This window comes from Streptomyces curacoi (genome assembly GCF_001513975.1).
Lineage (GTDB): Bacteria > Actinomycetota > Actinomycetes > Streptomycetales > Streptomycetaceae > Streptomyces > Streptomyces curacoi.
In genome coordinates this window covers 518,129-573,827 of record NZ_KQ947988.1, presented here as the reverse complement: position 1 = coordinate 573,827, position 55,699 = coordinate 518,129, and the positions used below count along the sequence as shown (strand labels likewise).

Here is a 55,699-nt window from a genome sequence, read left to right as displayed (position 1 = left end):
CATCATCGGCAAGGTGTCGTTCGACGACAGCAAGCTGGTGGAGAACTACGGCGCTGCGCTGGAGGAGATCCTCCGTCTGAAGCCGTCCGCCGCCAAGGGTCGCTACATCAAGAAGGCCGCCATCACCACCACGATGGGCCCCGGCATTCCGGTCGACCCGAACCGCACCCGCAACCTCCTCGTCGAGGAGGACCCGGCCGCGGTCTGAGCCACCGGCTCACCAGGCTCGAAGACGGGCCCCACACCCCTCACCGGGTGCGGGGCCCGTTCCCGTTGTTCGTCCCGTTTGTCAGTGCCCTGGGTTAACGTGCATTCACGGAATTCACACCGGGGGGACGAATGACGAGCACGAGGGCGCGCCGGTCGGCGTTCTGGATCGCGCTGCTGACCGCGCTGACGGCCCTGGCCGCCTGCACCCCTGCCGACCGCACCACCGAGGGCGACCGCACCAGGCCCGCCCCGGCCGTGACGGCGGCCCTGCGCACCGTCGAGCGCTCCACCGACCGGGCCGAGTCCGCCCGAGTCAGCTCCACGACCGCCATGGGCTCGACGCTGTCCATGAAGGCCGACGGCACCCTGGCCTGGCGCGACGGCCTCACGGCCAGGCTGACGATCACCTACACCGGCGGCACGACGGCCGAGACGATGCGCCGGCTGGGCACCACGTCGATGGAGGCCCGCTATCTCCCCGACGCCTACTACGCCCGCATGGGCGACGCGTTCGCAAAGAAGACCGACGGCAAGCACTGGCTCAAGTACGCCTACGACGACCTGAAGCAGCTCGCCGGCAGCACCGGAGCGGATCTCGCGAACCAGATGCGCGGCACCGCACCGCACGCGTCGGTGAAGCTGCTGCTGTCCTCCACGGATGTACGGAAGGTCGGCGAGGAGTCGGTGAAAGGCGAGCGCACCACCCACTACTCCGGCACGGTGCGCCGGGAGGGTGCCGGCCCCCAGACCGTCGACATATGGGTCGACGACCGGAACCTGCTGGCCAAGAAGGTCGAGAAGGGCCAGACGGCCACAGGACAGCTGACCCAGACCGCGTACTACAGCGACTACGGCGTGAAGAGCGCGGTCGAGAAGCCACCGGCGAGCGACACCGCGGACTTCAAGGACCTGCTGAAGGGCTCCGAGCGCCCCTGAGGGGCCCGGAAACCGGACCCTCGTTGAGGCCTCCCTGGGTTACGCTCCCGACCTTGCTGTGCGCCGACCACGCACCAGCCATGTGTTCCTTGGGGGGAATCGATGAGGCTTTCCGTACGTGCGGCCGTGCCTGCCGCCGCGCTCCTTCTCGCGGGCTGCGGGGCAGGAGGCGGTGCGGAGCAGTCCGCGGACCCGCCGGCCGCCGAGGCCGTCGCGCGGGCCGCGCAGAAGAGCGCGGAGGTCACGTCCCTGCGCTACCGGGTGACCGGCCGGATGCCGGAGCGCGGGCGGATCGCCGACGAGGCGTCCGTCCGGACCGAGCCGACGGCGGCCCGTCTCAAGACGGTCAACCTGAGCGGTGAGCACCGGGGCGAGACCGAGCTGCGCCTGGTCGGCGGGGTCCTCTACGGAAGCGTGACCGACGACATGATCGAGGAGCTCGGCGGCAGGCACTGGATCAGCTACGGCCCGGCCGCCGAGTTCACCACGCACGGCGGCCTGCGCATGGACGTCGGCGGTCTGCGCGACCAGGTCAGCCGGAACCCGGCTCGGGAAGCCGCCTTCCTGGCCTCCGCCGAGGACGTGCGGCAAACGGGTGCCGAGAAGGTCGACGGCACCGACACGACGCACTACGCCGGTACGGCCACGGTCGACGAGCTGCGGGCCTCCCTGAAGGAGGCCGGGGACAAGGCGACCCGGGCAGGACGCGACAGCAGCCTCGACCAGTACGAGAAGCTGGGCGTGGACGAGCTCACCCTGGACGTGTGGGTCGACCGCGACGACCGCGTCAAGCGGCTCCGCACCCAGGGCTTCGGCCGCCATGGCGAGCTCGACCTCACCTTCACCTTCCTCGGCTACGGCGAGCCGGTGACCGTCCGGGCCCCGCGCGCCGGGGACACCGCGGACCTGCGGAAGCCGCTGAAGAAGAACAAGAGCTGAGGCCCGTACGGGTCGATTTGCTTGACGGCGATTGCGTCCCGTACTCTCCTACAGAAGCCAAAGACCGCTGGTCGTTGCCGTGCGCTCGCAAGAGGGTGCGGTGGCCGAAGGATCCGCTGAACTGCGGACGACCCGCGCAGGTGACAGTGGAAGAGCTCCCGGAGCATGTGCGTCCCCGCGCGTGCGACCGGTCGAGTCCGCCCCGTGCGCCTGCGCCGGGGCGTTTCGTTTTCCCCAGTCCTCCTTCGGGTCCGCGCGGTCAGAATCACCCGGAAGGAGGCCGAGGCTCTATGGCGAGGCCCGACAAGGCTGCCGCAGTGGCCGAGTTGACGGAGCAGTTCCGCAACTCCAACGCTGCCGTGCTGACCGAGTACCGCGGTCTCACCGTGGCGCAGCTCAAGACGCTGCGTCGTTCGCTCGGTGAGAACGCCCAGTACGCCGTGGTGAAGAACACGCTGACCAAGATTGCGGCCAACGAGGCCGGGATCACGACGCTGGACGACCTCTTCAACGGTCCGACGGCTGTCGCCTTCGTCACCGGTGACCCGGTGGAGTCGGCGAAGGGTCTCCGTGACTTCGCCAAGGACAACCCGAATCTCGTCATCAAGGGCGGTGTCCTTGAGGGCAAGGCCCTCTCCGCCGACGAGATCAAGAAGCTTGCGGACCTCGAGTCCCGCGAGGTTCTGCTCAGCAAGCTGGCCGGTGCCTTCAAGGCGAAGCAGTCCCAGGCTGCCTCCGTCTTCCAGGCGCTGCCGTCGAAGCTCGTCCGCACCGTGGACGCGCTCCGTGCCAAGCAGGCCGAGCAGGGCGGTGCCGAGTAATTCGGCTCGCACACTGGCCCCCGCAGCCTGACCGCGGAGGCCACAGCGGGCCGACGTACGCCCGCCACACCCAGTACATCCGGCACCTGCCGATTTAGTGGAAGGACCGCCATCATGGCGAAGCTCAGCCAGGAAGACCTGCTCGCGCAGTTCGAGGAGATGACCCTCATCGAGCTCTCCGAGTTCGTGAAGGCCTTCGAGGAGAAGTTCGACGTCACCGCCGCCGCTGCCGCGCCGGTCGTCGTCGCCGGTGGTGCCGCTGGTGGCGCCGCCGCCGAGGCCGCCGAGGAGAAGGACGAGTTCGACGTCATCCTCGCCGGTGCCGGCGACAAGAAGATCCAGGTCATCAAGGTCGTGCGTGAGCTGACCTCCCTGGGCCTGAAGGAGGCCAAGGACCTGGTCGACGGTGCGCCGAAGCCGGTTCTGGAGAAGGTCAACAAGGAGGCCGCGGACAAGGCCAAGGAGGCCCTCGAGGGCGCCGGCGCGTCCGTCGAGGTCAAGTAAGACCTTTTGGTCGAGTACGACCTTCGCGCTTGCTGAAAGCAGCCTCGTAGGGCTGTAACGCAGTCGCACCGAAGAGCGATCATCCATTCGGGTGGTCGCTCTTCGGCGTTCCTGGGGGCGCGGCCACGGTTGCCTTGCGCCCGGTTCGGTGGGGGGTATGGTGATCTTCGTCGTGTCCCTGGGCGGCCCCGGGTCGGGCCGGGGGGCCTTGACGAACCGCACGCAGCGCGCAATTCTCAGGACGCGTCGTCACAAGGATCCGAATCCGAGGCATGGATCGGCGACGAAGAGGGCAGTATCAACGTGCATTGAGGGCAAGCATGCCGAGGGCGTTGAGAACAACGAGGGTCGCGAAAAACCCGCACTGGACATCAGTGTGCCAAGTGGCTACACTGACCCTTTGCGCTGCCTGTTAGCTGTCCCCTGCCCGTCACCAGGGGCATGCCCTCGCTTGAGCACCGATGACCGGACCGCCCTGAGCTGGCCATTCTTTGGTCGGACAAGGAAACACCTGTCTCTGTGCCCCGGTGAGGGGCCGGTACGCGCGTAGTGAGTCCGAGCCCTCGGAAGGACCCCCTCTTGGCCGCCTCGCGCACTGCCTCGACCGCGAATACGAACAACGGCGCCAGCACCGCCCCGCTGCGCATCTCCTTTGCAAAGATCAAGGAGCCCCTCGAGGTTCCGAACCTTCTTGCGCTGCAAACCGAGAGCTTCGACTGGCTGCTCGGCAACGACGCGTGGAAGGCTCGTGTCGAGGCGGCTCTGGAGTCCGGTCAGGACGTCCCCACCAAGTCCGGCCTCGAGGAGATCTTCGAGGAGATCTCCCCGATCGAGGACTTCTCCGGGTCGATGTCGCTGACGTTCCGCGACCACCGCTTCGAGCCGCCGAAGAACAGCATCGACGAGTGCAAGGAGCGCGACTTCACGTACGCGGCTCCGCTCTTCGTCACGGCCGAGTTCACGAACAACGAGACCGGCGAGATCAAGTCCCAGACGGTCTTCATGGGCGACTTCCCGCTCATGACGAACAAGGGCACCTTCGTCATCAACGGCACCGAGCGTGTCGTGGTGTCGCAGCTGGTCCGTTCGCCGGGTGTCTACTTCGACTCCACCATCGACAAGACGTCCGACAAGGACATCTTCTCGGCCAAGATCATCCCGTCCCGGGGTGCCTGGCTGGAGATGGAGATCGACAAGCGCGACATGGTCGGTGTCCGCATCGACCGCAAGCGCAAGCAGTCCGTGACCGTTCTGCTCAAGGCGCTCGGCTGGACGACCGAGCAGATCCTTGAGGAGTTCGGCGAGTACGAGTCGATGCGCGCCACCCTGGAGAAGGACCACACCCAGGGCCAGGACGACGCGCTGCTCGACATCTACCGCAAGCTGCGTCCGGGCGAGCCCCCCACGCGTGAGGCCGCGCAGACGCTCCTTGAGAACCTTTACTTCAACCCGAAGCGCTACGACCTCGCCAAGGTCGGCCGCTACAAGGTCAACAAGAAGCTGGGTGCGGACGCTCCGCTCGACGCGGGCATCCTGACCGTCGAGGACATCATCTCGACGATCAAGTACCTGGTGAAGCTGCACGCGGGCGAGACCGAGACGGTCGGCGACAGCGGTCAGTCGATCGTCGTCGAGACCGACGACATCGACCACTTCGGCAACCGTCGTCTGCGCAGCGTCGGCGAGCTCATCCAGAACCAGGTCCGTACGGGTCTGGCGCGTATGGAGCGTGTCGTCCGTGAGCGGATGACGACCCAGGACGTCGAGGCGATCACGCCGCAGACCCTGATCAACATCCGGCCGGTCGTCGCCTCCATCAAGGAGTTCTTCGGCACCAGCCAGCTGTCGCAGTTCATGGACCAGAACAACCCGCTGTCGGGTCTCACCCACAAGCGCCGTCTGTCGGCTCTTGGCCCGGGTGGTCTCTCCCGTGAGCGGGCCGGCTTCGAGGTCCGTGACGTGCACCCGTCCCACTACGGCCGTATGTGCCCCATTGAGACGCCCGAAGGCCCGAACATCGGTCTGATCGGTTCGCTCGCCTCGTACGGCCGGGTCAACGCGTTCGGTTTCGTCGAGACGCCGTACCGCAAGGTCATCGACGGCCAGGTCACCGACGAGGTGGACTACCTGACCGCCGACGAAGAGGACCGCTTCGTCATCGCGCAGGCCAACGCCACGCTCAACGACGACCTGCGCTTCGCCGAGGCCCGTGTGCTCGTCCGCCGCCGTGGCGGCGAGGTCGACTACGTCGGCCCCGAGGACGTGGACTACATGGACGTCTCGCCGCGCCAGATGGTGTCGGTCGCGACCGCCATGATCCCGTTCCTTGAGCACGACGACGCCAACCGTGCCCTCATGGGCGCGAACATGATGCGCCAGGCCGTTCCGCTCATCAAGGCGGAAGCCCCGCTCGTCGGCACCGGCATGGAGTACCGCTCCGCCGTCGATGCCGGCGACGTCGTCAAGGCCGAGAAGGCCGGTGTGGTCCAGGAGGTCTCCGCGGACTACATCACCACCGCCAACGACGACGGCACGTACATCACGTACCGCCTGGCCAAGTTCGCCCGCTCCAACCAGGGCACCTCGGTCAACCAGAAGGTCATCGTCCAGGAGGGCGACCGGATCGTCGAGGGCCAGGTCCTCGCCGACGGTCCGGCCACCCAGAACGGCGAGATGGCGCTGGGCAAGAACCTGCTCGTGGCGTTCATGCCGTGGGAGGGTCACAACTACGAGGACGCGATCATCCTGTCGCAGCGCCTCGTGCAGGACGACGTCCTCTCCTCGATCCACATCGAGGAGCACGAGGTCGACGCCCGTGACACCAAGCTCGGCCCCGAGGAGATCACCCGGGACATCCCGAACGTCTCCGAGGAGGTCCTCGCCGACCTCGACGAGCGCGGCATCATCCGCATCGGTGCCGAGGTCATCGCCGGCGACATCCTCGTCGGCAAGGTGACCCCGAAGGGTGAGACCGAGCTGACGCCGGAGGAGCGCCTGCTGCGCGCGATCTTCGGTGAGAAGGCCCGTGAGGTCCGTGACACCTCGCTGAAGGTGCCGCACGGCGAGACCGGCAAGGTCATCGGCGTGCGCGTCTTCGACCGCGAGGAGGGCGACGAGCTTCCCCCCGGTGTGAACCAGCTTGTGCGCGTGTACGTGGCGCAGAAGCGCAAGATCACCGACGGTGACAAGCTCGCCGGCCGGCACGGCAACAAGGGTGTCATCTCCAAGATCCTGCCGATCGAGGACATGCCGTTCCTGGAGGACGGCACCCCGGTCGACATCATCCTCAACCCGCTGGGTGTGCCGTCCCGAATGAACCCGGGACAGGTCCTGGAGATCCACCTCGGCTGGCTCGCCAGCCAGGGCTGGGACGTCTCCGGCCTGGCTGGCGAGTGGGCCCAGCGCCTCCAGGCGATCGGCGCCGACCGGGTCGAGCCCCGTACCAACGTGGCCACCCCGGTCTTCGACGGCGCCCGCGAGGACGAGCTCGCCGGTCTGCTGGAGCACACCATTCCGAACCGCGACGGTGACCGCATGGTCCTCCCGTCCGGCAAGGCGCGGCTGTTCGACGGCCGTTCGGGTGAGCCGTTCCCGGACCCGATCTCGGTCGGCTACATGTACATCCTGAAGCTGCACCACCTGGTCGACGACAAGCTGCACGCCCGCTCGACCGGCCCGTACAGCATGATCACCCAGCAGCCGCTGGGTGGTAAGGCCCAGTTCGGTGGCCAGCGGTTCGGTGAGATGGAGGTGTGGGCCCTTGAGGCCTACGGCGCCGCGTACGCCCTCCAGGAGCTGCTGACCATCAAGTCCGACGACGTCACCGGCCGCGTGAAGGTCTACGAGGCCATCGTCAAGGGCGAGAACATCCCCGAGCCCGGCATCCCCGAGTCCTTCAAGGTGCTCATCAAGGAGATGCAGTCGCTCTGCCTGAACGTGGAGGTGCTGTCCAGCGACGGTATGTCCATCGAGATGCGTGACACCGACGAGGACGTCTTCCGCGCTGCGGAGGAGCTCGGCATCGACCTGTCCCGGCGCGAGCCGAGCAGCGTCGAAGAGGTCTGACGGGAGTCCGGCGGGGCCCTCACCCACAGGGCCCCGCCGACCCCCAGGCCCCCGTTTCAGACCACAGACTCACGACCCTGAGAGGGATTGACGCATAGTGCTCGACGTCAACTTCTTCGACGAGCTCCGGATCGGCCTGGCCACCGCTGACGACATCCGTCAGTGGAGCCACGGCGAGGTCAAGAAGCCCGAGACCATCAACTACCGCACCCTCAAGCCCGAGAAGGACGGACTCTTCTGCGAGAAGATCTTCGGTCCGACCCGGGACTGGGAGTGCTACTGCGGCAAGTACAAGCGCGTCCGCTTCAAGGGCATCATCTGCGAGCGCTGTGGCGTCGAGGTCACGCGCGCCAAGGTGCGCCGTGAGCGGATGGGCCACATCGAGCTCGCCGCGCCCGTCACGCACATCTGGTACTTCAAGGGTGTCCCCTCGCGCCTCGGCTACCTGCTGGACCTGGCGCCGAAGGACCTCGAGAAGGTCATCTACTTCGCGGCGTACATGATCACGTACGTCGACGAGGAGCGCCGTACCCGCGACCTGCCCTCCCTGGAGGCGCACGTCTCCGTCGAGCGGCAGCAGATCGAGAACCGCCGGGACGCCGACCTGGAGGCCCGCGCCAAGAAGCTCGAGGCGGATCTCGCCGAGCTGGAGGCCGAGGGTGCCAAGGCCGACGTGCGCCGCAAGGTGCGCGAGGGTGCCGAGCGTGAGATGAAGCAGCTGCGTGACCGTGCGCAGCGCGAGATCGACCGTCTCGACGAGGTGTGGACCCGGTTCAAGAACCTCAAGGTCCAGGACCTTGAGGGCGACGAGCTCCTCTACCGCGAGCTGCGTGACCGCTTCGGCACGTACTTCGACGGTTCGATGGGTGCCGCGGCGCTGCAGAAGCGCCTGGAGTCCTTCGACCTCGACGAGGAGGCCGAGCGTCTCCGCGAGATCATCCGTACCGGCAAGGGCCAGAAGAAGACCCGTGCGCTCAAGCGCCTGAAGGTCGTCTCCGCGTTCCTGCAGACCAGCAACAGCCCCAAGGGCATGGTGCTCGACTGCGTGCCGGTCATCCCGCCGGACCTTCGCCCGATGGTGCAGCTGGACGGTGGCCGCTTCGCGACCTCCGACCTGAACGACCTGTACCGCCGTGTGATCAACCGGAACAACCGTCTGAAGAGGCTCCTCGACCTCGGCGCGCCCGAGATCATCGTCAACAACGAGAAGCGCATGCTTCAGGAGGCTGTTGACGCCCTCTTCGACAACGGCCGTCGTGGCCGTCCGGTGACCGGTCCCGGTAACCGCCCGCTGAAGTCCCTCAGCGACATGCTGAAGGGTAAGCAGGGCCGCTTCCGTCAGAACCTGCTCGGTAAGCGTGTGGACTACTCCGCGCGTTCCGTGATCGTCGTCGGTCCGCAGCTGAAGCTGCACCAGTGCGGTCTGCCGAAGGCGATGGCGCTGGAGCTCTTCAAGCCGTTCGTGATGAAGCGCCTGGTCGACCTGAACCACGCGCAGAACATCAAGAGCGCCAAGCGCATGGTGGAGCGCGGCCGCACGGTCGTGTACGACGTCCTCGAAGAGGTCATCGCCGAGCACCCGGTTCTGCTGAACCGTGCTCCCACCCTGCACCGCCTCGGCATCCAGGCCTTCGAGCCGCAGCTGGTCGAGGGCAAGGCCATCCAGATCCACCCGCTCGTCTGCACCGCGTTCAACGCGGACTTCGACGGTGACCAGATGGCCGTGCACCTGCCGCTGTCCGCGGAGGCGCAGGCCGAGGCCCGCATCCTGATGCTGTCCTCGAACAACATCCTCAAGCCCGCCGACGGCCGTCCGGTGACGATGCCGACCCAGGACATGGTCCTCGGTCTGTTCTTCCTCACCACCGACGGCGAGATGCGGGACGTCAAGGGTGAGGACCGCTCCTTCTCGTCCGTGGCCGAGGCGATCATGGCCTTCGACGCCGGTGAGCTCTCGCTCCAGTCGAAGATCGACATCCGCTTCCCGGTCGGCACCATCCCGCCGCGCGGCTGGACCCCGCCGGCGCAGGAGGAGGGCGAGCCGGAGTGGCAGCAGGGTGACAGCTTCCGTCTGAAGACGACCCTTGGTCGGGCTCTCTTCAACGAGCTGCTGCCCGAGGACTACCCGTTCGTCGACTACGAGGTCGGCAAGAAGCAGCTCTCCGAGATCGTCAACGACCTCGCCGAGCGCTACCCGAAGGTCATCGTGGCGGCGACGCTCGACAACCTGAAGGCGGCCGGCTTCTACTGGGCCACCCGTTCCGGCGTCACCGTCGCCATCTCCGACGTCGTCGTGCCTGAGGCGAAGAAGGAGATCGTCCGCGGTTACGAGGCGCAGGACGAGAAGGTCCAGAAGCAGTACGAGCGCGGTCTGATCACCAAGGACGAGCGCACGCAGGAGCTCATCGCGATCTGGACCAAGGCGACCAACGAGGTCGCCGAGGCGATGAACGACAACTTCCCGAAGACCAACCCGATCTTCATGATGGTGAACTCGGGTGCACGAGGCAACATGATGCAGATGCGTCAGATCGCCGGTATGCGTGGTCTGGTGTCGAACGCGAAGAACGAGACGATCCCGCGTCCGATCAAGGCGTCCTTCCGTGAGGGCCTGTCCGTGCTGGAGTACTTCATCTCCACGCACGGTGCTCGTAAGGGTCTGGCGGACACGGCTCTGCGTACCGCCGACTCGGGTTACCTCACCCGTCGTCTGGTCGACGTCTCCCAGGACGTCATCATCCGCGAGGAGGACTGCGGCACCGACCGCGGCCTCAAGCTGGCGATCGCCGAGCGCGGCGCCGACGGCGTGCTGCGCAAGACGGAGAACGTCGAGACGTCCGTGTACGCGCGCTGCCTCGCCGAGGACATCGTGGTCGACGGCAAGGTGCTGGCCCCGGCCGGTACCGACCTGGGCGACGTCCTCATCGAGGAGCTCGTCTCGCAGGGTGTCGAGACGGTCAAGACCCGCTCGGTCCTGACCTGTGAGTCCGCCGTCGGCACCTGCGCCATGTGCTACGGCCGCTCGCTGGCCACCGGCAAGCTGGTCGACATCGGTGAGGCGGTCGGCATCATCGCCGCCCAGTCCATCGGTGAGCCCGGTACCCAGCTGACGATGCGTACCTTCCACACCGGTGGTGTGGCCGGTGACGACATCACCCAGGGTCTGCCGCGTGTCGTCGAGCTCTTCGAGGCCCGTACCCCGAAGGGTGTGGCCCCGATCTCCGAGGCGAGCGGTCGCGTTCGCATCGAGGAGACGGAGAAGACCAAGAAGATCGTCATCACGCCGGACGACGGCAGCGACGAGACGGCCTACCCGATCTCGAAGCGCGCCCGTCTCCTGGTCAGCGAGGGCGAGCACGTCGAGGTGGGCCAGAAGCTCACCGTGGGTGCCACCAACCCGCACGACGTGCTGCGCATCCTGGGCCAGCGTGCCGTCCAGGTCCACCTGGTCGGCGAGGTCCAGAAGGTGTACAACTCGCAGGGTGTGTCGATCCACGACAAGCACATCGAGATCATCATCCGGCAGATGCTCCGCCGCGTGACGATCATCGAGTCCGGCGACGCCGAGCTGCTGCCCGGCGAGCTGGTCGAGCGCTCCCGCTTCGAGCAGGAGAACCGCCGTGTGGTCCAGGAGGGCGGTCACCCGGCCTCCGGTCGTCCGCAGCTCATGGGTATCACCAAGGCCTCGCTGGCGACCGAGTCCTGGCTGTCGGCGGCGTCCTTCCAGGAGACGACCAGGGTTCTCACGGACGCGGCGATCAACGCCAAGTCCGACTCCCTGATCGGCCTCAAGGAGAACGTCATCATCGGTAAGCTCATCCCGGCCGGTACGGGTCTGTCCCGCTACCGCAACATCCGGGTCGAGCCGACCGAGGAGGCCAAGGCCGCGATGTACTCGGCCGTCGGCTACGACGACATCGACTACTCGCCGTTCGGCACGGGCTCCGGCCAGGCCGTTCCGCTGGAGGACTACGACTACGGGCCGTACAACCAGTAGTCGGGAGAACTCCCGAGCGAGCAGCTTGAGTTGAGGGGCGGTCACCTTTCGGGGTGGCCGCCCTTCGGCGTTCCTGGCGTCGTGTGCGCGGCGCTGGTCAAGCCCCGCGTCGCGCAGTTTCCACTCCCCGGTCGTGTCGATCCGCAGGATGCAGCGGCCCGGAACCGGAATGATCAGCCGTGCGCCGCCGTGGCCCGTGGCGGGCAGGCCGGAAAGGGGAGAGCTGCTGTGCGGTGAAGACCGTCGCGCCCTGATGGGACGCAGCGCGAGGCGCCCGGGCCCGGATGCGGTGACCTCCACGAGCAGCTGCAGGCGGCTGCCGCCTCCCGAGCCATGTGCACGGAGAAGCGCTGCCCCACGTCGGTCTCCAAGACCATCACCGGGGGCACGCCCAGAGCGACCTGGGCACGGCCAGCGGCTGGGGCGGCAGTCGACGGGCTGAGCGCCGGCAGCGCTAGCACTGTCGGCGCCTGGTGGGGAGCGGCCCGCTCGCCTCCTCGTGGGTGTCGAGCGCCGTGCGGTACCGGGAACGCAATGCTGTCGCCGATCGGGAGCATGCCGATGACGACCATCAGAAACAGGAACGTCAGGATGCCGCTGGCCCAGCCGTGCAGGGGGACCTTCGGCCAGCGGCGGGCGTGGTCGCGTCCGAGGCGGACAACTGCGCCTTTGTCGTGTGCCTGGTCAATGGTCCCTCTTTCGGTCGCGCTGCCAGACCGCTCAGCCGTGGAGCGCCCGGTGGACGCGGAGCAGGGCCCTCGTGCCCACAGCGAGCAGCGCGGGAAAGTCACTGGTAGGGACGCGCGGGGCCAGGACGAGGACGTTCAGGGCGATCGCGTAGTCGTCGAGGATGTGGTGCGGGAAGGTGGCGTCGTCGGCGCGCGGGCTGTATGCGGTGAGGCAGTCGGAGGGCGCGGGACGGCGGTCCGGGCAGACAGGTGCCGAGCTCGGCTGTTTTGCGTGGCCGAAACTTGCCGGATTACGGGAAGAAGCCCCGGGGCGGCGTGTGATCTCCGTTCCGCCCCGGAGCTTTGGCGGGTCAGCGCCCGCTGGCGAGGTGAGCCTGCAGATGGTGCAGCCGGGTGTGTACATCCGGGTGCGAGTCGAGCAGTCTCGCGATCATCCCCTCCTTCTCGAACCGGACGCCCATGGCCGCGGCGTTGGCCCGTTCGGTCTCGTCCCTGTCCTGCTCCTCGCGCAGTACGGCCATCAGTTGTTCGGCGAAGCCGAGGCCCGCCGCCTGTTCATCGGCCCGGAGTTCCGAGCGCCGGGAGAGGGCGGCTGCCAGGTACGGAGTCGCGAAAGGAAGGAAAATCAGACCGTACGTGGCCGTTGCCAGCGCGATCACCGCGGCGCCCAGCAGGCCGATCAGCAGGGCCGTTGCGCCCACGGAGAGGCGGTCGACGTGCGTGGCGAGCCGGAGCAGCAGACGCCATGCGATCCGTCCCGGCAGTGCGTACCAGTAGACCAGGAGAGAGGACCACGCGTGCCCCCGCGTGTGATGGCCCAGTTCGTGGGCGAGTACGCCGGCGAGTTGGGCAGGTGGCAGTGTCCGCAGGGAGTGACTGGTCACGCCGACGATGTGACCGGCCGCTGCCATGGCGTTGATGCTGTGGCTGTCCTCGACCCACAGCTGGTATGCCCCTGCGTCCACTCCCGCTCGGGCGGTCACCTCGCGCCATACTGAGCGGAGCTTGTGCGCTTCCTCTGGGCTGGGGTGGCGCAGACCGAACAGCCACCGGGCCATCAGACGTTCGCAGGGGTGGTGGAAGAGCACGATCCCACTGAGCAGCCAGCCGGCCAGCGGGAGGAACCAGGGCGGGCCGCCCAGCGCATCGACGCCATACGACATCACGAAGACGACAGCCAGGCTGGCGAGCAGATGGGGAAGATGGAGCGCCAGGCTGCCGAGGGCGGTGGCGTCCATGCCGCGCTGGCGAGCGGTGATGTGGACTCGGCCGCGATGGCGAGGCAGGCCGTCCTGGTGGGGATGTGAATCGGGGGAGTCGGGGGCCCCGCCCGGCCATCGGGGCGGGCCGGGCGCGGAGGCCTCCGCCTTCTCGGGTTGTTGCGGTTTCTGCGGTTCCTTGGGCTCGTACGGCATGGGCATGGTGAGTCCGTTTCGGATGTGAGCGGACGTGGACTGAGGGCGGTTCAGGCGGCCAGCAGTGATCCGGAGAGCAGAACCGACGCACAGCCGAAGGCGAGCAGCCCGGTCCGGATCCAGAAGTGCTTGCGGGCGGCGATGCGGCTGGTCTCGGCCAGGGCGAGGAACAGGCCTGGGGCAGGGTCGCGCCCGGTCTCCGCGAGGGCAGCGGTGAGACGGCCCGCTCTCGCGGCGCTGTGTATCTCGGCGAAGTAGGTGACGGGCTGGCCGGGAGCCCAGTCGCTTCCGCGATAGCGGGGCATCACCGCCAGCAGGAGGGCGAGAAGAGCGACGACCAGCGCGATCACCCCGACCCACCACAGCACGGCGGCCGGCGGGGGGAGCGCGCCGGGGTTCCAGCCGTGGCCGGTCAGCAGCGTGCCGAGTCCGCTCGCCGTGATGCCGAGCACGCCTGTCAGGACCGTGGCCTTGGCGTCGGCACGAGCGATCTCTCCGCGCAGGTCAGCCAGGAGCTGAGTGCCCGCCCGTAACCGCGGGTCCTCCGTCGCCGTCGTCGACGGGGTCATGTGTCGGACTCCGGGCGGTCCTTGAGCAGCGTTGTCGCGGAGGGGGCAGGTGCCGAGGGTTCCTCGGCCGCCGACTGAGGTGCCAGTTCCGGGTACGGCGGTGCTGATGGGTCGTCGGACGGTGCCGTGGCCCGCAGGATGGCCGTCATGCGCTCGGCTATGAGTTGGTGCGGTTCATCGAGTTGGTAGTCCTCCAGGCGCTTGTTCTCCAAGGCCTGGTCGATCAGATGCAGCTGGGTCTGCACCAGCTCCGCCTGGTCCTTTCGGAGGTGCTCCAGGACGAGCTGCGTGTCGTCGGGGCGCGTCGCCAGGTGCAGGGCGAGTGCGGCGATGCCGCCCCTGGCCAGGTGGTGCTCGTAGAAAGCGATCTTCTCGGCCTTCCGCTCAGCCTCGTACTTCTCGCGTAGCCGGGAGGCCCTGTGTTCGGGCTGTGCTGCCTCCGCTTCGTGGCGTGCGGTCCGCAATCGGGCCTGGTGGGACCGTTCGACGGCGTCGCGCCGCAGACGTATGGAGCAGGTGATCCGTAGGCCCTCCTCCTCGCCGATGGGCTGGACGTCGCGCACTGCTTGCTGCACGGCCTGCTCGGCCCTGGCGCTCGCCTCGATGGGGTGGCCTCGGCTGGCGGTCCGCATGTGCGGCAGAAGCTCGCGGGTGATGAACCCGGGTACGTCACGTTCCTGGCTCTTGACGAATGCGGCTGGATCCACGACGCGCCACGTGATGTCGGCCGTGACCTCGAACTCGAAGCTGTCGACCCGGCTGGGCAGGGGCACGCGGCACTGGAAGGAGTGCGGGTCGGTGTTCACCTCGTACAGAGCGACGTACCGTCGTACGGTCGCGGGCCGGGCGGGTGGTAGGAACGTCTCGTACTTCCCCCTCCGCGTGACGAAGACCAGGGCATGGTCGACGCGCCCGAAGAAGCGCCGGCTGCCGAGGCGGAAGCGGGGCAGTTGCCAGACGGTGCGGACGGGGTCCGGATCCAATTCGGTGTGAGTCGACGGATGTTGGCGCTGTTGCTGGAGCCAGTCGAGTTGCTCGGGCCCTTCGGCCGTCTCCGACTGCGTGCTGCGGGTCCGCTGTTCGTGCTGTGCGGGTTGTTCCATGGTCGGTCTCCTGGATCTCGTTCGGTGTTCTCTGGACAGGTCAGGAGATCCGCGTCAGCAGCCTCTCGGCCGCGGGTGAGGGCTCGCGGTCGGAGTGGCGGACTGTGCGCAGCAGGTGGCTGACGCGGCGATGGTTGGGGGGCGCGGCGACGAGGGCGGGCAGCAGGGAGGCGAGGGCCGACTCCGACGCGGGGTCGTGGTCGGCCTTGAGCACCCATCCGCGCAGGATGCGCAGGGCCCAGGCGGTGCGCCCCCGATCGGACAGCGCCTCCTGCCAGAACGAGGTCAGGTACCGGGCTGTCTCGGTGTCGTCGTTCGCCAGAGCCTGTGCGTACCAGTCGAGGACGAGCGGGCGGTCGTTGTCGTCCTCGTGCTGTTCGCAGGCCTGGAGGAAGGCGAACAGCGCGTGTGCGCGGACCGCGCGGTCGTGGAGGCGCTCGGCCAGAGCCGTTAGCACGGGTTCGCGTACAGCCAGGAGCAGGAGCTGGAGGGCCTCGGCGAACTGCAATGCCTCTTCCTCCAAGTCCTCCGCGTCCTCGTCGTCACGGTCCACGTCGTCGCGGTGTCGCTGGTGGCGCTGGTGTATGGCGTCGAGGAGGGCGGCCAGGGCCGCCTCGTGGTGCACCGGGCCCAGGAGACCGAACGCGCGGATGGCCGTCCAGCGACGGCTGTCGTGCTCGTCGGTGCACCAGTGGTGCAGGATCTGGAGGATGGTCGGCACCGACAGCAGCTGGGCCATGGTGAGGGCGTTGGCGGCAGTCAGCCAGGAGTTGGGGTTGCGGGCTTCTGCCCAGGGCTCGATGAAGTGGGCCATGGCGGACGGCAGGTCGGCATGGGCCAGCCGGGCTGCTGCCGAGGCCGCGCGGGTCCGCACCAGGGGGCGGCGGTCCTCGGCGAGCCGGTGAATCCACTCGACGAGGGCGGGACGGGCGGACGGATGGAGGTTCCAGACCTCCTCCAGCAGGATCCGGGCGGTGCGCTCCTCCCGGAAGGCGGCGACGTACTGCCCTTCGAGAGGCCCCCACTCGGTGACCTGCGTGTCGATGTAGCCGGCGGCGCGGGCCAGCCGAAGCCGCTCCTCGCGGGAGCTGCCGAAGACGGGGATACGTGGCAACACGGCCGGGTCCTCGATCTTCTGCAGGCGTGCGAAGAGGCTGTCGCTGAGCTCAGCGGTCACCGCGTACGGGGCCTTGTCGAAGACAGCGAGCGAGATGAGGAACGCCTTGTCCCTCAGCTCGGGCTTTTCCCCCGTGAGCCAGCGGGTGACCTGGGCCGCAACGGCTGTTTCGCCGTAGGCGGCGAGCCGCTCCTCGTCGATCTCACCGCGGTGCAGTGCGACGAGCCGTTGCGCGAACCGTTCGATCTCCCTCGGCCGGTGTTGCTGGGTGAGGAAGTCCTTCACCGGCGTCAGCCCGCACAGCTTGGTCCAAGCGGCCTCCCCGGTGGCCTGGGTGACATGGGAGCGCAGGATGTCCTCGGCCGAGGGAGCCTCCCACCGTACGGACGGAATGTCACCCAGCGCCGCCGACGGCTCGACCGTGATCACCAGTCGGGCCCCTGTGCGTTCCAACTGTTCGCGCAGGGCCAGCAGATGGGGTTCCTGAAGTGGGCGATTCCGGCTGATCGCCAGGTCACACAGGAGGTATCCGTCCGGACTGTCCAACTGATCGGGCAACGCCGACACCGAGGTATGGGGGTCGAGGGAGCGCATTCGATCGACGCCCAGCCGGTGCAGCAGCATCAGCGCGGCGGAACGGCGGCCCGTCTCATGCCCGCCGGACAGGAAGACGAGTCGGTCGGTGCGCAGTCGGGTGAGCGCGTCCTGGAAACTGGGGCCGTCCTGGAAGACGGCCGCCAGCATGTCGACGTCCGTCTTCGGTATCGGCCCGGACAGGGAGCGGGGAGCGTCGGCTCGACCGCCGAAGTGGTAGATCGTGTCGCCGTAGTGGTGGCCACCTGTCTGGCCGAACTGGTCACGGTTGATCAGGGTGGAGACGAAGTCAGGGGCGTGTGCGATCAGGGCCCGGCGGGCGGCCCAGGCTTCCTGCCGGCGCTGCTCCGGGGAGTCAGCCGCCGTGTCCTGTTTCTGCTCGCCGTCCTGTGCGTTCTCGTCGGCTGTTGTCGTTCCGGTGGCCGCCTCTTCCTGGCTCATCGGCGCTCGCCCCGTTCGGAAGCGCCGAAGTCGAACCTCTGGTCGCCGTGGTGCGTGCCCCCGGTGTTGCCGTACAGGTTGCCGCCGACGCGGGTCTCGTTGTGCGGGGCTGCCGTGGGTGAGTCCCAGGCCGCCTGGGCGTCGGAGGAAGGCGCGGAAGACTCTGCGGTGGACGGCTCCCCATGCAGCCAGGCCACCGTGGGCCCCTCCTTCGTCTCCACGGTGATCCGGTGGAAGTCGCCTGGCCGCACGCCCAGCGGGCCATGGCGCACCACCCCGTCGTAGATGCCGTTGGACACGCACAAGACGCTGTCGCCGTCCCGCTGCTTGAGGGCGTCGCGCAGGGGATCGGAGTTCAGGAGGCGAACGGCATGGTTGAGGTCGGAGCCGACCCAGCCGTCGAGCTCGTCGATGGCCACGTAGCCGGAGGACAGCACGATGCGCAGGCGCATCTGGGCGCTCTTCGCGAGCAGGCGGTTCTTGTTGTGGAGGAGGGCCGGGGTCTCGGTCAGGAGGGTCTTCACCAGTGCCGGCACGGGAACCTGGGTGTCGATGAGCTCCATGACGGAGTCACCGCGATCCGCGCGCAGCCGGGCCGTGTCGTCGACGGCGGCGGCCAGCAGCGTGGCGTCGACGACGTCGTACAGGATCCGCCGCAGGTACGCCTGTTCCACGTCATCGCGTGAGCCGTACTGCTCGATGTCGAAAAGGAGGATGCTCCGGTACACAGGGTCGGTCATGGGCTGCCTCTCGCGAGTCGGTCCGTTTGCCCAGCACGATGGCGGGCCTGGGCCGAGCGTCCGAGGACCGATGACACGGATGAACTGTGACCGTGTGCACAGAACGGAGACCGCTCTGTGTGCTCAGGCAGAGCTCTCCCCGATGATGCGGCGCAGCACATCGGGTCGGAGGACGACGATGCGTCGGCGCCTGGTCGCGACGACCTGACGTGCGCGCAGCTCCTTGAGAAGCCGGGCCACCGCCTCCCGGGAGGAGCCGACCGAGCCGGCGAACTCCTGCTGGCTGAGCCCGATGGTGAGCTCGATGCCTTCGTCGGTCCTGTTGCCGTGCGTGCGGACGAGTTCGAGCAGCAGGACGGCCAGCCGCTCGCGCACGGTGAGGGCGGCCCACTCCAGTCGGCGACGGTCCGTGGATCGCTGCCGATCGGTCGTCAGGCTCAGCAACTGCAGCGCCACCCGGGGATTTCCGGAGAGGAATGCGGTGAAGCGGCCCTGCTCGATGACGACGGCCTCGACCGCTTCCAGCGCGGTGACGGTCGCCGAGCGCTGACGTCTGCTCAGCGCCGCGCCCTCGCCGACGATGTCACCCGGGCCGCGCAGGGCGAGAAGGGCCTCGTACCCGTTGGCGGCGAGGGCGGTGACCTTGGTCCAGCCGTGCAGGAGGAGCAGAACGTGGGCGGACGGCTCGTCCTGGCGCATGATGACCTCCCGTGCCGGGTAGCACAGCGGGCGGCCGATGGCCACCAGGGCGGTCCGGTCCTCCTTCTCCAGGCGGGCGAGGAACGGCACCCTGTCGTCGAAGCCGTCGTCGTCCCACGCGCGTGTCTGCCTCCCAGCCATGCCCGCCGCCCCCGTGTTCACCTGCGCCGATGCTCCTTGCCCTCGCAAGCAGTCAACGTACTTGAACGGAGTGCACAGGAAACCGGCGACAACCGGCCGCCGTGGCCGATGTGCTCCCCTCGGCGCGGCAACCCAGTCCTCGGGGGTGGTCACCCCTCGGCTTCTCCGGGTTTTCTCCGGGGCGGACCCCGGTGCCAGGAGTGACGGTCAGGCGCATCATGGAAGGACTCCGACCAGTACGGGGGAGGTGCTGCTCCATGACGCATCCTTCGTGGCAGCCGTGGCAGCCGTGGCAGGAGCGTGGCGTCCCGCAGTCGTGGTCCGGTCCCAGCGCCCCGTCGATGCTCGCCTCGCACGCCGATCGGGAACGGGCCGTGGACGTGCTCAGGGCGGGCTACGCCGAAGGGCGGCTGGAGCAGACCGAGTTCGAGAAGCGGGTCGGGCGGGCCTACGCGGCCCGTACGGTGGGGGAGCTGGCCCTGCTCGTCGCCGACCTGCCGCAGGGCCCCATGCCGCTGCCGGCGCCCGTGACGCCCGTACCGCGGGCGTTCCTGGCGGTGCCCCGGCCGCAGACGAACGGCAAGGCCGTCGGGTCGGCGGTCTGCGGGGTGCTGTGTCTGTTCAGCTTCGGGCTGACCGGGATTCCGGCCGTGGTTCTGGGGCACGCGGCGCGTACGGAGATACGGCGCACCGGGGAGGGCGGCGACGCCCTCGCTCTGGCCGGGCTCGTGCTGGGATGGCTGTCGACCGCGGCCTGGGCCGCGCTGCTGGCGTTGATGGTCGTCGCCGCCGCGGTGTCCGCATGACCACGGTGGGCGGGCGGTTCGGCGATTGCCGCGAGGCGGCTGTGACGTCGGTGGTTCGCCGATTCGAAGATCAAAGACGGTGTGCGGTCTTGACATCGGCCGTATGGCGATGCGGGCGAGGCCCATTTGTTTTGACCACAGCGAATGAGGTAGGTACGCTCAGACCTTGTGCCTGGGGTGTGCCCTGGCTCTCGTGCGTGCCTTCAACCGCATAGCGAGCTGTGAGCGGCCACCGTAATCTGTGCTCTTTTCGCCTCGCGGCGGGAATCCGCCGGATTCGACACACCCGACCGCGTGGGTCGGAGACGTTCCAGGTTAGCTGTACCCATCGGCACACAGAAACCGGAGAAGTAGTGCCTACGATCCAGCAGCTGGTCCGCAAGGGCCGGCAGGACAAGGTCGAGAAGAACAAGACGCCCGCACTCGAGGGTTCCCCTCAGCGTCGCGGCGTCTGCACGCGTGTGTTCACGACCACCCCGAAGAAGCCGAACTCGGCCCTGCGTAAGGTCGCGCGTGTGCGTCTGACCAGCGGGATCGAGGTCACCGCTTACATTCCGGGTGAGGGACACAACCTGCAGGAGCACTCCATCGTGCTCGTGCGCGGCGGCCGTGTGAAGGACCTGCCGGGTGTTCGCTACAAGATCATCCGTGGCTCCCTCGACACCCAGGGTGTCAAGAACCGCAAGCAGGCCCGTTCCCGCTACGGCGCCAAGAAGGAGAAGTAAGAATGCCTCGTAAGGGCCCCGCCCCGAAGCGCCCGGTCATCATCGACCCGGTCTACGGTTCTCCTCTGGTCACGTCGCTCATCAACAAGGTGCTGCTGAACGGCAAGCGCTCCACCGCCGAGCGCATCGTCTACGGCGCCATGGAGGGCCTGCGCGAGAAGACCGGCAACGACCCGGTCATCACGCTGAAGCGCGCTCTCGAGAACATCAAGCCGACCCTCGAGGTCAAGTCCCGCCGTGTCGGTGGCGCCACCTACCAGGTCCCGGTCGAGGTCAAGCCCGGCCGTGCCAACACCCTGGCGCTGCGCTGGCTGGTCGGTTACTCCCGCGCCCGTCGCGAGAAGACCATGACCGAGCGTCTCCTCAACGAGCTTCTCGACGCCTCCAACGGCCTCGGTGCGGCCGTGAAGAAGCGCGAGGACACCCACAAGATGGCCGAGTCCAACAAGGCCTTCGCGCACTACCGCTGGTAGTCGCTACCCACATCGAGACCGAGAGAAGACTGAAGCCTTATGGCTACCACTTCACTTGACCTGGCCAAGGTGCGCAATATCGGCATCATGGCCCACATCGACGCGGGCAAGACGACCACCACCGAGCGGATCCTGTTCTACACCGGTGTGTCTTACAAGATCGGTGAGGTCCACGACGGCGCTGCCACCATGGACTGGATGGAGCAGGAGCAGGAGCGTGGCATCACGATCACCTCTGCTGCCACCACCTGTCACTGGCCGCTGGAAGACGTCGACCACACCATCAACATCATCGACACCCCGGGCCACGTCGACTTCACCGTCGAGGTGGAGCGCTCCCTGCGCGTGCTCGACGGTGCCGTGACGGTGTTCGACGGCGTCGCCGGCGTTGAGCCGCAGTCCGAGACGGTGTGGCGTCAGGCGGACCGTTACCGCGTTCCGCGTATCTGCTTCGTCAACAAGCTGGACCGTACGGGCGCGGAGTTCCACCGCTGCGTCGACATGATCAGCGACCGTCTGGGTGCCCAGCCGCTCGTCATGCAGCTCCCGATCGGTGCCGAGGCCGACTTCAAGGGCGTCGTGGACCTGGTCCGCATGAAGGCGCTCGTCTGGTCCGCCGAGGCGACCAAGGGCGAGATGTACGACGTCGTCGACATCCCGGCCACGCACACCGAGGCCGCTGAAGAGTGGCGCGGCAAGCTGCTCGAGGCCGTCGCGGAGAACGACGAGGAGATCATGGAGCTGTACCTGGAGGGCGAGGAGCCCTCCGAGGAGCAGCTGTACGCGGCCATCCGCCGCATCACGATCGCCTCCGGCAAGTCCAGCGACACCACGGTCACCCCGGTGTTCTGTGGCACCGCGTTCAAGAACAAGGGCGTTCAGCCCCTGCTCGACGCGGTCGTGCGCTACCTGCCCTCCCCGCTCGACATCGAGGCCATCGAGGGCCACGCGGTGAGCGACCCCGAGGAGGTCGTGAAGCGCAAGCCGTCCGACGACGAGCCGCTGTCGGCGCTGGCGTTCAAGATCATGAGCGACCCGCACCTCGGCAAGCTCACCTTCGTCCGCGTGTACTCCGGTCGCCTGGAGTCCGGCACCCAGGTGCTGAACTCCGTCAAGGGCAAGAAGGAGCGCATCGGCAAGATCTACCGCATGCACGCGAACAAGCGTGAGGAGATCGCGTCGGTGGGCGCCGGCGACATCATCGCCGTCATGGGTCTGAAGCAGACCACGACCGGTGAGACGCTGTGCGACGACAAGTCCCCGGTGATCCTGGAGTCCATGGACTTCCCGGCGCCGGTCATCCAGGTCGCCATCGAGCCCAAGTCGAAGGGCGACCAGGAGAAGCTGGGGGTCGCGATCCAGCGCCTGGCCGAGGAGGACCCGTCCTTCCAGGTCCACTCGGACGAGGAGACCGGCCAGACCATCATCGGTGGTATGGGCGAGCTGCACCTCGAGGTGCTGGTCGACCGTATGCGCCGTGAGTTCAAGGTCGAGGCCAACGTCGGTAAGCCGCAGGTGGCGTACCGCGAGACGATCCGCAAGCCCGTCGAGCGCGTCGACTTCACGCACAAGAAGCAGACTGGTGGTACCGGCCAGTTCGCCAAGGTGCAGATCGGCATCGAGCCGCTCGAGGGCGGCGACGCGTCGTACGAGTTCGTGAACAAGGTGACCGGTGGTCGTATCCCGAAGGAGTACATCCCTTCGGTGGACGCCGGCTGCCAGGAGGCCATGCAGTTCGGCATCCTCGCGGGCTACGAGATGACCGGCGTGCGCGTCATCCTGCACGACGGTGCCTACCACGAGGTCGACTCCTCCGAGCTCGCGTTCAAGATCGCCGGTTCGCAGGCCTTCAAGGAGGCCGCGCGCAAGGCCAGCCCCGTTCTCCTTGAGCCGATGATGGCCGTCGAGGTCACCACGCCCGAGGACTACATGGGTGAGGTCATCGGTGACATCAACTCCCGCCGTGGCCAGATCCAGGCCATGGAGGAGCGGGCGGGTGCCCGCGTCGTGAAGGGCCTCGTGCCCCTCTCGGAGATGTTCGGTTACGTCGGCGACCTGCGCAGCAAGACGTCCGGCCGCGCCAGCTACTCCATGCAGTTCGACTCCTACGCCGAGGTTCCGCGGAACGTCGCCGAGGAGATCATCGCGAAGGCCAAGGGCGAGTAACGCACAGCGTTCTCACGCCGTAGGCTTGACTCCGGAGCCTCACGGGGCAAACGCACACGTTCGTGAGTGTTTGCCCCGGGTTCCGGGACTTAACAGCAAAGATCACCTGGCGCCGATGAAGTAAGGCGTACAGAACCACTCCACAGGAGGACCCCAGTGGCGAAGGCGAAGTTCGAGCGGACTAAGCCGCACGTCAACATCGGCACCATCGGTCACATCGACCACGGTAAGACGACCCTCACGGCCGCCATTACCAAGGTGCTGCACGACGCGTACCCGGAGCTGAACGAGGCCACCCCGTTCGACAACATCGACAAGGCTCCTGAGGAGCGCCAGCGCGGTATCACCATCTCCATCGCGCACGTCGAGTACCAGACCGAGGCGCGGCACTACGCCCACGTCGACTGCCCTGGTCACGCGGACTACATCAAGAACATGATCACCGGTGCCGCCCAGATGGACGGCGCGATCCTCGTGGTCGCCGCGACCGACGGTCCGATGCCGCAGACCAAGGAGCACGTGCTCCTGGCCCGCCAGGTCGGCGTGCCGTACATCGTCGTCGCCCTGAACAAGGCCGACATGGTGGACGACGAGGAGATCCTGGAGCTCGTCGAGCTCGAGGTCCGTGAGCTCCTCTCCGAGTACGAGTTCCCGGGCGACGACCTGCCGGTCGTCAAGGTCTCCGCTCTGAAGGCGCTCGAGGGCGACAAGGAGTGGACGCAGTCCGTCCTGGACCTCATGAACGCCGTCGACACCGCGATTCCGGAGCCGGAGCGCGACGTCGACAAGCCGTTCCTGATGCCGATCGAGGACGTCTTCACGATCACCGGTCGCGGTACGGTCGTCACCGGCCGTATCGAGCGTGGTGTCCTGAAGGTCAACGAGACCGTCGACATCATCGGCATCAAGACCGAGAAGACCACCACCACGGTCACCGGTATCGAGATGTTCCGCAAGCTGCTCGACGAGGGCCAGGCCGGTGAGAACGTCGGTCTGCTGCTCCGCGGCATCAAGCGTGAGGACGTCGAGCGCGGCCAGGTCATCATCAAGCCGGGCTCGGTCACGCCTCACACCGAGTTCGAGGCGCAGGCCTACATCCTCTCCAAGGACGAGGGTGGCCGCCACACGCCGTTCTTCAACAACTACCGTCCGCAGTTCTACTTCCGTACGACGGACGTGACCGGCGTCGTGACCCTCCCCGAGGGCACCGAGATGGTCATGCCGGGTGACAACACCGAGATGAAGGTGGAGCTCATCCAGCCCGTCGCCATGGAGGAGGGCCTGAAGTTCGCCATCCGTGAGGGTGGCCGGACCGTGGGCGCCGGCCAGGTCACCAAGATCACGAAGTGATCTTGGGTCAACTGACCTGGTAGCTCCAGCCGCGAGCTCCTGAAGGGGCCCGTACGACTTCGGTCGTACGGGCCCTTTCGCTTTTCGGCGGGTGGAAGGCGTCAGCTGTTGTAGTTGTCCTCGACGAGGCAGAAGTCGAGGTTGCTGAGGCCGTAGTAGGTCATGTTCATCGGGTTGACCGGAGCGTGCAGCTCCTGGTCCGCCTGGATGCCCACGGGCCGGTAGTCGTAGACGTTGGCGACCGGGCCGCCCTTGACGAGGACGCCGATGGCGGCGAAGTCGTCGGAGATAGTGAAGTCGAAGGTGTTGTCGGTGCCGATGTTGAGGATGCTGACCTCGTCGTCGTCCCCGAAGGATCCCGCCGTCACCGGGTCGACCGTGACGATCCGGTCGCAGTCGAAGGGGGTGATGGTGGCGGGCAGGGTGGCGAAGGTCGGGTTCCCCGGCACCTCCACCGGCTGCTCGCCGGAGGCGCTGGGGTCTCCCGGCACCGCCGCCGCGGGGCCGGCCGTGAAGGTGACCGCGAGCGCCGTGGTCAGGCCGAGGCCGACGAGGCGCGCTGCCCATCTGGGGCGTCGCGACTGGGTCATTGTTCGAGTGGTTACTCGCACGACGAGTACTCCTCCTTGTTCTGGGTGTACCGGACCTCGCGGATGGCCGTGCCTGTTTCTTGGGCGATTCGAGTGGTGATGCGCATCCGCTGCCGGGTGCCTGATCAATTGCACAATCACACCGGCGTCACTCTTCGGAGGCTCCTCTTCTAGGCCGTCCGGGTCTCAGAGCACCGGAAAGGCCGAGTGGCTGGGCGGCGGCACGGGTCCTCGGCGGGGGGAACGACACCTGACAGCAAGTCATTTAAATAGGACATACAGGCAAGAAGATTGATATAACCGTCCCATTGGGTGCGAGCTGCTCCTCCGGTGCGGCCGCGCCCACGTCTTCGCCGAGGGCCGGGGTCACAGGGAGAACCATGCGGCAGTCCAGCAGCGCGGTGTCAGGGAAGGCGGTTCCCCTCACGCCGCACCGGACAGACAGGCGCACAGGTCCTGCGGGCGGGTGGTACGTGCCGGTCGCGGTCTGTGCCGACGCCGTGGGGATGGCGCTGCCGACGGCGGTGGCCTTCCTCGCGACCGGTGTGGCGCACCCGGTGCAGCAGGTGGTCGCGATCACGGTCATCTGGGTGCTCGTGGGCCTCGCCGCCAGCCGCTACGCGCCCTGGACATGGGACGAGGGCGCCCCGGTCGGACCGGTTGTGCGGGACTGGCTGGTGCTGCTCGGCGCCCTGGCGGTGCTGCGTGCCGCATCCGGGTTCGGCGACACGCCCACGGCGGTTCTCGCCCTGTGTCCGGCATTGGCGGTCACCGTGGTCTGCCGCAAGGCGATCCACCGCCGCGTCCTGGCCGTACGCCGGCGTGCCCGAGGGCTTCGGCGCGTCCTCGTCATCGGTGAGCCCGGAGCGGTGGACGCCGTGGTGGGGCAGCTCGCCGAGCGTACGGACCATGGGTACGTGGTGGTCGGCGCCTGTGTGCTGGGCGAGGGCGACGTGTTGTCCGGGGTGCCCGTGTCGGCGCGGCTGGGGGTCGACACGCCGACCGCTCTGGACGAGGATGCCGTGCCCGTGGCCGAGGCGGCCGAGGCGCTCGGCGCCGACATCGTCTTCGTCGCCACGGACCGGCACATGTGCGGGGACCGGCTTCGGCGGCTGTCCTGGGCCCTGCACGACCGGGGCCGTCGGCTGATGGCGCTGCCCGGCATCGTCGAAGTGGCCCGGCGCAGGGTCCGGATCACCTCGGCGGCCGGGCTCACCCTGCTGGACATCTCGGCGCCGACGCGCCGTGGCCTGCCGACGCTGCTGAAGGCCGCCACGGACCGGGCGGGTTCGCTGCTCCTGCTCATGGTGCTGGCCCCTCTGTTCGCGGTCGTGGCGCTCGCCGTGCGGATGAGTTCGCCGGGGCCGGTCATCTACCGTCAGGCCCGCGTCGGACGGAACGGAACGCCCTTCCCCATGTGGAAGTTCCGGACGATGGTCGTGGACGCGGACCGGAGGAAGGGCGACCTGGCGGCGGCGAACGAACACGACGGTCATATGTTCAAGCTGCGCCGGGATCCACGGGTGACCTCCGTCGGGCGCTTTCTGCGCCGCTACTCGCTGGACGAGCTGCCCCAGTTGGCCAATGTCCTCCTCGGTCATATGTCGCTGGTGGGCCCACGCCCACCGCTGCCCGAGGAGGTCGCCCGCTACGACGAGGTGGAGATGCGCCGACTGAGCGTCAAACCCGGCCTCACCGGACTGTGGCAGGTGAGCGGCAGATCCGACCTGTCCTGGCACGAGACGGTCTCGCTCGATCTGCGGTACGTCGACAACTGGTCGTGGACCTGGGACATGACGGTCATGGCCCGCACGGTCCGCGCGGTGCTGGACGGACGCGGGGCCTACTGAGCCCGCCGCGCCCCTCCCGGGGGGATACGGGTCTTCCATGCGGTCGAGGCCGGCGGCAACACGCCGTAATGTGCTGGCCCACGTCGTGAATTCATAGCAATTTATGCAAATAGGCATATTTTCCGGTTCGGGTTCGGGAAGGGCTACCCCCATGACAGAGACCGCAGCGCCGCCCGACAGGGGCACCCACACAGGCGAACCCGACCACCGGGCCGTGGTCGAGCGTTCCCTGCGGGGCTTCACGGGGGCGGGCTACGACAAGGGGCGTCCGCTGCTCGTCCAGGCGGCCTGGTTCGCCGTACTCCACCTCGTGTTCGTCAAGTGGTGGTTCCCGGCCCGCTGGCGGCCGGCCGTGCTGCGGGCCTTCGGCGCACGGATCGGCCGGCGGGTGCTGATCCGGCACGGTGTCCGGGTGCACTGGCCCTGGCGGCTGCACATCGACGACGACGTGTGGATCGGGGAGGGCGCCTGGCTGCTGAACCTGCAGCAGATCAGCATCGGCAGCAACGTGTGCGTCTCGCAGGGGGCGCTGCTGTGCACGGGAAGCCACCAACGCCGCAGCCCCACCTTCGAGTTCGACAACGGGCCCATCCGCCTGGAGCCCGGAGCCTGGATCGCGGCACGGGCCGTCGTGCTGCGCGGGGTGACCGTGGGCCGTGGCGCGGTGGTGGGTGCCTCGGTGGTCGCCCGGCGCGACATCGGTCCGGGCGAGGTCATCACCAGTGGGGCGGCGGCATGAGGGTCGTCCATGTCGTGACACTCGTCAGCGACGACGGAGCGTACGGCGGTCCGACGAGCGTGGCCGCCGGGCAGCTGGAGGAGTGCGCCGCCCGAGGCCACGAGGTCACTCTGGTGTCCCTGTGGCGGGGCAGGTCCCCGGCGCCGGCCCGTCTGGGCTCGGTGCCGCTGCGTACGCGTCCGGCCCGCTCCCTGCTGCCGGGGCGCTTCACCGGGCTCATGCATCCGCTGCTGGTCAGGGACATGTGGAAAGCCATGGGCAGGGCCGATGTGGTCCACATCCACGCGGGGCGCGACCTCGTCTCCCTCGCGGCGCTCGCCGTCGCCGCGCTGCGCCGCAAGAGATTCGTCGCGCAGACGCACGGCATGGTGCAGCCCCGGCGCGCGGTCGCTGTCAGGCTTTTCGACCGGGTGTACGTGCCTTTGCTGCGCCGGGCCCGTGGCTGCCTGGTCCTCACCGAGCACGAGCGCCGGGACGTGGCCCAGGTGATCGGCGCCGGCGGCCCGCCGCTGGTGACCCTGCCCAACGGGGTGCGACCCGAGCACGAAGGCGGGGCGGAGCAGGGGCGGGGCGAGCGGGAGGTGCTCTTCCTCGCCCGGCTGCACCCGCGCAAGCGCCCGGACGCGTTCGTTGAGATGGCCGCTCTGGTGCACCGGAGGATGCCCGACGCCCGGTTCACCCTCTACGGGGCGGACGAGGGGATGCTGCCGAAGGTGCACCGGCTGATCGCCGCCCATGAGTTGGAGGCCGTCGTCTCCTACGGCGGGGCGCTGGCGCACGCCGAGGCGGTACGGGCCTACGCGAGGGCGGCGGTGTACGTGCTGCCCAGCGTCGACGAACCGTTCGGGATGACCGTGATCGAGGCGCTCCGCGCGGGCACCCCCGTGGTGTGCACCGACACCTGCGGCATCGCGGACGAGCTGGCTCACCGGCGTGCGGCGGTGGTCACCGACGGCAGTCCCGAGGACATGGCGGACGCGGTGTGCGGTCTGCTGGCCGACGCCGGCAAGCGAGCCGCCCTCGCGGAGGCGGGGCGCCGTGCCGTCACGGAGGTGTTCTCCGTTCACGCGGTGACGGACCGGCTGGAGGCGATCTATCGGCGTGTGTCACGTCCCCAGTCACCGCCCCAAGGCTTTCTGCGGCCGATCGGATGAATACCGTGACAATTCCGCTGGTCGGATCAGATGAGGCGGGCCCGGACGCCTACGTTCTGGCCATGGGTTCCATTCTGGAAAAGCCGTCCATGGCCGAGCTGCAACAGTGCGCTCACGATGCCGGGCACAATTACGCGAAGGGCTCCCCGCACATTCTTCACCACAGCATCCGGGACAGGGTGGTGCGGCGTATTCACCAGGTGGTGGGGGAGGTCATGAAGAGGAACGGCCGGTGCCGCGCCGTCGAGGTCGGAGCGGGCCACGGGTGCTTCACCGACCACCTGCTGGCGGCCGGGGCCGAAGTCGAGGTCACGGAGATGAGCGCGCCCAGCGCGGAGTTTCTGCGCCACCGTTTCCGACACAATCCGAGGGTCGCCGTGATCCATGACGCCGACGGGAACGCCGCCTGCAGCGGAGACCCGGTCGACGTCGTCGTCTGCATCTCGGTGCTGCATCACATTCCCGACTATCTGGGGACCACCGCCAAGCTGGCCGAACGGGTCGCGCCGGGCGGGGCGTTCCTGAGTTTCCAGGACCCCTTGTGGTACCCCCGGCGTTCCGCGTGGTCACTGGCGCTCGACCGCGGGTCCTATTTCTGCTGGCGGATGCTGCAGGGCGAGTTCCGGCGCGGGCTGGGCACCCGGATCCGCCGGCTGCGCGGCGCCTACGACGAGGCGAACCCGTCCGACATGGTGGAGTACCACGTGGTCCGGCAGGGTGTCGACGAGGAGGCCATCCGCGGCTGCCTGACCGCGTCGTTCTCGGTGGTCGACATCGAGCGGTACTGGTCGACGCAGTCCTGTCTGCTGCAGGCCGTGGGGGAGAAGTACTTTCCCGCGTCAAATTTCGGAATCCTCGCGCGCGGACGTATCTGAGGATTTGGCAGGCGGTTGATCCTTCCGCCCGTTCAGGCACGAGGTCAGGGAATGGACTTCTCCAGCACGCTGCGGCAGCTCTCGAAGGTGCAGAAACCGCCTCGGGGGGTCTCCGTCTACACACGGTTCGTCAACCGGCCGGTCGGCAGACTGCTCGCGGCCGCAGCGTGCCGCATCGGGCTCTCGCCCAACCATGTGACGGTCGTCAGCGCGCTGATCACCTTCGCTGCCGTCCTCGCGATGGCGCTGCGCCCGCCTTCCCACGCGCTTGGACAATGGGTCGCGCTCGCCCTGCTTCTCGGCTTCGCACTCGATTCCGCGGACGGCCAGCTGGCCCGGCTGCACCGGTCGACCAGCTTTTCCGGGGAGTGGCTGGACCATGTGGTGGACTGCGCGAAGTTCCTTGGCATCCATATGGCGGTACTGATTTCCTTCTACCGCTTCTTCGACCTGCCGCGCCCCGCGCTGCTGCTTCCGGTGGCCTTCCAGTTCGCCGCCGTCCTGCTGTTCTTCGGAGGGATTCTGACGGAACAGCTGAGAAGGCGCAGAGGGGATCTGCCCGCCGGACCGGTGCCTCCGCCTTCCACGGTGCGTGGCATGGCACTACTGCCCGTGGATTACGGCCTGCTGTGTCTGAGCTTCCTGTTCCTGGGGAGCCCGAAACTCTTCCTCGCGCTGTATGTGGCCCTGCTCGCGGCCCATGTGCTGCTTCTGCCGGCGTTCCTTGCCAAATGGTTCCGCGAGTTGTCCTGACGCGAACTCGGACGGAGGCATCAGGGGCCTTGTGGCAGGTGCATCAGGGGCTTTGTGGCAGGGAAACGCGCGGCATATCGCATGAAAAGGTGCAAATGGTGGCTAACCTTCCAGCCTGATTCCGGGTTTCCAGAAGGAGCTGCCATGAGCAAGCAGGTGGACGTCGTTGTCGCGGGAGGCGGAGGATTCATCGGTGGGCATCTCACGGCCGACCTTCTGTCCCAGGGGCTGACGGTCCGTTGTGTGGACATCAAGCCGCAGCACGAGTGGCACCAGGTGCACGCCGCCGCCGAGAACGTCGTCGCCGATCTGTCCCTCCTCGACAGCGCCCGCGACGCCGTCCGGGGCGCCCGCGAGGTGTACATGCTGGCCGCCGACATGGGCGGCATGGGGTTCATCGAGAACCACAAGGCCGCCTGCATGATGTCGGTGCTGACCAGCACCCACATGCTCAAGGCCGCACACGAGGCGGGCGTCGAGCGCTACTTCTACTCCTCGTCCGCCTGTGTGTACGCGGCCGGCAAGCAGACCGACCCGAACGTCACCGCGCTGAAGGAGGAGGACGCGTATCCGGCACAGCCCGAGGACGGCTACGGCTGGGAGAAGCTCTTCTCCGAGCGCATGTGCCGCCACTTCGAGGAGGACTACGGGTTCACCTGCCGCGTCGCGCGCTACCACAACGTCTACGGCCCCGCGGGCACCTGGACCGGAGGCCGCGAGAAGGCCCCCGCGGCCGTGTGCCGCAAGATCGCCGAAGCGGTCGTCTCCGGTGACCACCGGATCGAGATCTGGGGCGACGGCCTGCAGACCCGTTCCTTCATGTACATCGACGACTGCCTCCACGGCACACAGATGATCATGAAGGGGGCCAGCAGCGTCCCGGTCAACCTCGGCTCCACCGAGCTGGTCACCATCAACCGGCTGGTGGACATCGTCGAGGAGATCGCGGGCGTCCGCTGCGAGCGCAAGTACCGGCTGGACGCCCCGCAGGGCGTACGCGGCCGCAACTCCGACAACGCCCTGATCCGCGAACTGTACGGCTGGGAGCCGTCGATCCCGCTGGCCGAAGGCCTGGAGAAGACCTACGCCTGGGTCTACGACCAGGTCAAGCTCGCCCGCTCCTGACCCTTTCGACCGGCCGGGAGAGCAGCCGATGAGGATCCTCGTCCACGACTACAGCGGACACCCGTTCCAGGCCCAGCTCTCCCGTGAGCTGGCCGGGCGCGGTCATGACGTCGTTCACTCGACCTGCCCGGCGTATGTCTCCGGGAAGGGCAACCTCGCCCAGGACGCGGTCGTCGGCCTTCGCTTCGTCACCATCGGCGACCGCGTCGTGCTCGACAAGGACGCCTATGTCCGGCGCCTGTTCCAGGAGACCCGGCTGGGCCTGGAGCTGGCCCGGCAGGTACGGCGCGAGAAGCCGGACGTGGCGATGCTGGGGAACCTGCCGATCCCGACCCTGGTCGTGGCCGCGGCGGCGCTGCGGGCGCTGCGCATCCCCTGGGTGCTGTGGCACCAGGACATCACCGCCGTCGCGCTCAAGAGCTTCGCCGCCGCCGGTGTGTCGAGGCTGATGGGCGTGGCCGCCAGGGTTTTCGAGCGGGGTGAGAAGTGGTCGGCGCGACGGGCCTCGGCGATCGTCGTCATCGCCGACTCCTTCGTGCGGATCCACCGGGAGTGGGGCACCGCCGGCAAGGTCACCGTCATCCCCAACTGGGCGCCGCTGGACGAGATCGTCCCCGTGGACCGCGCCAACGCCTGGTCCGCGGAGCACGGCCTCACCGGCGTCCGGACCGTGCTGTACTCCGGCACGATCGGCCTCAAGCACAACCCCGTCCTGCTGGTACGGCTGGCCGAGACGCTGCGCGAGCAGGGCGAACGGGTCCGCCTCGTCGTCGTCAACGACGGCCCGGCCGTCCCGGTCATCAAGGAGGCCGCCGCCGCCCGAGGCGTCGAACTGACCCTGCTGCCCTTCCAGCCCTACGAGCGCCTGCCCGAGGTCCTGGGCACGGGCGATGTGCTGGTCGTGCTGCTGGCGGCGGACGCCGGGGAGTTCTCGGTGCCCTCCAAGACGCTGTCCTATCTGTGCGCCGGACGCCCGGTGCTGGGCCTGATGCCGGCGGACAACCTGGCGGCGAAGCTGCTCCGGCAGGCCGGCTCGGCGGTGTTCGCCCCGGAGGAGTCCTCGCTGGCCGATGCGGCCACGTGGGTCCGCGAGGTCCTGAACGATCCCGGGCGGGCGGAGTCGCTGGGCAAGGAGAGCCGGGCGCTGGCCGAGCGGGAGTTCGCCCTGGAACAGTGCGCTTCGCGATTCGAGGAAATTCTGCGGGCGGCGAGCCGTACCGGTAAGTGATTATTGTGAATTCATAGGAATTTACGTCAAGTAAAACACCCTCTGAAATGCGGGCGACCGGCGGGGCCTTCGGGTTATAAATCTATTGGCGCCGATTTATTCCGTTTGCCCGCTCATACGGGGGTTCAGGTGCGAGGCAGTAAAAAGCGTTGCGTGGCGGCTGTGTGCTGTTGGTCCTTCCTTTTCGTCGCCTTCCTGCCCGCGCTGATCCTGCAGGCCATCGATACGCGATTCGGGGCGGCACTCGCCGTGCAGTGCGTCGTCGTGGCGCACGCCGGCGGGGGACTCGCCAGGGTGCTCACCGACACATCGGTGCGTCTTGTCGCCTTCGGATTCTGGCTGTTCTCCTATGTGTGGCTCGGACTGGCGCCGCTCGCCATGCTCGCCACCGACACCTATCCGCTGGAATACCGCACCGGTGAAACGACCGCGTTCGCCGCCGCCGCACTGACCGAACTCGGGCTCCTCGCCTACAGCGCGGGGTCCGCCCTGGCCGCCAGGCGCCGGGGCGGCAGGTCGGTGGTGTTCGAACCCCTGCTGTCCCGCAGGCTCGCGCCGCTGCCCGTGCTGCTGCTGTGCGGCCTGTCGCTGCTGCTCGCGATCATGCTGATCCCCGGGCAGGAAGGCGGCCTGCGCGCCTTCTTCACCAGCAGGCAGGCGCTGCGGCAGTCGGGCGCCGAGGCGGACACCGCGCACGCGCTGCGCATCTGGGCCCTCGCCGTCCCCGCCTTCTGGGCCATGGTGGCCCTGCTCCACGTGCCCCGCCTGGCCACCGGGGACCGGTTGCTGCGCGCGGTCCGCTGGATACTGCTCCCGGTCCTCCTCACGCTCAACGTGATCGTCAACAACCCGATCAGCAGGCCGCGTTTCTGGGCCGGCACGGTCCTCGTGGTCCTGCTCTTCTCCTGGCGCCGGTTCAGCACCCCGCGGGCCTTTCGCATCGCCGCCGCGGCCATCGCGACCGTGGTGCTGTTCGCTTTCCCCTACAGCGACTACTTCCGTTACGACGAACGGGAATCGGTGCAGGTCGTGGCACTCGCCGAGCAGTTCAACACCAACATGGACTACGACGCCTTTCAGCAAATGCAGACCGGCATCGACTATGTGCAGGAAAACGGCTTCTCGCCATCGGCCGTGCTCGGCGTCGCCCTGTTCATGGTGCCCCGTTCCCTGTGGCCCGACAAACCGCCCACCACGGGTATCGAACTCGCCCAGTACGCGGGCTACGACTTCTACAACCTTTCCGCTCCGCTGTGGATCGAGAGTTATCTGTGGGGCGGCGCTCCGTGCGTCGTCGCGGTTTTCTGCCTGCTGGGCGCGGCCGGACGGCGGATGGACGACATCCGGGAACGGCTGAGGGACCGGCCGAGCACCCTGGCGGTTCTGCTCGTCCCCGCCTTCGCCTTTTACCAGTTGGTTTTCCTGCGCGGCAGCCTCATGGCGATCATCGGGCCGCTGCTGCTGCTCCTGACCGTTCCGCTCCTCATCACCACCCGCGCCGCCCGGCCGTACCGCATCCCGTCACCGGTGCGGCCACCCGCGGCCATGGGCCACGCAACCGTCCCCGGACACAGGAGGCATCCGTGACCAGCCCCGCCGGCTTCGACGATCGCTACGAAGACCCCGACCAGCTGCGCGACCAGGTACGCCGACTGCTCAGGTACCGCGCGACCATCGTGCTGGGCGTGCTCCTCGGGCTGCTCGGCGGACTGCTCCTGGTCCTGCTGCGCGCGGGCCACTACACCTCCACCAGTGAGGTGCTCGTACGTTCGAGAACGGACCCCTTCAACACGTTCGGCGTGTCCGTCGACAACCAGGTGAGCATGAGCACGGAGCGGCAGATCGCGCTCAGCGCGAACGTCGCCGCCCGGGCGGCGAAGGCGGTGGGGCAGCGGTCCCGCGCCGATGCGCTCCTCACCGACCTGCGGGTGACCAATCCCAAGGACACCCAGGTGCTTCGGTTCGAGTACTCGACGGGCGATCCGAAGCGGGCGGCCCGGGTGACCAACGCGTTCGCGCAGGCCTACCTCGCCGATCGCCAGGACCGCTCCAAGGCCATGGTCACGCGGATGACCGCCGGCCTGGACCGGCAGATCAGCGCGCTCAGCAAGCGGGTCAACGCGATGAAGTCCGACGGCTCCTCCGCCGGCACCGCCGGTATGCAGCAGCAGATCGGCATTCTGCAGAAGCGGGCCTCGGACATCAGGGCCTACGACACCTCCGGCGGTGACATCGTCCGCAGGGCCGAGCCGGCGAAGCGGCCCTCGGGGCCGGGCCCCGGCTGGCTCATCGGGCTCGGCCTGATCGGTGGTCTCATCCTGGGCGTCGTGTTCGCCTGGCTCCGATCCGCCCTCGAACCGCGGGCGCGCTCGGTCGGCGAGGTCGAAGGGGCGCTGCACGCTCCGGTGCTGGGCATCCTTCCGGAACCCGGCCCCGACGGCGCACTGCTGGAGGTGGGCCGGGCCGATGGCAGCCGCGTGGAGGCGTACCGCGCCCTCGCCTTCCGCCTGCGGCGCGGGGACGGCCGTACGGCCGCGGGCACGCTCATGATCGTGGCGCCGAAGGGGGCACAGGGCGCCGAGGCCGTCGCCGTGAACCTCGCCGCGGCCCTCGCCGAGTGCGGTGACGACGTCCTGCTCGTGGACGCCACCGCGCAGCCACCCGGCCTGTCGGCACGGCTGCCCCTGTCGGACGGCGACTCGGCGCAGGCCGACCTCCCCGAGGGCGGAGTGGTCGTGGACGCGGGCACAGCCGGACGGTTCACGCTCCGCACCGACAGCGGTCGCACCACCGGCGACGACCGGGTGGCCGCCCCGATGACGGCGTGCGCCGTAGCGGATGCCGATCCCGGAAGGCCGGCGCTCTTCCTCGTCCCGCCGCTGCTGGAACACGCCGACGGTCTGGCGCTGGCCCGACGGGTGGACGGCGTTCTCGTGGTGGGCGGTCTGCACGACGTCAGGCGCGACGACCTCAAGCGGGTCCGCGAGCTGATCGGCTGCTCGGGAGGACACGTCGTGGGCGCGGCGCTCCACAACGGCACACGGCCCGGCGTGCTCCGCCGTGTCCTGGGCAGCGACTGGGTGCGCCGGGCGACAGGGCGGCACCCGTCCACGGCACCGTCCGCGCCCGCCGGCCCCGTCGTGGCGAAGCCGGCCGCACCCGCGCAGGACGACACACTCAGCGCCTCCCGATGAGCGCCTCCGACACGGCCGTCCCCGCCACCGGCGGGCCGCCCGCCCGGTGCGGGGTCGCCGCCACCGCGCGCGGCGGGTGGTGGGGCTTCCTGGGCTCGGCGGTCAACGCGGTCTTCGGCTATGTCCTGGTCACCCTGATCACCCGGGCGCTCGGGGCGTACGGGGCGGGAGCGGTGTTCACCGGTGTCGCGGCCTTCACCATCCTCTGCAACACCTGCAAGCTCGGCGCCGACACCGGCCTCGTGCGCTTCGTCTCCGGTGACCTGGCCACCACCGGTGGCCGCAAGGTGGGCGCGCTCCTGCGCAGCGCGGTCCTGCCCGGAGCCGCGGCGAGCACCGCGGCCGCCGCGCTGCTGTTCCTGTCGCCCTGGACGGCCACCTCGCTGCTGCCCAGCCTCGACCCCGACGACGCGGTGACCCTGGTCCGGCTGTTCGCCGTGTTCCTCCCCCTGGCCACGGTCACCCTGGTCCTGCTGGGCGCCACCCAGGGCTACGGCACGGTGATCCCGTTCGTCGGTGTCGAGCAGATCGGCAAACCGGTCCTGCGGGTGCTGATCGCCGTACCGGTCATGCTGCTGGCTCCGGGCGTGCTGACGCTGGCCGCCGCCTGGCTCGTGCCCTCTCTGGCCGGTTTCGTCATCGCCTGGTTCGCACTGCGCCGGTGCCGCCGGCGGAGTCCGGGACCCGCGTCCGGGCCGGAGACGGCCGCGGCCGGCCGGGGATTCTGGGCGTTCGCCGCGCCCCGGGCGATCTCCTCCGTCTTCGACATCAGCGCGGTCTGGGTGGGCGTCATCCTGTTGTCCAGCCTGGCGACGAGCGAAGAGGCGGGCATCTACACCGCCGTCGGCCGTGTCGTCATCGCGGCGACTCTGCTCCAGCTCGCCATCCGGCTGGCCGTCGCCCCGGAGATCAGCCGTCTCCTCGCCGTGGGCGACCTCCCGCAGGCCTGCCATCTGCACCGGGTCTCGACGCGCTGGATCGTGCTGTTCTCCTGGCCGCTGCTCGTCCTGCTCACCAGCTTCCCGGGCACCGTCCTGTCGCTGTTCGGGCCGGAGTTCGAGCAGGGGGCGGACGCGCTGGTGGTGCTCTGTATCGCCTCGGCGGTCAACGTGGGGGTGGGCAACGCCCAGACAGTGCTGCTCATGGCGGGCAAGAGCACCTGGCATCTGGCGGTCACCGGCGTCGCGTTCGCGGTGCAGCTGACGGTCGGCCTCCTCACCGTTCCCCGGCTGGGTGTCCTCGGAGCCGCCCTGTCCTGGGGGGCGGCGACCGTCGTCGAGAACCTCGTCTCGGCCGCGTTGGTGCGACGGCACCAGGGCTTCACGATCATCGATCACGGCTATCTCCTGGCGACCTTGACCGGCCTGTGCCTCACGGTGCCGCTGGTCCTTCCCGCGCGGCTGCTGGCAGGTGACACGACCGTCGGACTTGCCGTCGCAATCACCATGGGATTTTGCGCATTCGGTATAAGTTTGTGGCGATTTCGCACACCCCTGGGAGTGTCTGAACTCGTCGGTGTGCTCCGCGAACGCGTCACATGAGGCCGTCTCGGCACCGAGACCGCCACCCCATCTCCCCTTCCGTCACCCGTACTTGCTGCAACCAGGGATGTTCCATGCGCCTGAGAAAAAGCACGAAGAGGGGGGCCACCACGGCTTCGGCCGTGGCCCTTCTCGCGGCTGCCTCGCTCATCACCGCTTCGGCCTCGGCAGCCGAGGGCGACGAAAAGACCCTGACCGCCGACACCTTGGCGGCCTGGCAGACCGACGGCATCGTCTGGTCGATCGAGTACGCGGACGGGGTCGTGTACGTCGGCGGAACCTTCGACAAGGTCCGCCCCCCGGGCGCGAAACCCGGCGAGAAGGAGGTCGCACGCAAGAACTTCGCCGCGTTCGACGCCGCCACCGGCAGGCTGCTGCCGTGCACCCACTCCTTCTCCGGCGGCGGCAACACCGTACGGGCACTGAAGGCGTCGCCGGACGACAAGGTGCTCTACATCGGCGGCTCGTTCGGCGAGGTCGACAACGCCGGGGCGGCCAGCGCGGTCGCGCTCAACACGGCCAACTGCTCGCTGCGCAAGGACTTCCGTCCGGCCGTGTCGTCGTTCGTCCGGGCCATCGAGGTCACGACCCGCGCGGTCTACCTGGGGGGCGACTTCACACGCGTCAACGGCCAGAAGAGGCAGCACATCGCGGCGTTCAGCCCTGACGGTTCGCTGCTGCCCTTCAAGGCCGCGATCGACGCTCCCGTACGGGCCATCATCGCCGCTCCCGGGTTCGGCAAACTCATCGTCGGCGGCGACTTCCTCGAGGTCAACGACGAGTTCGAGTTCAAGCTCGTCGCCCTGCGCCCCACCACCGGAAAGACGGTGGGCTCGTTCCCCAACTGGCTGACGCCCCGCTCGAACGTCAAGGCGCTGACCCGCGACAAGACCAACTTCTACGTGGCGGCCGAAGGCAGGGGGACGGGCATCTTCGACGGCCGTATCGCCGGCCGCCTCGGCAGTGGCGAGATGGTCTGGAAGGACACCTGCCTGGGCGCCACCCAGGCCCTCGCCGTGCACAACGGCGTTCTCTACAGCGGGTCCCACGCCCACAACTGCTATGAGACGCCGGGCGGTTTCCCCGAGCACAACAACCGCCAGCACTTCCTGGCCCAGTCGGTGCGCAACCGGCACATCCTGCACTGGTTCCCCGACACGGACGGCGGCCTCGGCGAGGGCAACGGCCCCCGAGTACTGAAGATGGCCCGTGGCGTGCTCTGGGCGGGCGGCGAGTTCACCACCGTCAACGGCAGACCGCAGCAGAGCCTGACGCGCTTCTCGGCCGGACCCGACCGGGGAGCCCCGGAAGATCCGCCCACGCTCGCGGTCACGGACACGCAGGCCGGCCGGATCACACTCACCTGGCGTGCCGCCTGGGACCGGGACGACGCGAGGCTGAAGTACCTGATCTACCGGGACGGCAGGCTCGTGGCCTCCCCGACCCAGGAGTCCGCGGAGTGGAACCGTCCCACGATGACGTACACGGACTCCGTCACCCCCGGCTCCCGCCATCGCTACCGGATCGCCGTCACCGACGGCAGGAACACCTCACCCAGGTCGAACGTGCTCGTGGTCACCGCGGGCGCCGCCGAACGCGCGAAGGACGAACGTTGACCGGGGAACGCCTCGGCTACGCGCCAGGGGTCTTCGACCTCTTCCACGTGGGCCACCTGAACATCCTGCGCCGGGCGCGCGGGCACTGCGACCGGCTCATCGCCGGCGTCTGCTCCGACGAGCTCGTGGTGCGCATGAAGGGCAGGCCGCCCGTCGTACCGCTCTCCGAGCGACTGCAGATCGTCCGCAGCGTGCGCTACGTGGACGAGACCTTCGTCGCGACCGTGGAGGACAAGATGGAGACCTGGAGGGAAGTCGGCTTCGACGTCATCTTCAAAGGGGACGACTGGCTCGGTACGGACGTCTGGACGAACTACGAGACCGAGTTCGCGAGGGTGGGGGTGGAGGTCGTCTACTTCCCCTACACCGTGCACACCTCAAGCACCCTGCTCCGGGACGCGCTCCACCTCCTCGCCCAGCGGGACCCTTCCACATCGCTCTCGGGACAGCTCGCGGCACCACGCCGGACAGCGACAGAGAGCTGAGGCACCACATCCAGGCCACCGGGCGTGGGTGACGTCGACGGCGGCGTGCGGGGCGCGGTGCCGGCCCCGGCCATCGTCCGGCGGCACGACCTCGTACGTGACGTGTACCTGCCGGTCCTGCCCCAGCGCGTCGTCGTCCTCTCCGCCCGGGCCGAGGCCGCCGGGATCCACACGCTGCTGTTCACCAGAGGCGCGGGCCCGGACCGCACCCGGCTGCTGTCCGCGGTTCTCCGCAGGAGCCGTATGCCGTCGCCGTGCGGACCCGGCGGGCCGGCTGCCCCCGGATCACGGGCTGAGCGGGGGCCTGGCCGGCGGCAGTGGAGGCTGATCCGCTCGCGTCAGGCCGCGAGCACCCGGTCGGCCGGTGGCGGGGGTCGCCCGGGTTTGACCTACGTCACGCTCGGGGTATTCTCTCCGGCTCGATTGGCGGAGCCCCAGCCCCATATGGCAGACTGTCCGAGTTGCTCGGTCGAGTGTTGATGCTGCGCGCCTCCCGCCGGGAGGACCGGAAGCGAGTCCCACAGTACTCGTCGCCCTAACTGCCGTAAGGCAGCGCTGGGGCGGACGTACGGGAATCTTTCGGGAAGCGTGGGCGCGGCACCGGCCAGGCACCCGGTGGGCCTCTCAGCTCCCGGCTTGCGGTTCCGGAAGGGCCGTGTTCCCACGCAGGGATGTTCGAACAAGGGGCATCTGTGTCAGCGGGAGCGCGACACGCCCGACCGCGTGGGTCGGAGGAGAGGGTATGGAAAGCCGGGTTCCAGAGCGTAAGAGAGACAGGACTACTGAGTAGCCATGGCGGGACAGAAGATCCGCATCCGGCTCAAGGCCTACGACCACGAGGTCATCGACTCCTCGGCGAAGAAGATCGTCGAGACGGTGACGCGCACTGGTGCGTCGGTCGCGGGCCCGGTGCCGCTGCCCACTGAGAAAAACGTGTACTGCGTCATCAAGTCGCCGCACAAGTACAAGGACTCGCGCGAGCACTTCGAGATGCGCACGCACAAGCGCCTGATCGACATCCTCGACCCGACCCCCAAGACCGTTGACTCTCTGATGCGACTCGACCTCCCGGCCGGTGTCGACATCGAGATCAAGCTCTGAGGCCGGTGATCTGAAGAGATGGCTAAGCAGATCAAGGGCATCCTGGGCGAGAAGCTCGGCATGACGCAGGTGTGGGACGAGAACAACCGTGTTGTTCCGGTCACCGTCGTCAAGGCCGGCCCCAACGTCGTCACCCAGGTGCGTACCAACGACGTCGACGGCTACGAGTCCGTCCAGCTCGCCTTCGGCGAGATCGACCCGCGCAAGGTGAACAAGCCCCTCAAGGGCCACTTCGCGAAGGCCGACGTCACCCCCCGTCGTCACCTCGTCGAGATCCGCACCGCGGACGCCTCCGAGTACACGCTGGGCCAGGAAGTCACCGCCGAGGTGTTCGAGGCCGGCGTGAAGGTCGACGTGACCGGCAAGAGCAAGGGCAAGGGCTTCGCCGGTGTCATGAAGCGCCACAACTTCCGTGGCCTCGGCGCCGGACACGGTACCCAGCGCAAGCACCGCTCTCCCGGTTCCATCGGTGGCTGCGCCACCCCGGGCCGTGTGTTCAAGGGCCTCCGCATGGCGGGTCGTATGGGCAACGAGCGGGTCACCACCCAGAACCTGACCGTCCACGCCGTTGACGCGGAGAAGGGGCTGCTGCTCATCAAGGGCGCGGTTCCCGGTCCGAACGGCGGCCTCGTCCTGGTCCGCACCGCGGCCAAGGGGGCCTGAGGTAACCGATGAGCACTGTTGACATCCTTTCGCCGGCGGGCGAGAAGGCCGGTTCCGTCGAGCTCCCCGCGGAGATCTTCGGCGTAGAGAAGATCAGCGTTCCGCTGCTTCACCAGGTCGTCGTCGCACAGCTGGCCGCTGCCCGCCAGGGCACGCACAAGACCAAGACGCGTGGCGAGGTCCGTGGTGGTGGCAAGAAGCCGTACCGCCAGAAGGGCACCGGTCGCGCCCGTCAGGGTTCGACCCGCGCGCCGCAGTTCGCCGGTGGTGGCGTCGTGCACGGTCCCGTGCCGCGTGACTACTCGCAGCGGACCCCGAAGAAGATGAAGGCCGCGGCCCTGCGCCACGCCCTCACCGACCGGGCCCGCAACAACCGCATCCACGTCGTCTCCGGCGTGATCGAGGGCGAGACCCCCTCCACGAAGGCCGCGAAGAGCCTGTTCGGCAAGATCAGCGAGCGCAAGAACCTGCTCCTGGTCGTCGAGCGCGCCGACGAAGCCGCGTGGCTGTCCGCCCGCAACCTGCCCCAGGTCCACATCCTGGAGCCGGGCCAGCTGAACACGTACGACGTTCTCGTCTCGGACGACGTGGTCTTCACCCAGGCCGCGTTCGAGTCCTTCGTGTCGGGCCCGAAGGCCAATGACACCGAAGGGAGCGAGGCCTGATGGCTATCCGTCACCCCGCCATTGCCTCGAAGGCCGCGAAGAAGGCCAAGGCGGCTCGCGTCGCCAAGGCGCGTCGCCACGCCGCCGAGGGCAAGAACACCGTCGTCACGCCGGCCAGCAAGGCGTTCACGGACCTCCGTGACATCTTGATCAAGCCGGTCGTGTCCGAGAAGAGCTACGCGCTCCTCGACGAGAACAAGTACACGTTCGTCGTCGCCCCGGGCAGCAACAAGACCCAGATCAAGCAGGCCGTCGAGACGGTCTTCGAGGTCAAGGTCACCGGGGTCAACACGATCAACCGCCAGGGCAAGCGCAAGCGCACCAAGACCGGTTTCGGTCAGCGTGCCGGCACCAAGCGCGCGATCGTGACCCTCGCTGAGGGCGACCGTATCGACATCTTCGGCGGTCCGACCGCCTGAGGGCGGTCCGGATCGTCCGATATCGGACGAGGACTGAGAAATGGGAATCCGCAAGTACAAGCCGACTACGCCGGGCCGTCGTGGCTCCAGCGTCGCCGACTTCGTCGAGGTCACGCGGTCCACGCCGGAGAAGTCGTTGGTCCGCCCCCTGCACAGCAAGGGTGGCCGTAACAACTCCGGTCGTGTGACCGTCCGCCACCAGGGCGGTGGCCACAAGCGCGCCTACCGCGTGATCGACTTCCGTCGTCACGACAAGGACGGCGTGCCGGCGAAGGTCGCGCACATCGAGTACGACCCCAACCGCACCGCGCGCATCGCGCTGCTGCACTACGCGGACGGCGAGAAGCGCTACATCCTCGCGCCGCGCAACCTGCAGCAGGGTGACCGCGTCGAGAACGGTCCCGGGGCCGACATCAAGCCGGGCAACAACCTGGCGCTGCGCAACATCCCGGTCGGTACCACGATCCACGCGATCGAGCTCCGTCCCGGTGGCGGTGCCAAGTTCGCCCGCTCCGCCGGTGCCTCCGTGCAGCTGCTCGCGAAGGAGGGCCAGATGGCCCACCTCCGCATGCCCTCCGGTGAGATCCGCCTGGTCGACGTGCGCTGCCGCGCCACCGTCGGCGAGGTCGGCAACGCCGAGCAGAGCAACATCAACTGGGGTAAGGCCGGCCGTAAGCGCTGGCTGGGCGTTCGCCCGACCGTTCGCGGTGTGGCGATGAACCCGGTTGACCACCCGCACGGTGGTGGTGAGGGCAAGACCTCCGGTGGTCGCCACCCGGTCTCCCCGTGGGGTCAGAAGGAAGGTCGTACTCGTGCTCCCAAGAAGGCGAGCAACAAGTACATCGTCCGCCGCCGCAAGACGAACAAGAAGCGCTAGGAGCGGGTTTAGATGCCGCGCAGTCTCAAGAAGGGGCCCTTCGTCGACGACCACCTGATCAAGAAGGTGGAAGCCCAGAACGAAGCCGGCACCAAGAACGTCATCAAGACCTGGTCCCGTCGCTCCATGATCGTGCCGGCCATGCTCGGCCACACGCTCGCGGTGCACAACGGCAAGACCCACATCCCGGTGTTCGTCACCGAGTCGATGGTCGGCCACAAGCTCGGCGAGTTCTCGCCGACGCGCACCTTCCGGGGTCACGTCAAGGAAGACCGGAAGTCGAAGCGCCGCTAGTAGCGGATCGCATTCAGACACGTAAGTAACTGAAGGGACAACCATGGAAGCCAGGGCCCAGGCGCGGTACATCCGCGTCACGCCCATGAAGGCCCGCCGTGTGGTGGACCTCATCCGTGGCATGGACGCCACGGAGGCCCAGGCGGTCCTGCGATTCGCTCCGCAGGCTGCCTCTGTGCCGGTCGGCAAGGTGCTGGACAGCGCCATCGCCAACGCCGCGCACAACTACGACCACACGGACGCCTCCTCGCTGTTCATCAGCGAGGCGTACGTCGACGAGGGCCCGACCCTGAAGCGGTTCCGGCCGCGCGCCCAGGGCCGTGCCTACCGGATCCGCAAGCGGACCAGCCACATCACCGTGGTCGTCGCCAGCAAGGAAGGAACCCGGTAATGGGCCAGAAGGTAAACCCGCACGGGTTCCGGCTCGGTGTCACGACCGACTTCAAGTCGCGTTGGTACGCCGACAAGCTGTACAAGGACTACGTCAAGGAAGACGTCGCCATCCGTCGGATGATGACGTCCGGCATGGAGCGCGCCGGTATCTCGAAGGTTGAGATCGAGCGCACCCGTGACCGTGTCCGCGTGGACATCCACACCGCGCGTCCGGGCATCGTCATCGGCCGCCGTGGCGCCGAGGCCGACCGCATCCGCGGTGACCTCGAGAAGCTCACGGGCAAGCAGGTCCAGCTGAACATCCTCGAGGTCAAGAATCCCGAGACCGACGCTCAGCTGGTTGCCCAGGCCGTTGCCGAGCAGCTCTCCTCCCGCGTCTCCTTCCGTCGGGCCATGCGCAAGAGCATGCAGTCCGCCATGAAGGCCGGCGCCAAGGGCATCAAGATCCAGTGCGGTGGCCGCCTCGGCGGCGCCGAGATGTCCCGCTCGGAGTTCTACCGCGAGGGCCGTGTGCCCCTGCACACGCTCCGCGCGAACGTGGACTACGGCTTCTTCGAGGCCAAGACGACCTTCGGCCGCATCGGTGTGAAGGTCTGGATCTACAAGGGCGACGTCAAGAACATCGCCGAGGTCCGCGCCGAGAACGCTGCGGCCCGTGCGGGTAACCGCCCGGCCCGCGGTGGTGCCGACCGCCCGGCCCGTGGTGGCCGTGGTGGCGAGCGGCGCGGTCGCAAGCCGCAGCAGGCTGCCGGCGCCGAGGCCCCCAAGGCCGAGGCTCCCGCGTCCGCTCCGGCTGAGAGCACCGGAACGGAGGCCTGACCGACATGCTGATCCCCCGTAGGGTCAAGCACCGCAAGCAGCACCACCCGAAGCGCAACGGTATGTCCAAGGGTGGCACTCAGATTGCGTTCGGCGAGTACGGCATCCAGGCGCTCACCCCGGCGTATGTGACGAACCGTCAGATCGAGGCCGCTCGTATCGCCATGACGCGTCACATCAAGCGTGGTGGCAAGGTCTGGATCAACATCTACCCGGACCGTCCGCTGACGAAGAAGCCGGCCGAGACCCGCATGGGTTCCGGTAAGGGTTCTCCGGAGTGGTGGATCGCCAACGTCAAGCCCGGACGTGTGATGTTCGAGCTGTCGTACCCCAACGAAAAGATCGCCCGTGAGGCGCTGACCCGTGCGGCCCACAAGCTGCCGATGAAGTGCCGGATCGTCAAGCGCGAGGCAGGTGAAGCGTGATGTCGGCCGGTACCAAGGCGTCCGAGCTGCGCGAACTGGGTGACGAGGAGCTTCTGGCGAAGCTCCGCGAAGCCAAGGAAGAGCTGTTCAACCTCCGCTTCCAGGCGGCGACCGGTCAGCTCGAGAACCACGGTCGGCTGAAGGCCGTCCGTAAGGACATCGCGCGGATCTACACCCTGATGCGTGAGCGCGAGCTGGGCATCGAGACGGTGGAGAGCGCCTGATGAGTGAGAGCAACGTGACTGAGCAGACTGCAGAGGCCCGCGGCTTCCGCAAGACCCGTGAGGGTCTCGTCGTCAGCGACAAGATGGACAAGACCGTCGTCGTCGCCGTCGAGGACCGCGTCAAGCACGCGCTGTACGGCAAGGTCATCCGCCGTACCAACAAGCTCAAGGCGCACGACGAGCAGAACGCCGCGGGCGTCGGCGACCGCGTCCTCCTCATGGAGACCCGGCCGCTGTCCGCGACGAAGCGCTGGCGCGTCGTCGAGATCCTCGAGAAGGCCAAGTAATCCCTCCTAGGGGGACCCCCTAGGCATCGTTCCGCCAGGCTCGGGGCGGGTGTGTAACTTGCACAGCCGCCCCGGGAACCGGCAGACAACCAGGAGATAGACGTGATCCAGCAGGAGTCGCGACTGCGTGTCGCCGACAACACTGGTGCGAAGGAGATCCTTTGCATCCGTGTGCTCGGTGGCTCCGGTCGCCGCTACGCGGGCATCGGTGACGTCATCGTCGCCACCGTCAAGGACGCGATCCCCGGTGGCAACGTGAAGAAGGGTGACGTCGTCAAGGCGGTCATCGTTCGCACCGTCAAGGAGCGCCGCCGTCCGGACGGCTCGTACATCCGCTTCGACGAGAACGCCGCCGTCATTCTGAAGAACGACGGCGACCCTCGCGGCACCCGTATCTTCGGCCCCGTCGGCCGTGAGCTGCGCGAGAAGAAGTTCATGAAGATCATCTCGCTCGCGCCGGAGGTGCTGTAAGCATGAAGATCAAGAAGGGCGACCTGGTCCAGGTCATCACCGGCAAGGACAAGGGCAAGCAGGGCAAGGTCATTGCCGCTTACCCGCGCGACGAGCGTGTCCTGGTCGAGGGTGTCAACCGGGTCAAGAAGCACACCAAGGCCGGCCCGACCGCCAAGGGTTCGCAGGCCGGCGGCATCGTCACGACCGAGGCGCCGATCCACGTCTCCAACGTCCAGCTGGTCGTTGAGAAGGACGGCAACAAGGTCGTCACGCGTGTCGGCTACCGCTTCGACGAAGAGGGCAACAAGATCCGCGTTGCCAAGCGGACGGGTGAGGACATCTGATGGCTACCACCACCACTCCGCGTCTGAAGCAGAAGTACCGCGAGGAGATCCAGGGCAAGCTGCGTGAGCAGTTCTCGTACGAGAACGTCATGCAGATCCCCGGCCTCGTCAAGATCGTGGTCAACATGGGTGTCGGCGACGCCGCCCGTGACTCGAAGCTGATCGAGGGCGCGATCCGCGACCTGACCACCATCACCGGTCAGAAGCCGGCCGTCACCAAGGCCCGCAAGTCCATCGCGCAGTTCAAGCTGCGTGAGGGTCAGCCGATCGGTGCCCACGTCACGCTCCGTGGCGACCGCATGTGGGAGTTCCTGGACCGCACCCTGTCGCTCGCGCTGCCGCGCATCCGCGACTTCCGTGGTCTGTCCCCCAAGCAGTTCGACGGCCGTGGCAACTACACCTTCGGTCTCACGGAGCAGGTCATGTTCCACGAGATCGACCAGGACAAGATCGACCGTGTCCGGGGTATGGACATCACCGTGGTCACCACGGCGACCAACGACGAAGAGGGCCGTGCTCTTCTCCGTCACCTCGGCTTCCCGTTCAAGGAGGCGTGAGCGAGATGGCGAAGAAGGCTCTGATCGCTAAGGCTGCTCGCAAGCCCAAGTTCGGTGTGCGTGGCTACACCCGCTGCCAGCGCTGCGGCCGCCCGCACTCCGTGTACCGCAAGTTCGGCCTGTGCCGCGTGTGCCTTCGTGAGATGGCTCACCGTGGCGAGCTGCCGGGCGTGACCAAGAGCTCCTGGTAATCCCGGTAATTCGGGATTCCCAAGGCTCTCGGTAAGCATCTGGGTGGACAGGGGCCCACCCCCACATGGCTTAGGCTTGTGGGGTTGGGCGCCTGTCGCGCCCGTACGACTTACTACGCCGTAGGTCCACCGCGCCGCACCCGTCCCGTCTCGGATCGGGGAGAGGGATGGCGCACCAGGAAACCCCGGCGAGAGAGGCCGAAGGCCAATTCATGACCATGACTGATCCGATCGCAGACATGCTTACGCGTCTGCGGAACGCGAACTCGGCATACCACGACACCGTGTCGATGCCGCACTCCAAGATCAAGTCGCACATCGCGGAGATCCTCCAGCAGGAGGGCTTCATCACGGGCTGGCGTGTCGAGGACGCCGAGGTCGGCAAGAACCTCGTCCTCGAGCTGAAGTTCGGCCCGAACCGTGAGCGCTCCATCGCGGGCATCAAGCGGATCTCCAAGCCCGGTCTCCGGGTGTACGCGAAGTCCACCAACCTGCCGAAGGTGCTCGGCGGCCTCGGCGTGGCGATCATCTCCACGTCCCACGGGCTCCTCACTGACAAGCAGGCCGGCAAGAAGGGCGTAGGCGGAGAAGTTCTCGCCTACGTCTGGTAACGGAAGGGAACGGAGGAAACAGCTATGTCGCGCATCGGCAAGCTCCCCATCGCGGTTCCCGCCGGCGTGGACGTCACCATCGATGGCCGCACGGTCTCGGTCAAGGGCCCCAAGGGCGAACTGACCCACACCGTCGCCGCGCCGATCGACATCGTCAAGGGCGAGGACGGCACCCTGCAGGTGACCCGCCCCAACGACGAGCGTCAGAACAAGGCCCTGCACGGCCTGTCCCGCACGCTGGTGGCGAACATGATCACCGGCGTGACCCAGGGTTACGTGAAGAAGCTCGAGATCAGCGGTGTCGGTTACCGCGTGAACGCCAAGGGTTCGAACCTGGAGTTCGCTCTCGGTTACAGCCACCCGATCCTGGTCGAGGCCCCCGAGGGCATCACCTTCAAGGTGGAGTCCCCGACCCGTTTCCAGGTCGAGGGCATCGACAAGCAGAAGGTCGGCGAGGTTGCGGCCAACATCCGCAAGCTGCGCAAGCCCGACCCGTACAAGGCCAAGGGCGTCAAGTACGAGGGTGAAGTCATCCGCCGCAAGGTCGGAAAGGCGGGTAAGTAAGCCATGGCATACGGGCAGAAGATCCTGAAGGGCGACGCCTACAAGCGCGCCGCGATCAAGCGCCGTCACATCCGGATCCGCAAGCGGATCTCCGGTACGGCGGAGCGTCCCCGTCTGGTCGTGACCCGCTCCAACCGCCACATCGTGGCGCAGGTGATCGACGACCTGAAGGGCCACACGCTGGCGTCGGCGTCCTCCCTGGACGCGTCGATCCGCGGTGCCGAGGACAAGTCCTCGCAGGCCAAGAAGGTCGGCGCCCTGGTCGCCGAGCGTGCCAAGGCCGCCGGTGTCGAGGCCGTCGTGTTCGACCGTGGTGGTAACCAGTACGCCGGCCGCATCGCGGCTCTGGCGGACGCCGCCCGCGAGGCCGGGCTCAAGTTCTGAGCCGGTTCCGTAGCTAGCGGAAACAGAGAGAGGTAAATCCAATGGCTGGACCCCAGCGCCGCGGTGGCGGTGCCGGTGGCGGCGAGCGGCGGGACCGGAAGGGCCGTGACGGCGGCGCAGCTGCCGCCGAGAAGACCGCGTACGTTGAGCGCGTTGTCGCGATCAACCGCGTCGCCAAGGTTGTGAAGGGTGGTCGTCGCTTCAGCTTCACCGCGCTGGTCGTGGTGGGCGACGGTGACGGCACCGTGGGTGTCGGATACGGCAAGGCCAAGGAGGTGCCGGCCGCCATCGCCAAGGGCGTTGAGGAGGCCAAGAAGCACTTCTTCAAGGTCCCCCGGATCCAGGGCACCATCCCGCACCCGATCCAGGGTGAGAAGGCTGCCGGCGTCGTGCTGCTCAAGCCCGCGTCGCCCGGTACCGGTGTTATCGCCGGTGGTCCGGTGCGTGCCGTGCTCGAGTGCGCCGGTATCCACGACGTGCTGTCGAAGTCGCTCGGCTCCGACAACGCCATCAACATCGTGCACGCGACCGTGGAGGCCCTGAAGGGCCTGCAGCGTCCCGAGGAGATCGCGGCCCGCCGTGGTCTGCCGCTCGAGGACGTCGCCCCCGCGGCTCTTCTCCGTGCGCGTGCCGGGGTGGGTGCGTAATCATGGCGCAGCTCAAGATCACGCAGGTCAAGTCCTACATCGGCAGCAAGCAGAACCACCGTGACACTCTGCGGTCGCTTGGTCTCAAGGGGATCAACACCGTGGTCGTCAAGGAGGACCGCCCCGAGTTCCGCGGCATGGTGCACACCGTCCGCCACCTCGTGACGGTCGAGGAGGTCGACTGATCATGGCGGAGCAGAACCCGCTCAAGATCCACAACCTCCGTCCCGCCCCGGGCGCCAAGACCGCGAAGACCCGTGTGGGTCGCGGTGAGGCGTCGAAGGGTAAGACGGCCGGTCGTGGTACCAAGGGCACCAAGGCCCGTTACCAGGTTCCGGAGCGCTTCGAGGGTGGCCAGATGCCGCTGCACATGCGCCTCCCGAAGCTGAAGGGCTTCAAGAACCCGTTCAAGACCGAGTACCAGGTCGTGAACCTCGACAAGCTGGCCGCGCTGTACCCCGAGGGTGGCGAGGTCACCGTCGAGTCGCTGGTGGCCAAGGGTGCCGTTCGCAAGAACAGCCTCGTCAAGGTCCTCGGCCAGGGTGAGATCTCCGTGGCGCTGCAGGTGACGGTCGACGCCGTCTCCGGCTCCGCCAAGGAGAAGATCACCGCCGCCGGCGGCAGCGTCACCGAGCTCGTCTGAACCCATCAGGCGTCTCGATGACTTGAGCGATCCCGACCGGGGATACCCCACAAATGGGGTATCCCCGGTTGGTCGTTCCAAGGGAGGCAGTCTCGCCGGTAAGGTGGCCTGCACTGCCCACTTTTACTGAGTGCTTCGTGTGAGGCACTCTGAGCGGCAGTTGACCGTTAGTTAAGTCGTTCCTATTAGTCGAACCTCAAGACCGTCACCCTTGACGCAGTTGCGCGGGGGTCGCAGGAGGCACCGTGCTCACCGCGTTCGCCCGGGCGTTCAAGACGCCCGACCTGCGCAAGAAGCTGCTCTTCACGCTCGGCATCATCGTGATCTACCGGGTCGGTACGCATGTGCCGATCCCCGGCGTCGACTACACAGCCGTCCAGGTCTGTGTCGATCAGGCGAGCGCCAACCAGGGCATCTTCGGCCTGGTCAACATGTTCAGTGGCGGCGCCCTGCTTCAGATCACGATCTTCGCGCTGGGCATCATGCCGTACATCACGGCGAGCATCATCCTGCAGCTGCTGACCGTCGTGATCCCGCGCCTGGAAGCCCTCAAGAAGGAGGGCCAGGCGGGCACGGCCAAGATCACGCAGTACACCCGTTACCTGACCGTGGCGCTCGCCATCCTGCAGGGCACCGGCCTGGTGGCCACCGCCCGCAGCGGCGCGCTCTTCCAGGGCTGCCCGGTGGCCGGCCAGATCGTGCCCGACCGCTCGATCTTCACCACCATGGTCATGGTCATCACGATGACCGCCGGTACGGCCGTCGTCATGTGGCTCGGTGAGCTCATCACCGACCGCGGCATCGGCAACGGCATGTCGATCCTGATGTTCATCTCGATCGCCGCGACCTTCCCGGCCGCGCTGTGGGCCATCAAGCAGGAGGGCTCCCTGGCCGACGGCTGGATCGAGTTCGGCACGGTCATCCTCGTCGGCCTGGTCATGGTCGGCCTGGTGGTCTTCGTCGAGCAGGCCCAGCGCCGTATCCCCGTGCAGTATGCGAAGCGCATGATCGGCCGCCGCTCCTACGGCGGTACGTCCACGTACATCCCGCTGAAGGTGAACCAGGCGGGTGTGATTCCCGTCATCTTCGCGTCGTCGCTGCTCTACATTCCGGCACTGATCGCGCAGTTCGCCGGAGGAACCTCGGGTTGGAAGACCTGGATCGAGCAACATCTCGTCCAGGGAAATCACCCGTATTACATCGTTTCGTACTTCCTGTTGATCGTGTTCTTCGCGTTCTTCTACGTGGCCATCTCGTTCAACCCCGAGGAAGTCGCGGACAACATGAAGAAGTATGGTGGCTTCATCCCGGGCATCCGGGCTGGCCGACCGACCGCTGAGTACCTTTCCTACGTGCTCAACCGGATCACTTGGCCGGGCTCGCTGTACTTGGGTCTGATCGCTCTTGTGCCGACGATGGCGTTGGCTGGTTTCGGGGCAAACCAGAACTTCCCGTTCGGCGGGACCAGCATCCTGATCATCGTGGGTGTCGGTCTCGAGACGGTGAAGCAGATCGAGAGCCAGCTCCAGCAGCGCAATTACGAAGGGTTCCTCCGCTGATGCGAATCGTCCTCGTCGGGCCGCCGGGTGCCGGTAAGGGAACGCAGGCTGCGTTTCTGGCCAAGAACCTGTCGATCCCGCACATCTCCACGGGCGACCTGTTCCGGGCCAACATCAGCCAGCAGACGGAACTCGGGAAACTCGCGAAGTCCTACATGGACGCGGGCAACCTGGTGCCGGACGAGGTCACCATCGGGATGGCCAAGGACCGCATGGAGAAGCCGGACGCCGAGGGCGGCTTCCTGCTGGACGGTTTCCCGCGCAATGTGTCCCAGGCCGAGGCGCTCGACGAGATGCTGCAGTCCGAGAGCATGAAGCTGGACGCGGTGCTGGACCTCGAGGTCCCCGAGGAAGAGGTCGTCAAGCGGATCGCCGGGCGGCGGATCTGCCGCAAGGACTCCAGCCATGTCTTCCACGTCACGTACAGCCCGCCGAAGGCGGCGGACGTGTGCGACGTCTGTGGTGGCGAGCTGTACCAGCGGGACGACGACTCCGAGGAGACCGTCCGCAAGCGACTTGAGGTCTACCACACGCAGACCGAGCCGATCATCGACTACTACAAGGCGCAGGGACTGGTGGTCACCATCTCCGCGCTGGGCAAGGTCGAAGACGTCACGGCTCGCGCGATGGCAGCCCTTCAGGGCGACGAGGGCGACAAGTAGAGCGTTCGTAGCTCGTACGCAGCTCAAGGCCGCGGTTCCCGGGGAAGGGGACCGCGGCTGCTGTGTGGGGTGGGGTGTGCCGGCTCCGCCCTTATGGTTGAAGCAGTCCCCGTATTCCGTCCCAGAAAGGCCCCCGCCCTCATGGTGCAGATCAAGACCCCCGAGCAGATCGCCAAGATGCGTGAGGCGGGGCTGGTCGTCGCCGCCATCCATGCGGCCACGCGTGAGGCCGCGGTGCCCGGGGCCAGCACCAAGGACCTGGACGAGGTCGCCCGCAAGGTGATCGCGGAGCACGGGGCCAAGTCGAACTTCCTCGGCTACGGCGGGTTCCCGGCGACGATCTGCACCTCCGTGAACGAGGTCGTGGTGCACGGCATCCCGTCCGACGATGTCGTCCTCAAGGACGGCGACATCATCTCCATCGACGCCGGCGCGATCGTCGACGGCTGGCACGGCGACGCCGCCTACACCGCCTTCGTGGGTTCCGGTCACGCCCCGGAGCTGGTCGAGCTCTCCCGGGTGACCGAGGAGTCGATGTGGGCCGGCATCGCGGCGATGAAGCAGGGCAACCGCCTCGTCGACGTCTCCCGGGCCATCGAGACGTACATCCGCCGCCAGCCGAAGCCGGGCGGCGGCCGCTACGGCATCATCGAGGACTACGGCGGCCACGGCATCGGCACCGAGATGCACATGGACCCGCATCTGCTGAACTACGTCGAGCGGAAGCGGGGGAAGGGCCCGAAGCTGGTTCCCGGCTTCTGCCTCGCGATCGAGCCGATGGTGTCCCTGGGCACGCCGAAGACGGAGGTCCTGTCGGACGACTGGACCGTCATCACCACCGACGGCACCTGGTCTTCCCACTGGGAGCACTCCGTGGCGCTGACCGAAGAGGGCCCCCTGGTGCTGACGGCCCCCGACGGGGGCAAGGCGAAGCTGGCGGAGTACGGCATCGTGGCCGCGCCGGATCCGCTGGGCTGAACCGCCTCCGGGGAGGGTGGTCCGCTCGGGCGGCGGCCGCGGCTTCGTCGTGGCCGCTCGCGCCCGCGCGGCGGAGCCGTATGCCGACACAGACCCGCTCCCCGAGGGCGTGCACCTTCCCGGCGCTTAATGATCTGCCCCCTGGGGCAGACTTCCCCGATTCGTCTTTCCGGGTGCGCTGACGTAGACTGACTCGTCGGCTCTTGTGCACCCGCATGCCTGCATGCGCCCGTAAGGGAAAAGTGCACGGGTCGATCAAGGTAGTCGATTCCGAAGGGCGAAGCGTGGCCAAGAAGCAAGGTGCCATCGAGATCGAGGGCACTGTCGTCGAGTCTCTGCCGAACGCCATGTTCAAGGTCGAGCTCCAGAACGGCCACCAGGTGCTGGCACACATCAGCGGCAAGATGCGTATGCACTACATCCGCATCCTCCCTGACGACCGGGTCGTGGTGGAGCTGTCTCCGTACGACCTGACGCGTGGCCGGATCGTCTACCGGTACAAGTAGATCTTGCCCGCGCCCCGGGCTCCCCGGGGTGATGGCACTGACCCGGAGAACCTCACCCAATGAAGGTCAAGCCGAGCGTCAAGAAGATCTGCGACAAGTGCAGGGTGATCCGCCGTCACGGTCGGGTCATGGTCATTTGCGAGAACCCGCGCCACAAGCAGCGCCAGGGCTGACGCACGACCGACCCCTCTGCACCTCTATCGCAGAGTTTTCGCGCGACGCGAGCTGAATATGTTCATACGCAGGGCCCGGGCGAGCGATCGCCTGATACCCCCGGTTCGGAGGCCGGGGACCCAGTTCGTACCTTGTACGGCGGCTGGGAGCCGGTTCTGCGGAAGACCTCCGAAGATCACCAGGAGCCATTGAATGGCACGCGTTTCCGGTGTTGACATTCCGCGCGAAAAGCGCGTGGAGGTCGCCCTCACCTACGTGTTCGGCATCGGCCGGACCCTTTCGCAGCAGACGCTGGCCGCCACCGGCGTCGACCCGAACACCCGCGTTCGCGACCTCTCCGAGGAGCAGCTCGTCGCGATCCGCGAGTACGTCGACAACAACCTCAAGACCGAGGGTGACCTTCGTCGCGAGATCCAGGCCGACATCCGCCGCAAGGTCGAGATCGGCTGCTACCAGGGTCTGCGTCACCGCCGCGGCCTGCCCGTCCGCGGCCAGCGCACGAGCACCAACGCCCGCACCCGCAAGGGCCCGCGTCGCGCCATCGCCGGCAAGAAGAAGCCGGGCAAGAAGTAGTCCGCAGCGGACACCTGTCCACGGTCTTCGCTGTAGGACCGACCACCTCCCGTAGGAGTTAACAGATGCCCCCCAAGGGACGTCAGGGCGCAGTCAAGAAGGTGCGCCGCAAGGAAAAGAAGAACGTCGCTCACGGCCACGCGCACATCAAGAGCACGTTCAACAACACGATCGTCTCCATCACGGACCCGTCCGGCAACGTGATCTCCTGGGCCTCCGCCGGCCACGTCGGCTTCAAGGGCTCCCGGAAGTCCACGCCGTTCGCCGCGCAGATGGCCGCCGAGTCGGCTGCCCGCCGCGCCCAGGAGCACGGCATGCGCAAGGTCGACGTGTTCGTGAAGGGTCCGGGTTCGGGTCGTGAGACCGCGATCCGTTCGCTCCAGGCGACCGGTCTCGAGGTCGGCTCCATCCAGGACGTCACCCCGACCCCGCACAACGGCTGCCGTCCGCCGAAGCGTCGTCGCGTCTGACGCACGGCCGGTAGGTCTTGGGCTTTCGGGCGGTACGGCACCGTAAAAGTGCCGTATCGCCCGTACCCTTGCAGTACCCGCGCTTCTCACAGGTGCGGTTTCCGTCGGGCGTCAAATAGCGGGCGTCCACGAAAGAAGGATCTGATCCACACATGCTGATCGCTCAGCGTCCCTCGTTGACCGAAGAGGTCGTCGACGAGTTCCGCTCCCGGTTCGTGATCGAGCCGCTGGAGCCGGGCTTCGGTTACACCCTCGGCAACTCCCTCCGCCGCACCCTCCTGTCGTCGATCCCCGGCGCTGCTGTCACCAGCATCCGCATCGACGGCGTCCTGCATGAGTTCACCACCGTGCCGGGCGTCAAGGAGGACGTCACCGACCTGATCCTCAACATCAAGCAGCTGGTCGTGTCGTCCGAGCACGACGAGCCCGTTGTGATGTACCTGCGCAAGCAGGGCCCGGGTCTGGTCACCGCCGCCGACATCGCGCCCCCGGCCGGTGTCGAGGTGCACAACCCCGACCTGGTCCTCGCCACGCTCAACGGCAAGGGCAAGCTGGAGATGGAGCTC

60 protein-coding genes (1 of these 60 only partly in view) are annotated in these 55,699 nt (G+C 67.7%); 53 read left to right on the top strand and 7 right to left on the bottom strand.

From position 1 onward, the window contains the following. The 7 genes from rplA to AQI70_RS19260 form a co-directional block, all read left to right on the top strand. Positions 1-208 carry the 3' portion of a 50S ribosomal protein L1 gene (gene rplA, locus AQI70_RS19290; protein WP_062151413.1) on the top strand. 518 nt of this gene lie to the left of the window's left edge, so only the last 208 of its 726 coding nucleotides appear in the window; its start codon lies off the left edge, out of view; its stop codon occupies positions 206-208. Positions 209-339: 131 nt separating this feature from the next. Next, the gene (locus AQI70_RS19285) at positions 340-1,146 is read left to right on the top strand and encodes an SCO4651 family lipoprotein (RefSeq protein ID WP_062151410.1); all 807 of its coding nucleotides are present in this window, start codon (positions 340-342) and stop codon (positions 1,144-1,146) included. A 102-nt stretch (positions 1,147-1,248) separates the two neighbouring features. Next, on the top strand, positions 1,249-2,085 hold the full coding sequence (locus AQI70_RS19280; RefSeq protein ID WP_062151407.1) for an SCO4651 family lipoprotein: 837 nt from the start codon (positions 1,249-1,251) through the stop codon (positions 2,083-2,085). 290 nt (positions 2,086-2,375) lie between these two features. Next, a complete protein-coding gene (gene rplJ, locus AQI70_RS19275) occupies positions 2,376-2,906 on the top strand; it encodes a 50S ribosomal protein L10 (protein ID WP_030046352.1) in 531 nt (176 codons plus the stop codon). 114 nt (positions 2,907-3,020) lie between these two features. Further along, the gene (rplL, locus tag AQI70_RS19270) at positions 3,021-3,410 is read left to right on the top strand and encodes a 50S ribosomal protein L7/L12 (RefSeq protein WP_062151405.1); all 390 of its coding nucleotides are present in this window, start codon (positions 3,021-3,023) and stop codon (positions 3,408-3,410) included. A gap of 579 nt (positions 3,411-3,989) precedes the next feature. Then, complete coding sequence (gene rpoB / locus AQI70_RS19265) at positions 3,990-7,475, top strand: DNA-directed RNA polymerase subunit beta (protein ID WP_062151402.1); 3,486 nt, start codon at positions 3,990-3,992, stop codon at positions 7,473-7,475. Between the two features lie 97 nt (positions 7,476-7,572). Then, a complete protein-coding gene (locus AQI70_RS19260; RefSeq protein ID WP_062151399.1) occupies positions 7,573-11,472 on the top strand; it encodes a DNA-directed RNA polymerase subunit beta' in 3,900 nt (1,299 codons plus the stop codon). Between the two features lie 1,039 nt (positions 11,473-12,511). Here the strand turns inward: AQI70_RS19260 and AQI70_RS19255 are convergent. The 6 genes from AQI70_RS19255 to AQI70_RS19230 all read right to left on the bottom strand — a co-directional run bounded on the left by AQI70_RS19255 (position 12,512) and on the right by AQI70_RS19230 (position 18,980). Continuing rightward, on the bottom strand, positions 12,512-13,582 hold the full coding sequence (locus tag AQI70_RS19255; protein ID WP_079051364.1) for a M48 family metalloprotease: 1,071 nt from the start codon (positions 13,580-13,582) through the stop codon (positions 12,512-12,514). Positions 13,583-13,626: 44 nt separating this feature from the next. Continuing rightward, positions 13,627-14,145, bottom strand: coding sequence for a Pycsar system effector family protein (locus AQI70_RS19250; RefSeq protein WP_062151396.1), 519 nt, complete (start codon positions 14,143-14,145; stop codon positions 13,627-13,629). Further along, positions 14,142-15,248, bottom strand: coding sequence for an SPFH domain-containing protein (locus AQI70_RS19245; RefSeq protein WP_244181719.1), 1,107 nt, complete (start codon positions 15,246-15,248; stop codon positions 14,142-14,144). Before AQI70_RS19245 ends, AQI70_RS19250 begins: the two co-directional genes overlap by 4 nt. A 40-nt stretch (positions 15,249-15,288) precedes the next feature. Next, complete coding sequence (locus AQI70_RS19240; RefSeq protein ID WP_062151393.1) at positions 15,289-17,400, bottom strand: hypothetical protein; 2,112 nt, start codon at positions 17,398-17,400, stop codon at positions 15,289-15,291. Next, positions 17,397-18,140 (bottom strand): hypothetical protein, encoded by a 744-nt coding sequence (locus AQI70_RS19235; RefSeq protein ID WP_062151390.1) that lies wholly within the window; start codon positions 18,138-18,140, stop codon positions 17,397-17,399. Before AQI70_RS19235 ends, AQI70_RS19240 begins: the two co-directional genes overlap by 4 nt. A 123-nt stretch (positions 18,141-18,263) precedes the next feature. Continuing rightward, entirely contained in the window at positions 18,264-18,980 is a 717-nt protein-coding gene (locus tag AQI70_RS19230; RefSeq protein WP_062151996.1) for a Crp/Fnr family transcriptional regulator, read from the bottom strand. A 257-nt stretch (positions 18,981-19,237) separates the two neighbouring features. Here AQI70_RS19230 and AQI70_RS19225 point away from each other — a divergent pair, with 257 nt between their 5' ends. The 5 genes from AQI70_RS19225 (at position 19,238) to tuf (ending at position 24,500) form a co-directional block, all read left to right on the top strand. After that, positions 19,238-19,786 (top strand): DUF1707 and DUF4190 domain-containing protein, encoded by a 549-nt coding sequence (locus AQI70_RS19225; RefSeq protein ID WP_062151387.1) that lies wholly within the window; start codon positions 19,238-19,240, stop codon positions 19,784-19,786. 353 nt (positions 19,787-20,139) lie between these two features. Next, positions 20,140-20,511 carry a 30S ribosomal protein S12 gene (gene rpsL / locus AQI70_RS19220; protein ID WP_003948652.1) on the top strand — a complete coding sequence of 124 codons (372 nt, stop codon included), beginning with the start codon at positions 20,140-20,142 and terminating at the stop codon, positions 20,509-20,511. Positions 20,512-20,513: 2 nt separating this feature from the next. Further along, a complete protein-coding gene (gene rpsG, locus AQI70_RS19215; protein WP_003998848.1) occupies positions 20,514-20,984 on the top strand; it encodes a 30S ribosomal protein S7 in 471 nt (156 codons plus the stop codon). A 39-nt stretch (positions 20,985-21,023) separates the two neighbouring features. Beyond that, a complete protein-coding gene (fusA, locus tag AQI70_RS19210; RefSeq protein WP_062151384.1) occupies positions 21,024-23,150 on the top strand; it encodes an elongation factor G in 2,127 nt (708 codons plus the stop codon). Between the two features lie 156 nt (positions 23,151-23,306). Next, a complete protein-coding gene (gene tuf, locus AQI70_RS19205) occupies positions 23,307-24,500 on the top strand; it encodes an elongation factor Tu (protein ID WP_062151383.1) in 1,194 nt (397 codons plus the stop codon). 101 nt (positions 24,501-24,601) lie between these two features. Here the strand turns inward: tuf and AQI70_RS19200 are convergent, their stop codons facing one another. Continuing rightward, positions 24,602-25,090, bottom strand: coding sequence for a hypothetical protein (locus AQI70_RS19200; RefSeq protein ID WP_062151380.1), 489 nt, complete (start codon positions 25,088-25,090; stop codon positions 24,602-24,604). 506 nt (positions 25,091-25,596) lie between these two features. On the opposite strand from AQI70_RS19200, the gene AQI70_RS19195 reads away from it, so the two are divergent. From AQI70_RS19195 to AQI70_RS40220, 41 genes are all read left to right on the top strand, one after another. After that, complete coding sequence (locus AQI70_RS19195; protein WP_062151993.1) at positions 25,597-26,940, top strand: sugar transferase; 1,344 nt, start codon at positions 25,597-25,599, stop codon at positions 26,938-26,940. Between the two features lie 151 nt (positions 26,941-27,091). After that, positions 27,092-27,679, top strand: a complete 588-nt coding sequence (locus AQI70_RS19190; protein WP_062151377.1) for an LbetaH domain-containing protein — start codon at positions 27,092-27,094, stop codon at positions 27,677-27,679. Beyond that, entirely contained in the window at positions 27,676-28,833 is a 1,158-nt protein-coding gene (locus AQI70_RS19185) for a glycosyltransferase (RefSeq protein ID WP_062151374.1), read from the top strand. Before AQI70_RS19190 ends, AQI70_RS19185 begins: the two co-directional genes overlap by 4 nt. A 62-nt stretch (positions 28,834-28,895) precedes the next feature. Further along, positions 28,896-29,708: a class I SAM-dependent methyltransferase gene (locus AQI70_RS19180; RefSeq protein WP_244181718.1), complete on the top strand. Its 813-nt coding sequence runs from the start codon at positions 28,896-28,898 to the stop codon at positions 29,706-29,708. A gap of 51 nt (positions 29,709-29,759) precedes the next feature. Continuing rightward, positions 29,760-30,461: a CDP-alcohol phosphatidyltransferase family protein gene (locus tag AQI70_RS19175; RefSeq protein WP_062151368.1), complete on the top strand. Its 702-nt coding sequence runs from the start codon at positions 29,760-29,762 to the stop codon at positions 30,459-30,461. Between the two features lie 144 nt (positions 30,462-30,605). After that, positions 30,606-31,586: an NAD-dependent epimerase/dehydratase family protein gene (locus tag AQI70_RS19170; protein WP_062151365.1), complete on the top strand. Its 981-nt coding sequence runs from the start codon at positions 30,606-30,608 to the stop codon at positions 31,584-31,586. Positions 31,587-31,614: 28 nt separating this feature from the next. Continuing rightward, positions 31,615-32,814, top strand: a complete 1,200-nt coding sequence (locus AQI70_RS19165; RefSeq protein ID WP_062151362.1) for a glycosyltransferase family 4 protein — start codon at positions 31,615-31,617, stop codon at positions 32,812-32,814. 153 nt (positions 32,815-32,967) lie between these two features. After that, a complete protein-coding gene (locus tag AQI70_RS19160; RefSeq protein WP_244181717.1) occupies positions 32,968-34,401 on the top strand; it encodes a hypothetical protein in 1,434 nt (477 codons plus the stop codon). After that, entirely contained in the window at positions 34,398-36,008 is a 1,611-nt protein-coding gene (locus AQI70_RS19155) for a hypothetical protein (protein ID WP_062151356.1), read from the top strand. The genes AQI70_RS19160 and AQI70_RS19155 overlap by 4 nt, the downstream gene beginning before the upstream one ends. Beyond that, on the top strand, positions 36,005-37,549 hold the full coding sequence (locus AQI70_RS19150) for an oligosaccharide flippase family protein (RefSeq protein ID WP_062151352.1): 1,545 nt from the start codon (positions 36,005-36,007) through the stop codon (positions 37,547-37,549). Before AQI70_RS19155 ends, AQI70_RS19150 begins: the two co-directional genes overlap by 4 nt. Before the next feature lie 74 nt (positions 37,550-37,623). After that, positions 37,624-39,165, top strand: a complete 1,542-nt coding sequence (locus AQI70_RS19145) for a fibronectin type III domain-containing protein (protein ID WP_062151349.1) — start codon at positions 37,624-37,626, stop codon at positions 39,163-39,165. Then, positions 39,162-39,650, top strand: coding sequence for an FAD synthase family protein (locus tag AQI70_RS19140; protein ID WP_062151346.1), 489 nt, complete (start codon positions 39,162-39,164; stop codon positions 39,648-39,650). Before AQI70_RS19145 ends, AQI70_RS19140 begins: the two co-directional genes overlap by 4 nt. A gap of 792 nt (positions 39,651-40,442) precedes the next feature. Further along, positions 40,443-40,751 carry a 30S ribosomal protein S10 gene (gene rpsJ / locus AQI70_RS19130; RefSeq protein ID WP_003948644.1) on the top strand — a complete coding sequence of 103 codons (309 nt, stop codon included), beginning with the start codon at positions 40,443-40,445 and terminating at the stop codon, positions 40,749-40,751. A gap of 18 nt (positions 40,752-40,769) precedes the next feature. Beyond that, the gene (gene rplC / locus AQI70_RS19125; protein ID WP_003998832.1) at positions 40,770-41,414 is read left to right on the top strand and encodes a 50S ribosomal protein L3; all 645 of its coding nucleotides are present in this window, start codon (positions 40,770-40,772) and stop codon (positions 41,412-41,414) included. A gap of 8 nt (positions 41,415-41,422) precedes the next feature. After that, complete coding sequence (gene rplD / locus AQI70_RS19120) at positions 41,423-42,079, top strand: 50S ribosomal protein L4 (RefSeq protein ID WP_003998831.1); 657 nt, start codon at positions 41,423-41,425, stop codon at positions 42,077-42,079. After that, positions 42,079-42,498 (top strand): 50S ribosomal protein L23, encoded by a 420-nt coding sequence (rplW, locus tag AQI70_RS19115; protein WP_062151340.1) that lies wholly within the window; start codon positions 42,079-42,081, stop codon positions 42,496-42,498. The genes rplD and rplW overlap by 1 nt, the downstream gene beginning before the upstream one ends. 40 nt (positions 42,499-42,538) lie before the next feature. Further along, positions 42,539-43,375: a 50S ribosomal protein L2 gene (rplB, locus tag AQI70_RS19110; RefSeq protein WP_037887002.1), complete on the top strand. Its 837-nt coding sequence runs from the start codon at positions 42,539-42,541 to the stop codon at positions 43,373-43,375. Between the two features lie 12 nt (positions 43,376-43,387). Next, positions 43,388-43,669: a 30S ribosomal protein S19 gene (gene rpsS, locus AQI70_RS19105; RefSeq protein ID WP_003998828.1), complete on the top strand. Its 282-nt coding sequence runs from the start codon at positions 43,388-43,390 to the stop codon at positions 43,667-43,669. 43 nt (positions 43,670-43,712) lie between these two features. Further along, positions 43,713-44,060 carry a 50S ribosomal protein L22 gene (gene rplV, locus AQI70_RS19100; RefSeq protein WP_003998827.1) on the top strand — a complete coding sequence of 116 codons (348 nt, stop codon included), beginning with the start codon at positions 43,713-43,715 and terminating at the stop codon, positions 44,058-44,060. Then, entirely contained in the window at positions 44,060-44,881 is an 822-nt protein-coding gene (rpsC, locus tag AQI70_RS19095) for a 30S ribosomal protein S3 (protein ID WP_003998826.1), read from the top strand. Before rplV ends, rpsC begins: the two co-directional genes overlap by 1 nt. Before the next feature lie 5 nt (positions 44,882-44,886). Continuing rightward, a complete protein-coding gene (gene rplP, locus AQI70_RS19090; protein ID WP_003998825.1) occupies positions 44,887-45,306 on the top strand; it encodes a 50S ribosomal protein L16 in 420 nt (139 codons plus the stop codon). Then, a complete protein-coding gene (gene rpmC / locus AQI70_RS19085; protein WP_003998824.1) occupies positions 45,306-45,530 on the top strand; it encodes a 50S ribosomal protein L29 in 225 nt (74 codons plus the stop codon). The genes rplP and rpmC overlap by 1 nt, the downstream gene beginning before the upstream one ends. Then, positions 45,530-45,817: a 30S ribosomal protein S17 gene (gene rpsQ / locus AQI70_RS19080; RefSeq protein WP_003992363.1), complete on the top strand. Its 288-nt coding sequence runs from the start codon at positions 45,530-45,532 to the stop codon at positions 45,815-45,817. The genes rpmC and rpsQ overlap by 1 nt, the downstream gene beginning before the upstream one ends. A gap of 102 nt (positions 45,818-45,919) precedes the next feature. After that, a complete protein-coding gene (gene rplN, locus AQI70_RS19075; protein WP_003998823.1) occupies positions 45,920-46,288 on the top strand; it encodes a 50S ribosomal protein L14 in 369 nt (122 codons plus the stop codon). A gap of 2 nt (positions 46,289-46,290) precedes the next feature. Further along, a complete protein-coding gene (gene rplX / locus AQI70_RS19070) occupies positions 46,291-46,614 on the top strand; it encodes a 50S ribosomal protein L24 (RefSeq protein WP_062151337.1) in 324 nt (107 codons plus the stop codon). After that, positions 46,614-47,171: a 50S ribosomal protein L5 gene (gene rplE, locus AQI70_RS19065; protein WP_003998821.1), complete on the top strand. Its 558-nt coding sequence runs from the start codon at positions 46,614-46,616 to the stop codon at positions 47,169-47,171. Before rplX ends, rplE begins: the two co-directional genes overlap by 1 nt. A gap of 5 nt (positions 47,172-47,176) precedes the next feature. Beyond that, positions 47,177-47,362: a type Z 30S ribosomal protein S14 gene (locus AQI70_RS19060; protein WP_003948630.1), complete on the top strand. Its 186-nt coding sequence runs from the start codon at positions 47,177-47,179 to the stop codon at positions 47,360-47,362. A 212-nt stretch (positions 47,363-47,574) separates the two neighbouring features. After that, entirely contained in the window at positions 47,575-47,973 is a 399-nt protein-coding gene (rpsH, locus tag AQI70_RS19055; protein ID WP_037887001.1) for a 30S ribosomal protein S8, read from the top strand. Positions 47,974-47,997: 24 nt separating this feature from the next. After that, positions 47,998-48,537, top strand: coding sequence for a 50S ribosomal protein L6 (rplF, locus tag AQI70_RS19050; protein WP_062151335.1), 540 nt, complete (start codon positions 47,998-48,000; stop codon positions 48,535-48,537). A gap of 3 nt (positions 48,538-48,540) precedes the next feature. Next, the gene (rplR, locus tag AQI70_RS19045) at positions 48,541-48,921 is read left to right on the top strand and encodes a 50S ribosomal protein L18 (protein WP_043503333.1); all 381 of its coding nucleotides are present in this window, start codon (positions 48,541-48,543) and stop codon (positions 48,919-48,921) included. 41 nt (positions 48,922-48,962) lie between these two features. Further along, a complete protein-coding gene (gene rpsE / locus AQI70_RS19040; protein WP_003998815.1) occupies positions 48,963-49,568 on the top strand; it encodes a 30S ribosomal protein S5 in 606 nt (201 codons plus the stop codon). A gap of 2 nt (positions 49,569-49,570) precedes the next feature. After that, positions 49,571-49,753, top strand: a complete 183-nt coding sequence (gene rpmD, locus AQI70_RS19035; protein WP_003998814.1) for a 50S ribosomal protein L30 — start codon at positions 49,571-49,573, stop codon at positions 49,751-49,753. A gap of 2 nt (positions 49,754-49,755) precedes the next feature. Continuing rightward, positions 49,756-50,211 (top strand): 50S ribosomal protein L15, encoded by a 456-nt coding sequence (rplO, locus tag AQI70_RS19030; RefSeq protein ID WP_003998813.1) that lies wholly within the window; start codon positions 49,756-49,758, stop codon positions 50,209-50,211. Between the two features lie 245 nt (positions 50,212-50,456). Further along, the gene (gene secY / locus AQI70_RS19025) at positions 50,457-51,770 is read left to right on the top strand and encodes a preprotein translocase subunit SecY (RefSeq protein ID WP_062151333.1); all 1,314 of its coding nucleotides are present in this window, start codon (positions 50,457-50,459) and stop codon (positions 51,768-51,770) included. Then, entirely contained in the window at positions 51,770-52,432 is a 663-nt protein-coding gene (locus tag AQI70_RS19020) for an adenylate kinase (RefSeq protein ID WP_062151331.1), read from the top strand. The genes secY and AQI70_RS19020 overlap by 1 nt, the downstream gene beginning before the upstream one ends. A gap of 141 nt (positions 52,433-52,573) precedes the next feature. Next, entirely contained in the window at positions 52,574-53,410 is an 837-nt protein-coding gene (gene map, locus AQI70_RS19015) for a type I methionyl aminopeptidase (protein WP_003998810.1), read from the top strand. Between the two features lie 284 nt (positions 53,411-53,694). Further along, positions 53,695-53,916 (top strand): translation initiation factor IF-1, encoded by a 222-nt coding sequence (gene infA / locus AQI70_RS19010; protein WP_003948620.1) that lies wholly within the window; start codon positions 53,695-53,697, stop codon positions 53,914-53,916. Positions 53,917-53,975: 59 nt separating this feature from the next. Further along, positions 53,976-54,089 carry a 50S ribosomal protein L36 gene (gene rpmJ / locus AQI70_RS19005; protein WP_003998809.1) on the top strand — a complete coding sequence of 38 codons (114 nt, stop codon included), beginning with the start codon at positions 53,976-53,978 and terminating at the stop codon, positions 54,087-54,089. A 193-nt stretch (positions 54,090-54,282) separates the two neighbouring features. Further along, entirely contained in the window at positions 54,283-54,663 is a 381-nt protein-coding gene (gene rpsM, locus AQI70_RS19000) for a 30S ribosomal protein S13 (RefSeq protein WP_037887000.1), read from the top strand. 65 nt (positions 54,664-54,728) lie between these two features. Continuing rightward, entirely contained in the window at positions 54,729-55,133 is a 405-nt protein-coding gene (gene rpsK, locus AQI70_RS18995; RefSeq protein WP_017949643.1) for a 30S ribosomal protein S11, read from the top strand. 152 nt (positions 55,134-55,285) lie between these two features. Then, positions 55,286-55,699 (top strand): DNA-directed RNA polymerase subunit alpha (locus tag AQI70_RS40220; protein WP_482255588.1); only part of this gene is annotated, 414 nt, incomplete at its 3' end.

Bases quoted from the DNA above. Each gene is read 5' to 3' on its own strand.
- AQI70_RS19235 (WP_062151390.1), bottom strand. From the start codon at position 18,140: ATGACCGACCCTGTGTACCGGAGCATCCTCCTTTTCGACATCGAGCAG.
- map (WP_003998810.1), top strand. From the start codon at position 52,574: ATGGTGCAGATCAAGACCCCCGAGCAGATCGCCAAGATGCGTGAGGCG.
- AQI70_RS19020 (WP_062151331.1), top strand. From the start codon at position 51,770: ATGCGAATCGTCCTCGTCGGGCCGCCGGGTGCCGGTAAGGGAACGCAG.
- AQI70_RS19190 (WP_062151377.1), top strand. From the start codon at position 27,092: ATGACAGAGACCGCAGCGCCGCCCGACAGGGGCACCCACACAGGCGAA.
- rpsH (WP_037887001.1), top strand. From the start codon at position 47,575: ATGACCATGACTGATCCGATCGCAGACATGCTTACGCGTCTGCGGAAC.
- rplC (WP_003998832.1), top strand. From the start codon at position 40,770: ATGGCTAAGCAGATCAAGGGCATCCTGGGCGAGAAGCTCGGCATGACG.
- AQI70_RS19250 (WP_062151396.1), bottom strand. From the start codon at position 14,145: ATGACCCCGTCGACGACGGCGACGGAGGACCCGCGGTTACGGGCGGGC.
- rplO (WP_003998813.1), top strand. From the start codon at position 49,756: ATGGCGGAGCAGAACCCGCTCAAGATCCACAACCTCCGTCCCGCCCCG.
- rplE (WP_003998821.1), top strand. From the start codon at position 46,614: ATGGCTACCACCACCACTCCGCGTCTGAAGCAGAAGTACCGCGAGGAG.
- AQI70_RS19195 (WP_062151993.1), top strand. From the start codon at position 25,597: ATGGCGCTGCCGACGGCGGTGGCCTTCCTCGCGACCGGTGTGGCGCAC.
- AQI70_RS19175 (WP_062151368.1), top strand. From the start codon at position 29,760: ATGGACTTCTCCAGCACGCTGCGGCAGCTCTCGAAGGTGCAGAAACCG.
- rpmJ (WP_003998809.1), top strand. From the start codon at position 53,976: ATGAAGGTCAAGCCGAGCGTCAAGAAGATCTGCGACAAGTGCAGGGTG.
- AQI70_RS19240 (WP_062151393.1), bottom strand. From the start codon at position 17,400: ATGAGCCAGGAAGAGGCGGCCACCGGAACGACAACAGCCGACGAGAAC.
- rplV (WP_003998827.1), top strand. From the start codon at position 43,713: ATGGAAGCCAGGGCCCAGGCGCGGTACATCCGCGTCACGCCCATGAAG.
- rpsQ (WP_003992363.1), top strand. From the start codon at position 45,530: ATGAGTGAGAGCAACGTGACTGAGCAGACTGCAGAGGCCCGCGGCTTC.
- rplL (WP_062151405.1), top strand. From the start codon at position 3,021: ATGGCGAAGCTCAGCCAGGAAGACCTGCTCGCGCAGTTCGAGGAGATG.
- AQI70_RS19225 (WP_062151387.1), top strand. From the start codon at position 19,238: ATGACGCATCCTTCGTGGCAGCCGTGGCAGCCGTGGCAGGAGCGTGGC.
- rpsM (WP_037887000.1), top strand. From the start codon at position 54,283: ATGGCACGCGTTTCCGGTGTTGACATTCCGCGCGAAAAGCGCGTGGAG.
- rplP (WP_003998825.1), top strand. From the start codon at position 44,887: ATGCTGATCCCCCGTAGGGTCAAGCACCGCAAGCAGCACCACCCGAAG.
- rplB (WP_037887002.1), top strand. From the start codon at position 42,539: ATGGGAATCCGCAAGTACAAGCCGACTACGCCGGGCCGTCGTGGCTCC.
- rpsS (WP_003998828.1), top strand. From the start codon at position 43,388: ATGCCGCGCAGTCTCAAGAAGGGGCCCTTCGTCGACGACCACCTGATC.
- AQI70_RS19285 (WP_062151410.1), top strand. From the start codon at position 340: ATGACGAGCACGAGGGCGCGCCGGTCGGCGTTCTGGATCGCGCTGCTG.
- AQI70_RS19180 (WP_244181718.1), top strand. From the start codon at position 28,896: ATGGGTTCCATTCTGGAAAAGCCGTCCATGGCCGAGCTGCAACAGTGC.
- rpsJ (WP_003948644.1), top strand. From the start codon at position 40,443: ATGGCGGGACAGAAGATCCGCATCCGGCTCAAGGCCTACGACCACGAG.
- rplX (WP_062151337.1), top strand. From the start codon at position 46,291: ATGAAGATCAAGAAGGGCGACCTGGTCCAGGTCATCACCGGCAAGGAC.
- AQI70_RS19060 (WP_003948630.1), top strand. From the start codon at position 47,177: ATGGCGAAGAAGGCTCTGATCGCTAAGGCTGCTCGCAAGCCCAAGTTC.
- AQI70_RS19255 (WP_079051364.1), bottom strand. From the start codon at position 13,582: ATGCCCATGCCGTACGAGCCCAAGGAACCGCAGAAACCGCAACAACCC.
- rpsG (WP_003998848.1), top strand. From the start codon at position 20,514: ATGCCTCGTAAGGGCCCCGCCCCGAAGCGCCCGGTCATCATCGACCCG.
- rpsE (WP_003998815.1), top strand. From the start codon at position 48,963: ATGGCTGGACCCCAGCGCCGCGGTGGCGGTGCCGGTGGCGGCGAGCGG.
- fusA (WP_062151384.1), top strand. From the start codon at position 21,024: ATGGCTACCACTTCACTTGACCTGGCCAAGGTGCGCAATATCGGCATC.
- rplR (WP_043503333.1), top strand. From the start codon at position 48,541: ATGGCATACGGGCAGAAGATCCTGAAGGGCGACGCCTACAAGCGCGCC.
- AQI70_RS19150 (WP_062151352.1), top strand. From the start codon at position 36,005: ATGAGCGCCTCCGACACGGCCGTCCCCGCCACCGGCGGGCCGCCCGCC.
- AQI70_RS19165 (WP_062151362.1), top strand. From the start codon at position 31,615: ATGAGGATCCTCGTCCACGACTACAGCGGACACCCGTTCCAGGCCCAG.
- rpsK (WP_017949643.1), top strand. From the start codon at position 54,729: ATGCCCCCCAAGGGACGTCAGGGCGCAGTCAAGAAGGTGCGCCGCAAG.
- rpmC (WP_003998824.1), top strand. From the start codon at position 45,306: ATGTCGGCCGGTACCAAGGCGTCCGAGCTGCGCGAACTGGGTGACGAG.
- AQI70_RS19185 (WP_062151374.1), top strand. From the start codon at position 27,676: ATGAGGGTCGTCCATGTCGTGACACTCGTCAGCGACGACGGAGCGTAC.
- AQI70_RS19145 (WP_062151349.1), top strand. From the start codon at position 37,624: ATGCGCCTGAGAAAAAGCACGAAGAGGGGGGCCACCACGGCTTCGGCC.
- AQI70_RS19170 (WP_062151365.1), top strand. From the start codon at position 30,606: ATGAGCAAGCAGGTGGACGTCGTTGTCGCGGGAGGCGGAGGATTCATC.
- AQI70_RS19200 (WP_062151380.1), bottom strand. From the start codon at position 25,090: ATGACCCAGTCGCGACGCCCCAGATGGGCAGCGCGCCTCGTCGGCCTC.
- AQI70_RS19230 (WP_062151996.1), bottom strand. From the start codon at position 18,980: ATGGCTGGGAGGCAGACACGCGCGTGGGACGACGACGGCTTCGACGAC.
- AQI70_RS19280 (WP_062151407.1), top strand. From the start codon at position 1,249: ATGAGGCTTTCCGTACGTGCGGCCGTGCCTGCCGCCGCGCTCCTTCTC.
- rpsC (WP_003998826.1), top strand. From the start codon at position 44,060: ATGGGCCAGAAGGTAAACCCGCACGGGTTCCGGCTCGGTGTCACGACC.
- rpmD (WP_003998814.1), top strand. From the start codon at position 49,571: ATGGCGCAGCTCAAGATCACGCAGGTCAAGTCCTACATCGGCAGCAAG.
- rplF (WP_062151335.1), top strand. From the start codon at position 47,998: ATGTCGCGCATCGGCAAGCTCCCCATCGCGGTTCCCGCCGGCGTGGAC.
- rplD (WP_003998831.1), top strand. From the start codon at position 41,423: ATGAGCACTGTTGACATCCTTTCGCCGGCGGGCGAGAAGGCCGGTTCC.
- rplJ (WP_030046352.1), top strand. From the start codon at position 2,376: ATGGCGAGGCCCGACAAGGCTGCCGCAGTGGCCGAGTTGACGGAGCAG.
- rplW (WP_062151340.1), top strand. From the start codon at position 42,079: ATGGCTATCCGTCACCCCGCCATTGCCTCGAAGGCCGCGAAGAAGGCC.
- AQI70_RS19245 (WP_244181719.1), bottom strand. From the start codon at position 15,248: ATGGAACAACCCGCACAGCACGAACAGCGGACCCGCAGCACGCAGTCG.